Below are 57,671 nucleotides of genomic sequence, written 5' to 3' on the forward strand. Positions count from 1 at the left end.
ATGTACCCCAAGGATCTCAGCCGAAAGCCGCGACAGCACGCAAGGTGGACACAAAAAGTTACAACTCAACCGCTCTGGCGGATCAATCATTCTGCGCAAAAAAGCTTGACTGGGGCGACCCCGTTACCGAAGTCCTGACCCTAGCGCCTTGCGAGATCAGCGACGCATCCATGCCGCCATACTTTGCCCGCCGCTTGTAAAAACTGGCCGTGCTCATCCCATGGTAACGGCACAGATCCGCAACAGGCACACCGCTCTCGGCCTGGTTCAAAATACCCATGATTTGGGCTTCGCTGTACTTCGATTATTTCATCAGAATCTCCTCGTTCATTGTCGAGAAAATTCTACTTCGAAACACCTCTAAATTACGGGGGGATTACCGCTACGATGCCGATTGTTTCCGAGAAGCCCTGCAAGACAAGGGCATACGGCCATGCATCCCCAGTCGGAAGTCCCGCGCCAAAGCTGTGCGCTACGACAAACGCAGGTACAAGCGACGCAATCGTATCGAAATCATGTTCGGCGGACTGAAAGACTGGCGAAGGGTTGCAACACGATATGATCGATGCCCCAAAGTCTTCCTCTCAGCAATCGCATTCGCAGCAACCATAATCTATTGGTTATGAATCCTGACCCTAGCTCTGGCCTATCGTCGCTATCACCCCCCCAGCACCCTTTGGCATTGGGAGGATCGACCGGCCGCAGCATCTCTAAATCGTTGGCCAAACCGGAACTGGCAAATCGACCCTGCTTTTGAGCCTCACCCACTAAGGTCCCGACAAGGGCACCGGGTTTTGTCTGATCGATCCACGTGGCGACCTAGCCGAGGCATTGCACCGTGATCTGCTCGTGCCACATCTTTATTGGGATGTATCAGTTCCGACGTATCCGCTGGGATACAACTCCTTGGCCAAGGGGTTCGCCATCCACCGACCATTGGTGACATCAGGCGTCATCGAAACGCTGAAGATGCAATGGCCAGACGCCGGGGGGCTCGCATGGAGCACATCCTGCGATTTTCGATCGCAGCCCTGCTAGAGACACCCGACGCCGACCTATGAGATGTGTTGGGATTGCTGACGTGCAAGGGCTGTTCGCCGTCGATTGAAGCCAGAAACTTTCTCTTATCAAATCACCTTAAACTATCCTATTGGCGCGGAAGTTGGGCAAAAATATGATTTAAATCAGCGCGTTGCCAGTTCATGAGGTGCGTACCTCAGAAAGTTCTGGACCTGAGGTGCGTACCTCAAATATCGTGAGTGCATGTCGCGATTCGTACACGGGTCTGCGGCAGAAACATGGGAGGATTTAATGACCTATTCAAAACTGGCGGGAGCCAGCGCATTCGCGATTGCCGTTTCGGGAGCCGCTTCAGCGGTGCAGGCCGAAGATCTGACACTGTGCTGGGCGGCATGGGATCCGGCAAACGCACTTGTCGAGCTTTCGAAGGATTTTGAGGCGCAGTCCGGCCACACCATGAACTTCGAATTCGTGCCATGGCCCAATTTCGCGGACCGGATGCTGAACGAATTGAACTCTGGCGGTAAGCTCTGCGACCTTCTCATCGGCGACAGCCAGTGGATTGGCGGCGGGGCCGAAAACGGACATTACGTCAAGCTGAACGACTTCTTTGATACTGAAGGCATCTCGATGGACGATTTCGCCCCGGCGACTGTTTATGCCTACTCAACCTGGCCAAAGGGCACGCCGAATTACTATGCATTGCCGGCGATGGGCGACGCAAATGGCTGGTTTTACCGCAAGGACTGGTTCGAACGTGAAGATATCCAAGCCGCCTATATGGAAGCGACCGGTGAGGAACTTCGCGAGCCGCAGTCGCAGCGCGAGTTGCTGCAGATTGCCCAGTTTTTCCAAGGGCGCGAGATTGATGGCAAGACCGTTTATGGCGCCGCGATCTTTACCGAGCGCGGCTCTGAAGGGATCACGATGGGTGCGACCGGCGCGTTGTATACGTGGGGCTTCAAGTATGAGAACGAGCCTGGGTCATACGACATGGAAGGCGCTGTAAACTCTGCTGAAGCCGTTGAAGCCTTGGAGTTTTACAAGGAGTTCTACGAGACAGCGACACCTCCGGGCTATACCAACGCGTATATGGGTGAATCGCTGGATGCGTTCAAATCCGGTCAGGTCGCCTTGGCAATGAACTGGTTTGCCTTCTTCCCGGGCTTGTATGCCGACCCGACGACGGGTGGTGACAAGATCGACTTTTTCGTGAACCCGCCCCAGAATATTGCGGCGTCCACGTTGGGAGGGCAGGGGATCTCGGTCGTCAGCTATTCGGAAAAGCAGGACGCAGCGCTTGAGTATATCAAGTGGTTCGCTGACCCTGCTGTTCAGGCCAAATGGTGGGAGCTTGGCGGTTACTCTGCCCATAACGCCGTGTTGAACGACCCGGGCTTCGTCGAAAGCCAGCCTTTCGCCGGGGATTTTCTGGTCGCCATGGAGGGTGTTCAGGATTTCTGGCAGGAGCCAGCTTATGCGGAACTTCTTCTGGCCATGCAAAAGCGCGTTCACGATTATGTCGTGGCCGATCAAGGCACGGCACAGGAAGCCCTTGATAAACTGATCGAGGACTGGACCGAAGTCTTTGAAGACGAAGGCAAGCTGTAAGCCAATCCACCAATGGGCGTCGGGACTTCGGTCCCGGCGCATCACCCAACCGACAGGCCAGACAAATGTCCGACAAGACAGCAGATCGCGTTGCCGCCGCAACGCCAACTCATGTTGCGCGCAAAATCAGGGGTTTATCCGATCGGGCCATCGCCTGGATCTTTGTTGCTCCGACGATTTTCCTGCTGCTCGCCGTCAACATTTTTCCACTGATCTGGACCGTTCGGCTGAGTTTTACAGACTACAAGGCCAACCGGATCAACCGCGAGCCGGAATGGATCGGCCTTCGCAATTATGAGCGGATTCTGACGGATAGCGATATTTGGCTGAACATGCAGGCCACGGCGCATTTCCTGTTTTGGACGATCTTCTTTCAGGTGTTGATCGGCTTCACGCTGGCCTGGCTCATCAACAAGAAATTCAAGGGCAATGACCTGTGGACCACGATTATCGTGCTGCCGATGATGCTGTCGCCCGCCGTTGTCGGCAATTTCTGGAAGTTCCTCTATCAGCCGCAAATCGGGCTATTCAACTACATCATCGCCTTTTTCACCGGGAAGGATCCATCAAGCTTTGAGATGCTGGGGTCGGTTGACCTCGCGCCTTGGTCCATCGTCATCGTGGATACGTGGATGTGGACACCTTTCGTGATGCTGATCTGTCTGGCCGGGCTGCGCAGCATTCCCGATTACATCTATGAGGCGGCAGAGATCGACCGCGCCTCCAAATTCCGGCAGTTCTTTACGATTACGATCCCTATGGTGTTGCCCTTCTTGATGCTGGCGGTCCTGTTTCGCGGGATCGAGAACTTCAAGATGTTTGATCTTGTTGTGCAGCTTACGGGGGGTGGCCCCGGATCGACGACGGAACTGACGTCAATCAACCTCAAACGCGAAGCCTTTGAAAAATGGCGCACCGGCTACGCGTCAGCCTACGCGATCATCCTGTTTGTTACCGTCTTCGGCCTCGCCAGTATCTACGTGAAAGCCCTGAACAAGGTGAAAGAGAGATGAGCAGCTTTTCCATCACCGAGCCATCCAATCGGACCAAATGGTTCGCAGGTACGCTGGTCATCGCCTATGCGCTGATCACGATGATCCCGCTCGTCTGGATCGGTCTGACCGGTTTCAAGAGCCCGGCGGATGCGATCAGCTATCCGCCGAAATACATCATCGGCAGTGACAGTGAAGCCGGGTTTCAGCCAACGCTCGAAGGTTATGTGAACCTGTTCACAACACGCACGCGGCAGACCGAGGAATTTCTTGCCAATAACCCACCCGAGAACTGGGCCGACGAGATTGTGCGCCAGTACGACATGGTCATCGTTGGGCCTTCAAAGTTTGGGGAACGGTTCCTGAACTCAGTGATTATCGGTTTCGGTTCGACGTTTCTGTCCGTCTTTCTGGGAACGCTTGCCGCTTATGCCTTTAGCCGGTTCAAAATTCCGCTGGCCGATGATCTGCTGTTTTTCATTCTGTCGACGCGCATGATGCCACCTATCGCCGTCGCGATCCCGATCTTCCTTATGTACCGGAACCTGGGTCTATCAGACACCCATGTTGGGATGATCCTGCTTTATACGGCGGTCAATATCTCGCTGGCGGTGTGGCTTCTGAAAGGGTTCATTGACGAAATCCCGCGCGAGTATGAAGAGGCAGCACTGATTGACGGCTACACCCGCTTTCAGGCCTTTTACAAGGTTGTCCTGCCCCAGGCGGCCACCGGCATCGCATCAACCGCCATCTTTTGTCTGATCTTTGCCTGGAACGAATATGCTTTCGCCGTACTCCTGACCACGGCCAACGCCCAGACGGCGCCCCCGTTCATTCCAACAATCATCGGCATCGGCGGTCTCGACTGGCCTGCTATTGCCGCTGGTGTCACGATCTTCGTCTTGCCGGTCATGATCTTCACCATCCTTCTGCGCAAACACCTGCTGCGCGGGATCACATTCGGAGCGGTTCGCAAATGAGCAACTTTTTCAACGGCCTTCTTCGCCTGCGCCGCGGCCCATGGGAGATGCTGGCGACCATCATCATCGCGGTCGGGGTCTTTATGCTGATGCAGCCCTTTGTGATCTGGGCGTTCACCTATTCGTTCATCGTCACACTTGTCGGTACGGTGATGTTCATCATCGTCAGCCACTTCCCGGAGTAAGCATGGCCCAGATCGTCATCAAGAACCTGAAGAAGCAGTTCGGCGATTTCACCGCCGTTCGCGAAAGCAGCTTTACGATTGAAGACGGTGAATTCTTCATGCTGCTCGGTCCGTCGGGTTGTGGCAAGACAACGACTTTACGGATGATCGCGGGTTTGGAGCTTCCGACCTCGGGCGAGATCTACCTCGATGGTGAAGAGATTTCACAGCGACCACCGTCCGAACGGGACATCGCCTTCGTCTTCCAGATGTTCGCGCTTTACCCGCATATGAACGTCTACAAGAATATCAGCTACCCGCTGGTTTCTCAGGGTATGTCACGCGCTGCAGTGCGGGATAAGGTGAATGAAGTAGCGAAAATCCTTGGTATCGAAGATATCCTGAAGCGTCCCGTCGGTGGGCTGTCCGGTGGCGACCGACAGCGCGTGGCGCTTGGTCGAGCGATTGTGCGTGAACCCAAGGCATTCATGATGGATGAACCGCTGGGCGCGCTGGATGCTGAGTTCCGTGAACATATGGCCGAGGAATTGCGCGCATTGCATGATCGGATGGGTGCGACCACGGTTTACGTAACCCATGATCAGTTGGAAGCCATGCAGATGGGCGACAAGATCGTGGTGATGAACAACGCCGTGGTAGAACAGTTCGGTACGCCGCAGGAAATCTACGACAAACCGGCGACGATGTTCGTGGCGGATTTCATCGGCTCTCCGCCGATGAATTTCCTCCCCTTCCATGGCAAGGTGGGCGATGGTGCAACCAATGTCGCGATGCAAAATGCAGACTTTGCCATCCCCCAGACGCGGGAGCCGTTCGAAGGGGACCTTGCCTTTGGCGTGCGGCCTGAACACATCAAAATCTCTGACGCGGCGCCGTTCCGGGCCGAGATTTTGGCGACCGAATACCTTGGCACAACCCAGATCGTAACGCTGCAAACGGCTGCGGGCAGCGTCAAGGCTCGCATATCAGCCCAAAAACCAGCCAGGGCAGGCGACACGGTGGGGCTCGAGTTCAACCCCGCAACCGTTACCCTGTTCGACCGCCAATCTGGCCGCGCCTTGCGATCCGAACTGAATGAGGGCGTGCTCCATGGCTGAAGTTGTGCTCAAGAATGTTTCCAAATCCTTCGGTAAGACCGTTGCCGTTGATGATGTATCAATGACTATTGAGAACGGCGCATTTGTCGTTCTATTGGGGCCAACGGGTGCCGGGAAAACAACGACCTTGCGCCTGATTTCGGGGCTGGAGAAGCTGGATGCAGGCAGCGTCCATATTGGTGGCCGCAACGTCGGTTCGGAAACGCCCGCGCAGCGTGATGTGGCAATGGTGTTCCAGCAATACTCGCTTTATCCGCACTTGACTGTGCGCGACAATCTGGCGTTTCCGCTGCGCTCTCCGGTCTTGAAAACGCCCGAGGACGAGATCGCCAGACGGGTCGAACAAATCGCGGAAACTCTTCAGATCCCGCACAAGCTCAACAACAAGGCAACCGAGCTTTCGGGCGGCGAAATGCAGCGTGTTTCGATTGGTCGGGCGCTTGTAAGGGATCCTTCAATTTATCTGATGGACGAACCGCTCAGCTCGCTTGACGCCAAACTGCGGGCTGACCTTCGAGTGGAACTCAAACGCATCCATGCCGAACTCGGCTCAACCCTGCTCTATGTGACGCATGACCAGATCGAAGCGATGACCATGGCGACCCATGTTGGCGTGCTCGAAGAGGGGCGATTGGTGCAATATGGCACGCCAAAGGAAATCTATGAGGATCCGACAAGTGTTTATGTCGCCAGCCGCCTTGGTTCGCCGCGCATCAACATCCTTCCATCTTCGATCTTTCCTGGCGATCACAGGGGCCCGCAGATCGGTTTGCGGCCGGAAGCCATACGGCACGGCGACGGGGTTGAGGCGACGGTGGTGCGTTCAGAACATCTGGGCGACCAGACCCGGCTTCATCTAGAGGTCAGCGGCCATGCCATCACCACGCTGATCGACCCGTATGACGATTACGCCGCCAACTCAATCATCAATATCAGCCCGCAGAACCCGCTGTATTTCGACGCGTCGGGCGCGCGGGTCGTTTAAGGGAGGAAGACAATGGCACAATTCATAAACGCCAAGGAAAACCTGGTTGCAGAGGCCATCGACGGGCTGCTTGCCGCGTCCGGCGGCACCTTGTCCCGCCTGGACGGTTATCCGCATATCAAGGTTGTGTTCCGGTCTGATTGGGACAAATCAAAAGTTGCGTTGGTGTCCGGTGGCGGATCGGGGCATGAACCAGCCCATGCCGGGTTCGTTGGAAAAGGGATGCTGACCGCAGCTGTTTGTGGCGAAGTCTTCGCATCACCCTCTGTTGAAGCGGTGCTGGCTGGCATCCTGGCCGTGACAGGCGAGGCCGGGTGCCTTTTGATCGTAAAGAACTACACCGGCGACCGGCTTAATTTCGGCCTTGCCGCCGAACGCGCGCGCGCGCTGGGGCGCAAGGTGGAGATGGTCGTGGTTGACGACGACATCGCGTTGCCTGACCTTCCCCAGCCTCGCGGTGTGGCCGGGACCTTGTTTGTCCATAAGATCGCAGGCGCTCTGGCCGAGGACGGCGCAAGCCTCGAAGACGTGACCAAAGCCGCCAAGTCGGTGATTGGCAAAGTGGTCTCGATCGGGATGAGTCTGGATACCTGCACTATACCGGGCTCCACCAAGGAGGCCCGCATAGCGCCGGGCAAGGCTGAACTTGGCCTTGGCATCCATGGTGAACCGGGCGCCGAACAGGTCGTGTTCAGTGATGCATCCGCCGCGATGAATACCGTTGTTGAAAAGCTGAAGGACCACGCGCCGGGCACGGACAATATCGCCTTGATCAACAATCTGGGCTCGACCACACCGTTGGAGATGTCGGTCCTGACCCATGCATTGACACAATCGGGCATCGTAAAGAGTGTGATCGGGCCAGCGCCACTGATGACATCACTGAACATGCACGGCTTCTCCGTCTCGATCATGAACGCAACGAAAGCCGAACACGACGCACTCGCAGCACCGGTCGAAATGTCAGCTTGGCCGGGAATGGCCAACGTCGCCGCGCCCGTTGTCGTCGGGTTGCCAGACGGCCTGACACCTATTGAGCCGATCCCGTCAAAGAACGCCAAGGTCCGGGAGGTTATCGACAAGGTAACGGACTTGCTGATTTCGGCCGAGGCGCAGTTGAACCAGCTAGATGCCAAATCTGGTGACGGGGATACCGGCAGCACCTTGGCGACAGCGGCAAGGGCCTTGAAAGCCCGCCTCGACAAGATGCCTCTGGCCGACCTGACGCAGTTTTTCCCGGCGCTTGGTAACGAGTTGAGTCAGACAATGGGTGGGTCGTCCGGCGTGATCCTTGCAATATTCTTTAATGCGGCTGGTGACGCCTGTGCCAATGGTACATCGGTGCGAAAGGCACTCGTCGATGGTCTGAACCGCGTTAGTCAGGTTGGTGGCGCAAAGGTTGGTGACCGGACCATGATCGATGCGCTTGCCCCAGCACTGGAGGCCCTGCCGAACGGCATCCAGATGGCGGCGGCGGCGGCCCGCAAAGGTGCAGACAGTACCGCGCTGATTCATCGTGCACGGGCAGGACGGGCGGCTTATGTGCCAGAGGAAAATCTGAAAGGGCACAACGATCCGGGCGCCGAGGCCGTGGCGCTCTTGTTTGATGCCCTTGCAAAGGAAATGGTGGACTAAACTGAACAAACATCGCCCCAGCGCCATCGCGAAACCAACGGTCAATGATATTGCCCGCGTCGCCGGGGTCAGCCTCGCGACGGTCGACCGTGTGCTGAATGAACGTCCGGGCGTGCGCTCGGTCACGATCAAGAAAGTCCGCAAGGCTATCGAAGACCTGGGTTACATCCGTGATACGGCAGCGGCCAACCTGGCCCGAAGGCGGGTGTATAACTTTCTGTTTGTCCTACCAGATACGCAGAATGAATTTGTTCTGGACCTGCGCACCCAAATCCGCGAACTGACGGAAAAAATCGCCAATGACCGCACCAAGCTGACTTTGGCACTCGCCGCTGCTTTCGACCCGCAGGATTTCGTAAATGTCCTTGACGAAATCGACCCGCGTGAGACGGACGGCGTTGCGATCTTCGGCCCGGAAACACCCTCGGTCCGTGATGCCATCAACCACCTGCGCGACAAGGGTATCGCGGTCGTCACACTGGTTTCTGACTTGCCTTCTTCTAAACGCGACCACTTCGTGGGCATCGACAACGTATCCGCAGGGCGCACCGCTGCTCAGTTAATGGGGCGTTTCATTAAGAAGCCGGGGAAGATCCTTTTCATAACCGGCTCGCGCTTTGCCCGTGATCACTTGGAGCGTCGGCAGGGTTTCGATTTGGTCATGGCGGAGGAATTCGAGAACCTCGAGGTCATCGCGTCGGTCGAGGGCAAAGACGACCCGGAAATCATGTATTCATTGCTTCCGGAGTTGTTCGAGAACCATGAAGATGTCCGCGGCATCTATTCCAGCGCCGCCGGAAATGAAGGCCTGATGTGCTTTCTGAGAGAGCAGGGCGGTGCCAGCGATCTTGTCGTGATTGGTCACGAATTGACCAGTCTTAGTAGGGATGCGCTGAACGACGGTTACTTCGATGCGGTCATCAGTCAGGATGGGGGTCACCTTGTGCGTTCTTGTGCCCGACTGCTGCGTTCGACCGTCGATAATGTGCCGCATAACCCGGCACAAGAACGCATTCGTATCGACATCTATTTGAAAGAGAACATGCCGGCGTAGATGATCTACCTTAGTATCCCGGAGTGATGGCTGAAAAGAATCAGCGCTTCTTCGCTCGTTCGCAAAAAGGAGCGGCGAATGGTAAAGTGCCCATTTGCTGCCTTTGCGCTGACCGTTCTGACCGACCACCACTAGGGTACTATTCGCGTCCTTCCCTACAGCCCACCTGGCGGTTGATGGTCTGGTCGGAATTGTCTTTATCGCCGCCCTAACCATTCTGGGCTTCGCCGGCGTGGACTTCTGGTATTATTTGGTCCCTAGTCTGACAGTTCTGGCCGTCGTGGGCCAGCAAAAGCCAGAAGACAACGCTGCTGTAGCTTAATGCGCCAAATCTCATTTATAGGGCCAACATGCCACGTAAATCGACTGCCAGTACTTTGCTAGAAGACGTTCGCGCATGCACGATCTGCACCGATTTGCCTCTTGGGCCGCGCCCCATACTCCAAGTCAGTCCGACCGCCAAATTGTTGATCGTTGGCCAAGCGCCGGGACAAATAACGCACCGAAAAGGCATTCCATTTGATGATCCATCCGGGAACAGGCTTAGGGATTGGCTCGGCGTCGATCGGGATACGTTCTATGACGCTTCGAAGATGGCCATCCTTCCGATGGGGTTTTGTTTTCCGGGAACAGGAAAAGGAGGGGACCTTCCTCCGCGTGTCGAATGTGCCCCGGCGTGGCGGGACAGCATTTTGGAAACGCTACAATCCGTCGAGCTAACGTTGATTATTGGTCGTTACGCTATTGATTGGCACTTGCCCGATTACTCCGGCCACACAGTTACCAGTGCAGTTCAGAATTGGACTAAAGTCTGGCCCGAAAAACTGATCCTGCCGCATCCAAGTCCCCGAAATAACAGATGGCTGAAATCGAACCGGTGGTTTGAGGATGACGTGATTCCTGTATTGCAGAAACGCGTTAAGCAAATTCTCTGAATTCAACTGAGAACAATGGTACAGGTTTTCATATCGGTCTCTCCGGTCGTGGGGTTTATTTGGTTGCAGCCGTTACATCATTGCGTGGACCCTGCACGAGGATAAAGGCGGGCGATGTGACAGACACGTTGGATTTTGCGCTACAGGCCTTAGGCTGCGGTCAAGCGACGGTTTGCCGGAATTCATCCGTCAGTTTCGGTCCCATAGTTCGTTTCACTTGCCTTGCCCATGCCGCCACCATAGGTCACGGAACATGACCGATCTTGATATAGCCCATGCCGCCATGGAAGCAGCCCCCGATGACGATACTGCGCGGCTGCGGTTTTATGAACGGCTTGCCGATACTGAACTTTTTATGCTTCTGGGGGCCGAAGCAGCAGGTGATCAGATCATACCAGAGCTTTTTGAGATTGAAGATCAACGCTTTACCCTTGTCTTCGACCGCGAGGAACGGCTGTCGCAATTTGTAGGCCGCGTCGCCCCTTATGCGGGCCTGCCTGGTCGCGCGCTCGCCGAAATGCTGGCCGGGCAGGGCATCGGCCTTGCCCTCAACCTTGAGGTCGCACCATCATCCATGCTGATCCCTGCAGAGGCGGTGGACTGGCTGGTGGCCACCCTTGCCAACACCCCCGATGAGACCGAGGCGCGGCTGACCGAAGTGTCAGCCCCGCATGTGCCAGAGGCGGTCGTGACCGGCCTTGACCGCAAGCTTGCCATTGCCGCGGGGCTGGCGCGCTTTGCCTATCTGGCAGCTGCGACATACGAGAATGGCACACGCGGGCATGTGCTGGCGTTCATCGACGCAACCCCGGGCGCGGAAACGGCACTGGCGTCAGCCGCCAGTGAAGCGCTGACATTTTCCGGGATCGAGGCCGGGGTGATGGATGTGCTGTTTGTTCGCGCGTCCGATCCGATGGCGGCGCATCTGGCCAAGGTTGGTTTACGGTTCGACCTGCCGGAACCGATCGTGGCGCAACCGCCCGGTGCGCCGGGCATGGACCCCAAAAAACCGCCGAAACTGCGATAGGCGATGCCTGTCGCGATGCTTCAAGACAAAGTAACCGGCGCCTGCATATTTGGTCCGGTCACCCCAAACCCGGAGCATCCTCATGATTTTCAGATACACCATCCTGTACGTAGCCGATGTCGCGGCCTCGCTTGATTTTTTCGAATGCGCCTTTGGGTTGGAGCGCTTGTTTCTGCATGAAAGCGGGGACTACGGCGAACTGGCCACCGGCCAGACCAAGCTGGCCTTTTCCTCACAAGCACTGATGCAGCAGTTGGAAAAGACTCCAGCCAAGGCGGATCCGGCAGCTCCCACCTTTGAAATTGCCTTTGAAACGGCCGATGTACCCAAGGCATTGGCACGGGCGGTAAAGGCGGGTGCTAAGCTGGTTCAAGACGCAAAAGATGAACCATGGCGGCAGGTCACATCCTATGTCAGCGATCCTGACGGCTACCTGATCGAAATCTGCTCGCCGGTCCAGATCCCCAGCGCAGGCTGACGAAACTCCGCCATCAGGGCGGGGTCGCGGGCGATACGGGCAGGTGTCAGACCAAACCAGTATCGAAAGGCACGGGTCATATGCGGCTGATCGCTATAGCCGGCATCACTGGCGATACCCGCAAGCGTATCCCCATTGCGCAAGGCCAAAGCCGCGCGTCGGGCCCGACCCAACAGCTGCCAGAATACCGGCGGCGGATAATCATGCGCCCGGAACCAGCGTTGCAAGCTGCGTGGCGTGACACCTGCGGATCTGGCGACGCTGGCGACGGTCCCGCCCGGCGCGGCGAGGGCGCTGACAAGATCGCCAAAATCGCTGGTTGTCTCGGGCCACAGCTCCTCCAATCGGCCGCCGCTGGCGATGCATTCCTGCATCGTCTCAGGCCGGATCGTCGTACCCGGTCTCAGGCGATAGCCCGTGATAGATGTCCCGGCCGCCAGCAGAGTCTTGCGCGGGCGCAGGTCCCAATCGGTCAGCTGCAACGCCTGCCTGCCATTGGGGTCCGTCATGATCAACAGATCGCGGCAACCATCAGGGTAAATCGTGGCCTGTCGTGGCGCCTGCGTCCGAAAATCCCAGCGATGGCATCGATTTGTCATGGACTTAACCTATTCAGAACCATCCATCTTTGAAATGGCACACCCTATCGGATCTGAAGCACCGCCCCAAACGGAAATACTCCGTTAACAAACTAACCGTGCGTTTGTTTAACCTGACCAGTGGGGGCAAAAGGGTCCGACGTAAGTCCGACGTTTTGCCGACGCGATGCCGACCGGCGATTATGGCGGAAAACCTAGCGTTAACGGCTGATTCGCCAAAAATCGCCGGCCACCGTGCGGTACCCCCTCGCGCAACACCACCGAACGTTGCTAAGCCGTTTTGGCAACCTGATCGCGCAACAGGCGCCGCAGGATCTTTCCAGAGGCCGATTTTGGGATCTCATCAACGAAATGGATCTGGTGCACCTGTTTGTAATGCGCCAGTTGATCATCCAGATGCGCAGTGATGGCCGCAGCATCCGGGGCGTTTTCGCCTGTCACGACAAAGGCAATCGGCAACTCGCCCGCCTCCGGGTCGGGCAGGCCAATGACGGCGGCATCGGTGATGCCATCCATGGCGACCAATGTCGCCTCCAACTCTGCCGGGGCGACCTGGAAGCCCTTGAATTTGATTAGTTCTTTCAGCCGATCCACGATGAACATATAGCCATCGGCATCAATCAGGGCGATGTCGCCGGTGCGCAGCCAGCCATCATCCGTGATCGTCTCAGCCGTGGCTTTGGGGTTGTTGAGATAACCCTGCATGACTTGCGGGCCTTTGATCCACAGCTCACCTTCTTCGCCAGCCTGCAGGTCGGCGCCGGTGTCGATATCGACAATCCGGCAAGTGGTGTTCGGGACTGCCTGACCGGATGCGCCGGGCCGGTTGCCCGTGCCGGGGGTGATGTGGGAAACCGGGCTCAGCTCCGTCATGCCATAGCCTTGTAAAGACACACAATTCAGGCGTTCACCCACCACATTGGACAGTTCCGCCCCCATCGGCGCGGCCCCTGAAAACACCTGTTCGACAGAACCCAGATCATACTCATCCACCAGCGGGTGTTTGGCCAGCGCGAGCGCCACGGGCGGCACGATCCACATACGCCGCGATTTGTGATCCTGGCAGATTTGCAGAAACAGCGGCAGGTCAAACCGGGGCATGGTCACAACAGCACCGCCACCGGCCAGATGCACATTCATCAGCACGGTCATCCCGTAAATATGAAAGAACGGCAGGAAGCCCGCAGCGACCTCACCTGCCTGAAAATCGGCAGCTCGGATGATCTGATCCACGTTCACCACAAGGTTGCGATGCGACAGCATCACCCCTTTGGGCAGACCCGTTGTGCCAGAGGAATAGGGCAGCACGACAGTATGATGGTCGAGGTCAACTGTAACCTGCGCATCAATCGGATCACCGAAAAGTGTCGCAAATTCCGGCGTGCCGATGGCCACGACGGGAATGACGCCCGCGCCACCCCGCGCCGTATCCATGAAATCCGGGATGGTGATCAGAATTTCCGCTTTGGAATCATCAAGTTGGTGGCGTACTTCATTGGCGGTATAGGTCGGGTTCAGCGTCGTGATCGTCCCCCCGGCCCATGCAACGGCATGAAAGATCACGCAGTATTCCGGGATATTGGGGGCCATCAGGGCCACGGTATGCCCTTGACCCAGCCCGGCTGATGTCAGCCCGCCCGCCAGCCGTTTGACCTGATCCATGAAATCACCCGCCGTTAGGCTGCGCCCGCTGGGGCCATCGGTCAGCACAACCTCATCCGGACGGGTGTCGAGTCCTGCGAAAACACGTTCCGTAATGGATTGATCGGTGATGGCAACATCGGCGAATGGGTTATGGTATTCTGTCATGGGGTCCTCCGTCTTGCGATCATGGCACAGTGATTTGCGCCGGGCGAGTGTCTTGTCGTTTTGCGGTGCCCGTGCCTTAGTGCGGCCATGACACATGATGAGTTACTGGAATGGTCGCGACGCGCGGCAGAGTGGGCGCTGGACTATCACAACGGCCTGCGCGACAGGCCGGTGCGGGCGCAGGTCGCTTATGGGGCGACAGCGGCGCGGTTGCCTGCCATCGCACCGGACGCACCAGAGCCGGTGGAACAGATTTTCGATGATTTTCAGGCGGTTGTGCCTGATGCCATGACCCATTGGCAGCATCCCCGCTTCTTTGCCTATTTCCCTGCAAACGCATCCCCGGCCTCAATGTTGGCCGAGCAACTGGCGAATGCGATCGCCGCACAGGCGATGCTCTGGCAGACCTCGCCCGCAGCAACAGAGATCGAGCAGGTGATGATGACCTGGCTGCGTGAGGCGTTGGGTTTGGCGGATCACTTCACCGGGACAATCCATGACAGTGCAACAACCGCAACCCTGTCTGCCGTGTTGACAATGCGCGACAGGGCGATGGGCTGGCGGTCGGTTGAAGAGGGGTTATGTGGCGGGCCGCGTTTGCGCATCTACGCCTCGGCCCAGACCCATTCTTCGGTCGACAAGGCGGTGCGGCTGGCCGGAATTGGGCAGGCCAATCTGGTGAAGGTGCCGGTGCGGGATGATTTTGGGATGGATCCTGCCGCGCTTGACGCGGCAATCCGGGCGGATCTTGCAGCGGGGTACCGGCCTGCAGGCGTGGTGATTTGTTGCGGCGGCACGTCGATTGGCGCCTTTGATCCGGTTGCGGAATGTGTGGCGGTGGCGCGCGCTCATGATCTTTACACCCATGTGGATGCTGCCTGGGCCGGGTCGGCAATGATTTGTTCAGAATTTCGGGGTTTATGGGCAGGCGTTGACGCGGCCGATAGTGTTGTCTTCAACCCGCACAAATGGCTGGGTATACAGTTTGACTGTGCCGTGCAGTTCCTGGCTGATCCAGCGCCGCAGATCAGGTCGCTGGGCCTGCGGCCGGATTATCTGCAGACGCTGGGACAGGACGAGATCGTCAATTTCAACGAATGGACGGTGCCGCTGGGCCGCCGTTTCCGCGCGTTGAAGATCTGGTTCGTGCTGCGGGCCTATGGGTTGGACGGGTTGCGGACACGCATTCGCAACCACGTGACCTGGGCCGAGGAGCTAGCGGCGGTGATCGGTGGAATGGAAGGGTTCGAGATTTTTACGCCTCCGGCCTTGTCATTATTCACCTTCCGGTATCGTGACGATGTGCAGACTGAGTCATTGCTGGCCCGGATCAATGACGATGGTCGCGTGTATCTGACCCAGACCCGGCATGACGGGCAATTCGTGATCCGGGTGCAGGTGGGGCAGTTCGACTGCACGCGGGACGATGTGATGATGGTGGCGCAGGTTCTTTCAGAAATTTCGTGACGAAATTTCTGGCGAAGGCAGAATTTTGGCCAAAATTCTGTTCAGCGCACCCCGATATCAGCAAGCGCCCTCGTCAGTTCAGGCGGCAGGGCCTCTTCGGATTGGCGGCTTTGCGGAAGATCGCGCGGGGCGTCGGCGACAGGAAGATAACGCCAGCCCTGAAAGGCGCGTTTCGGGGTTGCTTCGACCCTTATGAGACCTGGTTTGCAGACGATGGCACAACGACGGATGCCGTCCGCGCCGATATATTCGTCAAGCCGCAAGACCGGCTGGCGGCAGAGGATCACACCTTTGATCACCCAGAAGATCGAGCCGCCATTGAGGATTTCATCGCCCCGTTTCGGCCACATGCGGGTGACGTGGCGCGGCAGACCGTCATCTGTTTGCGCGCGCTTGGTGGCTTGCCATGCCGAAAGACCCGCGACGTCTTCGGTGCCGACGGATAGTTTCAGCAGATGAACAGTCTTTGACATCAATCCCCCCCGGGATGGTAGTGAACAGATAAGGCGTTTGGGTTCTACTTCAATGATAAGACAAGAACTGGTTTATGTAGTGTTATGGTTGAGATCAACCACTATATGTGGTATTGAGTTTCATTAATTCCCCGTTTTCAAGTCCATCCTAACCCCGTAAGATGCAGGCCTTGCCTGCCGCCAGAGGAGAATCCCCCAATGACCGTCTTTGCCGCCCCGATTGCCGAACAGATCTGGGACATGAAGTACCGGTTCAAACAGGCCGATGGCACACCGATTGACGAGACGGTCGAGGATACGTGGCGGCGGATCGCATCGGCGCTGGCGGCGGTCGAAAAGGACCCGGCGGCGTGGGAAGGCCGGTTCTATGACGCTTTGGCGGATTTCAAATATCTGCCTGCGGGTCGGATCACCGCGGGCGCCGGCACGGCCCGGTCTGTTACACTGTTCAACTGCTTTGTGATGGGCACGATCCCCGACACGATGAGCGGTATTTTCGACGGGTTGAAAGAGGCTGCCTTGACCATGCAACAGGGTGGCGGGATCGGGTATGATTTTTCGACCATCCGGCCCAAGGGGGCTGTGGTCATGGGGGTCGCGGCCGATGCCTCTGGCCCGCTGTCGTTCATGGATGTCTGGGACGCGATGTGCCGGACGATTATGTCCGCCGGGTCGCGCCGGGGGGCGATGATGGCGACAATGCGTTGCGACCATCCGGATATCGAGGATTTCGTCACCGCCAAATCTGATCCCGCCCGGCTGCGCATGTTCAACATGTCCGTGCTGGTGACCGATCCGTTCATGGAGGCGGTGAAAGCGGATGCGTCCTGGGACCTGATGTTTGGGGATAAGGTTTATAAAACCGTGCCAGCCCGCGATCTGTGGGACGCGATCATGCGGTCGACCTATGATTACGCCGAACCGGGCGTGATCTTCATCGACCGGATCAACCAGATGAACAATCTGAACTATTGCGAGACGATTGCGGCGACCAACCCCTGTGGCGAACAACCCTTGCCGCCCTATGGCGCGTGCCTGTTGGGGTCGATCAACATGGCCCGGCTGGTGAACGACCCATTTGATGCTGCGGCTGCCCTGGATCAGGACGCTCTGGTCGCGTTGGTGGCGACTGCCGTCCGGATGATGGATAATGTGGTCGATGCCTCGCGCTTTCCGTTGGAGGCGCAGGCGCAGGAAGCACATGCCAAGCGTCGGATCGGTCTTGGGGTGACCGGGCTGGCGGATGCGTTACTGATGGTCGGGCTGCGCTATGGCTCTGAGGAGGCGGCGGCGCAGACGGATCAATGGATGCATGCGATTGCGCGAGCGGCTTATCTCGCATCAGTGGAATTGGCGAAAGAAAAAGGGGCGTTTCCGCTTTTCGATGCGGAGAGATTTCTTGCATCCGGCGCAATGGAGCACATGGATGACGATGTGCGCGACGCAATCCGTCAAAATGGCATACGAAATGCGCTTTTGACGTCAATTGCGCCAACCGGCACGATTAGCCTTTACGCGGGAAATGTATCGTCCGGAATCGAGCCGGTTTTTGCCTATGCCTATACGCGGAAGGTTCTACAGAAAGACGGATCGCGGACCGAGGAAGAGGTGGTTGATTACGCCGTGCAGCTCTGGCGCGATCTGAAAGGGGATGCGCCCTTGCCCGACTATTTCGTGAATGCACAGACGCTGGCACCGCTGGACCATGTGCGCATGCAGGCCGCGGCACAGAAATGGGTTGATTCATCAATTTCCAAGACGATCAACTGCCCCGAGGATATCAGCTTTGATGATTTCAAAGAGGTCTATATGGCCGCCTGGGATCAGGGCTGTAAGGGCTGCACAACTTACCGACCAAATGATGTGACTGGGTCAGTGTTGAGCGTTTCGGAAGAGGCGTCGCCGTCAGAGGTCCCGGATCAGGTCCGGGACGGGGATGAGGGGGCCGAGGTCGTCTACATGTCCGAGCCGCTGGACCGCCCGCAGGAATTGGAGGGGGCGACCTACAAACTGAAATGGCCTGATAGCGAGCATGCGATCTATATCACGGTCAATGATCTGGTGATTGCCGGGCATCGGCGTCCATTCGAGGTGTTCATCAACTCCAAGAACATGGAGCATTTCGCCTGGACCGTGGCGCTGACCCGCATGATCTCGGCCGTGTTCCGGCGCGGTGGGGACGTGTCTTTTGTGGTCGAGGAGTTGAAGGCCGTATTTGACCCGCGTGGTGGGGCCTGGATGCAGGGGAAATATGTGCCGTCGATTCTGGCCGCGATTGGTGGTGTGATCGAGAAACACATGATTTCGATCGGGTTTTTGGCCGGCGAAGGGATGGGTTTGAAGGCTGATCCAACAGCAGACGTCGTAGCCATCAACGGCGCACCACGCGGCAAGGCATGTTCATCCTGCGGGTCCTACGAAATGCGAATGATCGAAGGCTGCATGACCTGCGGGTCATGCGGGTATTCGAAATGCGGGTAGGGGGTGAGTTGGGGCTGTGGATGAAATGCGTCAACTGACATGGCCATTTGGGTCATGAAACGGCCTCTGTTTCAAGCTCCATTAGTCGCGGCGACTTAATTGAACAACTTTAATTCAAAGGATTAGCTTTCTCGAAGCAGATCTTCGATCTCGGAGACAAGCGTAGTCATCGTGGTCTCAAGACCTTCGCTGAGCCCATTTATCGTATCAAGCGTCGGTTGGTGCTTTTGCGTCTCTAGAAGAGAGATGTAACGCATCGAAACACCAGCCCTGTGTGCAAGTTCCTCTTGAGTAAGCCCAAGCTCGGTCCGGCGTCTGCGTACCACATCGTCAGGCACGGCGAGATCGTCATCACCTTCGTCGATCAGTTCGCGCATCTGACGCGCGCTCATCGCACGCATACCGGTCAAGGGCATCGAAAAGAGTTTTTAGCTCTTCTGCGCTGAGGGAATTGAACTGGGGGTTCAATCCTTTTCCCTCTTGGCGCACCATCTCGCTTTTTCGACCCGAAACTTGGCCCAAGCGCCCGAAAGTCAAAGACTTTTGGAGATATCTGAATACGTGCTCCGGGCAAATGGTTGCGTGAGATGCAACCGTTGAAAAATTTGCCAAATATCCACGACTTTTAGCTGTAACAGTCAAAAGCAGTCTGTCGGGGAATTAATCGCTTCACTCATCCGCATCCACGAAAAAAAACATCGATCGGTTTCTAACGCGCTTTCACCAAACAGGCTTAATTTACTGCGGCGGTGATCAGGCTTGGCACCAAAGATTGTACAACACGATTCCATTTCGTCACCGGCTGTTCGCTCACAAAAACAATGTCGTTGGGCCGCATCTCGAGCCGCGTGGCCAAGATCATATTGACCATGTTGCGGGCGTTGAGGTGGTATGCAGTAACGCCACCGGACGCACCCGTGGAACGCAGCAAATAGACTTGTCCCACATTGCCAGTCTCGGTCAGAATTCCACCTTCGGAATACAGCGCGTCAGCAAGTGTAGCTTGTATTTCAAAAGGTAGTGGAAAGCGGCGCTGAACGGCCACCTCACCAGTAATATAAATGTAGTCTCGTTTGACAGTACCCAACTCAAGACGCTCCCTGAACACGGCACGCGCCTCGCCAAGCGCAGCCCGACGCAGATCGATCTCGGATTGGAGTATTGCAATGGCATGCGCCCGCTCAGCCTGACGGAACTGAGAGATCTGTATCTGTTGCTCGAAATAAGCCTGCGCCAGATCGATATCGAAAGCGCTGTCAACGAAAAGGCTATCGCCGCCAACCAGCTGAATGCGGTTCGCCACAGCGCCGGTTGCATAAACGTCCTTCAAGGGAATCTCATAGAGCGCGCCATCTCGATAAATACGTACACTCACCGTTTCATCGTCGCGCGACGTCACGCCTCCAGCTTGCGCCAAAGCTTCGTCCAGATACAACGGCGACATGGTGACGGGCACCACGCCTGGCATTTTTACTTCACCTCCGACGGTCACTCGGCGCGAATTGAACTCGACCACCTCAAGGCTGAAAGACGGGTCAATCTGGTTGCGGATTAAGGTTTCGAACACGCGTTCGCGGGCTTGTTCAATGGTCAAGCCAGACAGGTTAATCAACCCGACATCCGGCAGGGCGATCGCACCGTTGTCCTGCACAGCGTAGGTTTGCGATGCCGCACCAGCTTGTTCCGGCGTGGTTGGTGTCGGCGCAGTACCGCCAAGGCCCGCGCGTCGCAACAAAATCACGTCACCAACCCCAATAGTGTACGGACCCGGACTGGCCGCGGGCGGTAAACGCACCGGAAGTGTAACAGGGCGGCTTTCGGCATCGAAAACGGGTTCCGGTATGCTGCCACCACCCAATGGTTGCGCCCCTTGTACACCTGCAAGCTCAAAGAACTCCCTTGGCAGGCTTTTCGGGACGTAATTGTTCTGGTTCGCCTCTTCGACCACGGTGGATGTCAGAGGAACCACAACGACGTCCAACTGCGCGCTCTGGTCATCACTCACCGTCGGCGAAACATAGATCACGCCGCATCCCGACATCACAGACAGGCACAGAATACCTAAAGCGTGTCTTGCGAACATTAAGATAGCTCCGAATAGCGACCACAGTCTCTCGGGCCCCACCCGAAATTGGCTAACCTTTGCATCATATTTGCGCTGTTGAACAGCGGTTCTGTTCCGTTTTCCGTATCATGTGGATTTATCGCCGACGTATCGTTGGTCTCAAGCACCTGCATCAGACGGGCGACTAGACCCAATTCACAGTGAAGCGCCCAATCTCTGCGGAAAAAATAAAGCAACTGGTCAACATCACGCGAGCGCAGTAAACGAGCAATATCAAATGCCGTTGGTTGGCCATGCTCTCCATAGTTGCGGCATTTGGATATTTTCGCGGGGACTACGAATGTCAGATGTTGCGACATTGAGCACACAGATGGCCGAGGCTTACAAGGCCGGCGATCTCGAACAGGCTGCCAAGCTGGCCGAAGTGATTCTTGAACAGGACACGTCGCACCATGATGCGCTGCGCTGCCTTGTACGTTTTCACAGCAACCAAAAGAACGTTGAAGAAGCGTTTGATCTATGGGCTCGATTGACCAAATTGACCCCGGACAGCCCTGAGCCCTACCTTCAACTCGCCCGCATCGAGCGCAAGAAACACAACTGGCGGTCAGCTCTGATGCACATCGACAACTTCCTGCGGCTTCAGCCCGCACATGAAGAAGCGCTGTCCATTCAGGTGCAATGCCACCTTGAACTTAGCGCCGTTGACAAAATCGGCGCGTCATTCGCAAAGCTTTGTGCCGCGCAACCACAAGGAATTGTGGCCGTTGCCCGTCAAGCGGCCAACTTGGGCCTCGTGTCCGAGATCTCCGAGAGTTTGCGCAAAATGGCGGACGCAGGAGACGAGGATGCAATTGCATTATGCGCAACTCTCAGCAGATCTGAACGGAATGCGGCAATTGGATACGAAATACAGCGGAACGCTTTTGCGGCAGCGCAGAACTACCACAATATGCGCATTCTGGATTCCGGAAGCAGCTATGCCAGCACCAGCCTCGCCCGGCTGCGAAAACCGTTTCTAGAACGTGCCCGGCAGGCCTACAAGAACGACAATGATACAAAGGCAATCGAACATGCCACCGACTGCATTAAGATTGAGCCTACTGAAACAGAACCTTACCTGATCGCAGGCCGTGCGGCGTCTCGGCTAGGGGACGAAGCCACAGCTTTTAAATATTTCCAACGCGGCATTGTGAATTGTGACTTTGATGTCTGGTTGAAAGTCAACTACGCACGCTCCGCCGAACGCCTTGGCAAAGCACGTCTTGCGTATGATGCGTTCCAGGCAGTTGCCGCGACTGAAGGGGCGAAAGCAAAAAAATACCACCCAGAGGCAGAGCGTTCTTTGGCCCGGTTACCCCAACGTCTGGTGCGGGAGGCGCAGGATGCCGCTGCGGCGGGCGACTTTGATCAGGCCATCGACATGGCGAGCAGGCTGGAAGCAGACGGCATGCTGACAAGCGACAAGATGGAAACCTTGCGACAGCGCATCGCGTCGCTTGCACAGCGCGAACTACGCAAGGCCTATGACTCCAACGACATGAGCGTTTTGCCCATGGCCAAGGCGCTTACGGTATTTGCGCCTGACAATACCTATGCATTCCGCGTATCCGGCCGCCTTTTGATGCGCGCCCGCAACTACAAGGACGCTATTGGGTTTTGGAGGGCGTTGGTCGCAAAGGACCCAAGCTCCATCGAATTTCAACTGAACGTAACACGCTGCTTCCACCGCCTGCACGACAAAGGTAACGCCGTCACCGAGGCACGCGCCTTGCTGGAATTGGATCCTGAACATGCTGAAGGTAACCAAATTCTTATGGCGCTTGAGCAAGCATGAATAGGCAAGACACATCCGCTGGGCAAACCGTGCTCTCGTTGACCAGGCTCGTTATCCGTAACCAGATCGAAGGTGGCTATGGATCGTGCCGTCACGGACACACCAGACGCAAGGAGACTGTCTAAATGTGTGGCATTGTTGGCGTGTATTCTCGGGACGGTTCCGAGCCGCATCGTAAGATGGAAGCGGCCCTTCGGCAGATGACAGATCAAATCGTGCATCGTGGCCCTGATGGATCAGGCACATGGGTTAATGGCAAGATCGGTTTCGGTCACCGACGTTTAGCCATCATTGACCTGAATGAACGCGCAGCCCAGCCGATGCACACAGCAGACGGTGCTTTGACTGTCACATTCAACGGCGAAATCTACAATTTCAAAGACCTTCGGCGAGAGTTGGAAAGTCAAGGGCACGTGTTCCGCACCGAAAGCGACACAGAGGTTCTCTTGCACGGATATCGGCAGTGGGGCATGGATTTGCCCAGCCGTCTAAGGGGCATGTTTGCCTTTGCGATCTGGGACGAAGCCAAGCAAGAGTTGTTCATGGTCCGCGACCGGTTCGGCAAAAAGCCGTTTGTCTATGCCTGGTCAGGTCAAACCTTTGTATTCGGCTCCGAGGCGAAGTCGTTGCTGGAATGGCCCGGCTTCGAGCGCCATGTCGATTTGGCTGTCATTCACGATTACCTCTCCTACGGGTACACGCTGGGCGCGCGTACAGCCTTTGCCGGCCTCAATCGCCTTCCGCCAGCGCATATGATGCTGCTCACGCCGACGCATGGACCCGAAAATCCGCCGGTGCCTCTGCGCTACTGGGAACTCGCCCAGATCGACGAAGGCAAGGCGGACATGACGAAAGAAGCGGCGGCGGGGGAGTTCCTCGAACGCTTCGACGAAGCGCTGCGTTTGCGACTTGTATCGGACGTACCGCTTGGCGCCTTCCTTTCTGGCGGAGTAGACAGTTCGGCTGTCGTAGCACGCATGTCAGGCCTCTTGAATGAACCAATCAAGACTTTCTCTGTCGGCTTCGACATCGGCGGCTTCGACGAGACAGAGTATGCCAACGAAGTCGCGACGCAGTACAAAACTGATCATCACTCGTTCAAGATGGATTACAGCTTGATCGAAACGCTGCCAAAAACGATCTGGCACTATGGCGAACCCTACTCTGACAGCTCCGCTCTCGTCAGCACGGCCCTGTCCCACAAGATCCGGGAACATGTCACCGTAGCGCTTTCGGGGGATGGTGGGGATGAAATCCTGCTCGGGTATTCCCGCTATAACCGCTTCACCAACGAAGTGACGCAGCTGCAGGCCGGATCGGCCGTAAACGACCCGCACAATCACCATGATCTGGCCTTTGGCCCGCCAACGGTGCGTGATCGATACCTCAAGTACATTGCCACCTTCCGGGATTTGCATAAGCAATGGGGCTATGGCCATGCACTGATGGATTGCTATCTGACACCGTCGGCGGACAGGCTGCCTGCGCTTCTGGAAAACGTCACTCCGGGCGTTGCGGCTGACCATGCTGCCCGCGCAGAGGTTGAAACTTATCTGCCTGATGATTTGCTTATCAAGGCAGACATAGCGACAATGACCGCCAGCCTCGAAGGGCGCAGCCCTTTCCTGGATCATGAATTGGCTGACTGGTGCGCCTCCTTGCCACAACACTTGCGCGTTTTCGAACGCAACGGCCAGCTAGAAATGAAAGCGCTGTTGAAATACGCTATGGAACCGCAGCTAAGTCACAATATCCTGTACAGGAAAAAGCAAGGGTTCTCTGTGCCGGTGAAACACTGGATTCGCAATGAAATCCGTGAATTGACCGGGGATCTTCTAACGTCGAAAGCTTTCCTAGAACGTGGCTATCTGCGGCCAGAGTTTGTATATTGGATGTTGGACCGTCATTTCTCTGAACGGGAAGATCACGGCACGCGTATCTGGTGTTTGCTTTGCTTAGAACTTTGGCATCAGACCTTCTTTGAACGTCGCGGGCCTGGTCCGATGCCTTTGTCGATCAACAGCCAAACCAAGATGGCCAGCTAGGCCCGCGAAGAATCAGGTTCAGGATGCCTTCAGCAACGAAACCACGCACACTGGAAAAGGAGCGCTCCAAATCGCAACTTTCGCGAACCGAATTGCTGATGACGCAAGGGCTAAACGCCTATCAAAACGCAGACTATCCAAAAGCGCTCAAAAAATTCGAGAAATATCTGCGCTTTGAAGCGGACGATAGCCATGTCCGCGAGGCGGCAGCCTATACAGCGAGCCGTGCAGAAAAGTGGAAGGAAGCTGCCAAGCACTGGTTGGAAGTCTCAAAGATCAACCCGCGCCGGCCTGGACCTATTCAGCAACATGTCAACGCGCTTATCCGTGCCAAGGAGTTCGAGGCCGCCGAAGCCTATTGCATGACCGACAAACTACTGCAAACGCCAGCCCAGGCGGGAATCCGTGACAGTTTACTGGTGCGAAACTATTTAGCACAGGGTCGCCTTCTACTGGCACAGTCGCTTGCGGATCAAAGCTATGCCCACGCCCCTACCCCCCGACTCAGCCTGGAGTGCGCTCGCGGGTTTTTTGAACAGAAACACTACGGCGTCGTCGAACAATGGGTGGACCGAATTCCCCCCGATAGCAAAGAAGCCGCGCATGTCCCGATGCTGCGCGCGCGCTTGTACTACGTGCAGAAAAAATGGGAAAAGGCGGAAGAGGCATTCGGTGTGCTTGCCGAAAGCAGCGATACAAAACAGGCGCAGCAGGCGCGGCTTTTTCTTGCGCGTATTGCCGCCAACAAGGGCGACACGACGCTGGCAGAGAACCGGTTCCAACGGGTCCTCGACGACACCCCTGGACATGAAGAAGCCACGACATTTTTCATACGTGCGGCCATCGTTGATCAGGATCCTGAAACGGCGCTTGAACTGCTGAAAAGCAACTGGACTACCCTGCACCCAGTACGCCGCGTTCAATTCAAGGCCCGTGCCATAGCAATGACTGATCCTGATGCGGCGCGCAGTATCTATCAGGTGGAATTGAACACCGTACGCGACAGCTTCGCCCTGAGGCTGAGTCACTGCGACTTCCTTATGGATCTTGGGCACTTTGACATCGCCGAAGCCGAAATTCAGACATGTCTGGACATCGCGCCCGACAGTATCGAGGCATTACGACTACGCCTTCGGTTCTTGCAGGCCACCAATGCCGGATTCGAAAGCCAGTTGGATCATGCCCAGCGCATGTTGGAACATGACGCGCTCAACGTGACCCTTCTCAACACAGTTGGTGGCCTTTTGGCGCGCTGTGGAAGGCGTACCGATGCGATCCGGCACTATAGAACGGCTGTTCAGAATGTGCCGCATGCCGCAGTCTTGTGGCGCAACGGTGTGTATCACACGATGATGGACAACCGCCTTGAAGAGGCCGAAACACAGGCTCGGCGTGCCGTAGCCTTTTTGGGCACCGAAAGTGCGGAAGACTTGGCCAATGCGGCATGGATCGTGCAAGCCGCCAATTTAACCGACGACGCCCTGACCTATGTGACCGAGGCCGTCGCGCTTGACCCCAACTCGTTGAAAGCACGGGAGATGGCCGTCGAGTTGCAAATGGTCTCTGGGCAATACGCGTATGCTTGGGAGAATATTCAACAGATTGATGCCATGCAGTTTCCGCGGCGCAACGCGAAGATTGCACATGCCGCAGCGCAATGTATGGCCGCGTTCCGCGCAATGGCACAGGCAAAGACCATACCTGATTCTGAAACGCGCGATGACCCAATCGAAAGCAGAACCAACATATCGCCAGCAAAAGGTTTGTTCCCGGAACAACTTTTCGATGCTATCGTGGCCATTGCTCGCCCAGATCCGTGTGACCGCCACGGGATCGTGCACCTTAGCTCTAACCTAGGTTCAGGTGGTGCGGAACGGCAGGTAGCCTATGTGGCGCAAGGCCTAGCGGAACAACCAGTCCCCGAACGTCCTGCAACTTTTGTAATCAATTCACTTGATCCCAATGGCGCCAATGATTTCTTTTTGCCCGAAGTGCAACGCAGCGGTCTAAAAATTGTCGATCTTGACGCCGAGCGTGAAGCGTCGGCCATTCGTCACGTTTTGGTCAAGCACCCGCACTTGGCCCCGGTCGTCCGTAGCCTTGCTGCGCTGCCAGCCGAACTTAGCAGAACAGCCATCCCTTTCTATGCCCACCTTGTCGAGCAACGTCCAAAGGTGGTGCATCTATGGCAAGATGCCGTGAACATTGCGGGTGGCATGGCCGCAGTGGCTGCCGGTGTCCCGCAAATCGTCCTGTGCACCCGATCAACACGACCTGTCGAAATCAGGCGTTATCGCCGCTACCTACACAGCGGCTACCAATCGCTGATGAGGTACAAAGGTGGCGTCGCCGTGGTGAACAACTCAGCCAATGGCGCGCGCGACTACGAAGACTGGCTAGGTTGGTCCAAGGACAGCATCGGCGTCTTTTACAATGGTTATGATTTTAAATCCCTGCGCGGGCGTGCCACCAAAGCTGATCGTGCACGGATTCGCGCGCAATTCCAAATTCCAGCCAATGCGTCTGTGGTCGGTGGTGTCATGCGCTTCTCCGCCGAAAAGCGTCCCGATCTTTGGGTGCAGACAATGATGCAGGCCGTTGGTCAAAACGCTGATGTGTATGGACTAATCGTCGGCGATGGTCCGATGCGCGCCGACCTGATAGCGCAGATCGAAGTAGCCGGCCTGACCGACCGGGTTCACTTCGCTGGCCGCCAGTCCCCGGTCGAGCCATGGATGCGTTCGATGGACATGCTGTTTCTGTCATCTGTGACAGAAGGTCTTCCCAATGTACTGATCGAGGCGCAAGCGCTCGGCGTACCGGTGGCAACCATGAATGTCGGGGGTGCTCCAGAAGCCATGTCGGTGGGCGTTTCAGGCATCGCGCTTGAAGAGAACACACCCGACGCATTGGCTACTCAAATCCTGACAGTTCTGACAGACCACAAGAGGATGGCACGCATGCAAAAAGCCGCTGTCAAGTTCGTTGACGAACGGTTCGATTTGTCGGCGATGATAGCGCGGCTGAAATCGTTCTACACATTCGAAGAACCGAAGTAACAGATGTTGACATTAACAGCCATAGGATCCTGCAGGATAGCGACCCCGCTGCGACTATGTCGCGAAACGCATGGTTTCGCGATCAACAACAACAGGGTCTACGGATTTTCGCACTCTGCAGGCGAAGCCACGCAGCAAATGAAATTCTTGCAAGGTGAATTGGATATTCCCGAACACATGTGGCCTCTTGTGGCCGGGCTGCGCGAAGAAAGCTACACTCTACGCACTGCCGAAAAGCACGACATCAGTGATCTATACGTAGTGGAAATCTCATCGCTGAAGGAGTTGTCGATCGGGCCTTTGAAGGTGCAGTTGAACTACTTCAAGCGGATCTTTTCTGATTTTTATCAGGATGTCGACAGGGTTCGGACACTGTTTCAGCTCGCCCAGAAAGAGACCCCGGAAGATATTGGTGCTTGGCTAGATGCCAATTGGTCTTCTACACCTGACCAGATCGAAGATAGCAAACTACTGCGGAATTTGCGCCTGAAGTTTGCCTCAGTGGATAGCATGATGGCCGACATGGAAACGCTGCGAGGTACGTTGCCAGAGGTGCTGTTTACCACCCATGTCGATGCTGTCCTACCAGACGGCTCGCCCCTGCGAACCCGTCGCACCTGTATTGAAACAGTGAAGATGGCGGCGTCACGCATTGGCGCCCATGTCTACGACCCCAGCGATCTTATGCGTGAATTTGGGCAAACCAATGCCATCGAGGACCACAGCAGCAGTCTTGCACATTTCACGGAAGGTTTCAGCCGACTGGTCTTGGATGCCTGGTATGAGGACGCGGTACAGGATTTGATCGAACGGCATCTTCTGACCAACCCGGGGGAAGCTATTCCACGCATTTTTGTGCCGCATGCCCGAGCATACCTTCGAACACGGGATCCCATCCGCGTAGCAGATGTCGCATTATTGTTGGAAGTTGCCGAAAGCTATTTCCCTGAGGACATTCATTTGCCGATGCTGAGACTGGAACTTTCAATTGCACAAGACGGCGACCTTGGACCCGCGACGTGGCAGACCTTTTTGACGGTGGTGACCAAAACCCCGTTGGCCGATTTGCCGAAACTACGCGATACGATGAGCGCTTTGACCGATGTACTGCCCGAATGGCTGGACCGGCTCAGTGATGTCCCTGACATCAGCGCAGACAATCTAACGTGGCTCGGCAGCCTTGCACGCCACATGCATTTGACAGACCAAGCAGCGGCATTGGACGCGCGACGGCACGCAATGAAATCTGTCGCCTCAGCGTAAGAGCTTTCAAAATATCACAACCAGCCGGGCGACTTTGGCCCGGTTCGAATTGCAGAAGTTTGTATCTGGCGAACGCGATAACAAGGACAACAATGTGGTTAACCCTCAGAAACTCTCCAAATTTTGTGAAGGAGGGGAAAATCGGTCCAGTCCACCAGATAGTCTGATCACTCACGCACAGTCCCGCGCCAAGAACGCTGCAACCGTGGAACAAGCACGCGATGCACTCGAAGAAATCCTGCCGCAACTGCCGGACTATGCGCGCGACGAACAACTCTACATTGCTTGTGGCATCCTGACCGAGAAGCTCCGGGAAACCGACGGTATGGTGGAGTTTTGGGCCGATATTCTGCGCCTATTCCCCCAAAACGGGACGGCCTTTCGCTTGCTGATGCGTTGGTACCGACGCACCAAACAGTTGGACGAAGGACTGCACAGGGCCCATCAGTTCGCTTTGAACCACCTGCAGGACCCGGTGCAGGCGGCGCACCTTGGCCTTGGATTTCTGGAACTGCGCGCTTGGGCCGAACTTGACGAACTGATGCAGGTCGCCCCGGTCTCAAACACTCTTCGCGGATACTACATTCAGGCGTTGATGGAACAGGGTCGTATTTCAGAGGCTTACGACATTGCCCAAGCGCTGGACGACAAGGACGCCATACCGCCCCAGTTGGCCAATCGGATCAAGCAATTACGTGCTGATGTAACGCAGATGAAGGTCCACAAAGTGGCCGACATTCTCGATGTCTTGGGCACGATGGTCCGTCTCTATGCCGACGACCCACCGAAACGCCGTATTGCACCCGGTCAAGTTGGTGTTGTGGCCTTCTATAGCGGCCAGTTAGGCATCGGCGGAGCAGAGCGTCAAAGCACGCGACTAGTGTCCACCTTGCAGTCGCACTACGACAGCCAAATCCCTTTGGGCGGGCGCTCGATCGACCAGCCGCCGCAAATGTCTGTGCGCCATGTCACCGCATCCAGCCGTTCCGACTTCTACCTACCGGTCCTGCAAGAAGCCGGGGTAGACACAACCATCCTGGCGCATATGGAAGACCCTGGCATGGAAAGCCTGGAACCAATCCCGGACATGATCCGTGACCTGTATCATCTGCTGCCCGAAGATATCCAAATCAACACCCGCAAACTGGTGCAGTTCTACAGGGAAAAGCATGTCGATGTTGCCTATCTTTGGCACGATGGCGGTGTGCTCACAGCAGGACTGGCCGCCGTCATTGCACGCGTGCCCCGGATCGTGACCTCGTTCCGCGGAATGCCGCCAAACCTGCGCCGAGAGCGGCTTCGGGGGCAAATGCCTGCCTTGTTCAGTGCGTTGGCAGATCTGCCATGGGCGACGCTCACCACCAATAGCCCGCTGACGGCAAAGGCTTACGAAAACTGGCTGAACCTGCCAGCCGGCTCTGTCCCGGCCATTCCTAACGCGGTGCGCCCGTTGACCGACGAAGGCGCATCGGAAGACATTACTATTTGGGAAAACATCGTCGCGAAAAGCCCCGATTGCACTAAAACCGTCCTCGGCGTTTTTCGCTTCGATCACAACAAGCGACCTGAATTCTGGGTTGAAACGGCAGCAGCTTATGCCAAAGTTCATCCGCAAGCGCGTTTCGTGATTACCGGCCGCGGACACGAGTTGGATGCCTGCCGGGATCTGGTGCGTACCTTGGGAGCGGAGCATCGCGTCTTTTTGCCCGGCCCCACCCAGCACGTGGGCTTTTACATGTACCGCGCAGACCTGCTCATGCATCTGGCGCGATTTGAAGGGCTGCCCAATAGCCTGCTAGAGGCCGCCTATTGCGGCTGCCCAATCCTGACCACACCGGCTGGAGGGGCTGTTGATATTGTCGAACACGGAACAACCGGCCATATTCTGCCTTCGGCTGAAACCGTTACCCAGACAGATGTTCACGCAGCCTTAACTTCGCTACTTGCCGATCCTGCACGACTGCGGCAGATGGGCAACGCTGGTCAAAAGCACGTACAACGTAGCTTTGATCTTTCTCTGGTCTTTGAAAAGACCTTCTCAATATTTGACCAATAGCGGAGATTCCCATGCGTAAGGTTCTGATCACCGGCACTGCCGGGTTCATCGGGTTCCATCTGGCACAACTTATGCTGGAGGAAGGCTTCAGTGTTGTCGGCTACGACGGGATGACCGACTACTACGACGTTCGGATCAAACAACGTCGCCACCAAATGCTTTTGCAGAACCCTCACTTCACCGCTGTCGAAGGCTTGTTGGAGGACATGGATAAGCTGCACGCCTTGATGATGCGTGAAAAACCTGACGTAATCGTTCACCTCGCGGCACAGGCTGGCGTCCGCTACAGCTTGGAAAACCCACGTGCCTATGTGAGTGCCAACATTGTGGGCACATTCAACGTGATGGAATGCGCTCGTGAACTTGAAGTCGATCATCTTTTGATGGCCTCTACCTCGTCGGTCTACGGGGCCAACGTCGATATGCCATTCATCGAACTCGAAAAGACCGAAACGCCTTTGACCCTGTATGCAGCGACCAAGAAGGCGAACGAGAATATGGGACACTGTTATTCACATCTTTGGAAAATCCCGACCACCATGTTTCGCTTCTTCACCGTCTACGGCACTTGGGGACGACCCGACCTCGCACTCTTCAAATTTGTCCGTGCCGCATTGAATAACGAGACAATCGACGTCTACAATCATGGCAAGATGGCGCGCGACTTCACATATGTGACGGATCTGGTACGCGGCATTCGCCTGCTCGTTGACACTCCGCCCGAAGAACCGGAAACCAGAGACGACATACTGCTCGGAGACAGCTTGAGCCCCGTAGCACCCTTCAGGGTTGTCAATATCGGCAATAACACCAAGGTCCCCTTGATGGACTTCATCCAAGAAATCGAGAACTGCCTCGGGATGGAGATCAAAAAGAATTTCATGGAAATGCAGAAGGGCGACGTACCTGCAACTTGGGCCAATTCCAACCTATTGCAGCGCCTGACCGGCTATGCCCCTGAAACCTCTATCGAGCAGGGAATAAAGCAGTTTGTGGATTGGTATCGCGACTACTATAACGTGTGAAATTTTTTGGATCAGAACATTGCAAACAGAAATGACTCATATCGGCCTTGTTTTCCTTTTGGCAATTGGCTGCCTCGGGGTCACAACCACGGCATGATACTATGATCGACTCTTCCGAGGCAGTGTTCACAGTCACGCCGGACACGCAGCTCAGGGTGCTGCAAGCTGTAACAGCGGCTGACAGCCCCTATGACAGGGTGATATTCGCTCCGGGCGAGCACAGCCTTGACGGGACGATTTCGGTAGAAAAGTTAGGACTGACGCTCGATATCAGTGCGGGCGCCACCCTGACACCGACGTCCGATATGGCATGGATGTTTAAGGTTAATGCGCCATCAGTCACCATTACGGGTAGCGGCGTTTTGGACGGCGGTGATATCGCAGCAGCCCAGAATTTCTATGGCTTTATAGAGGTTTTTGATACAGCCGACGGTTTCCACGTCGCCGGCAACGGCAAACCCGATCAAGATAATCAGGAAGCGGCGCTGGAATTCACCAACGCGACAGTCGCGGTCGTTGTGTCGGGCGCGGATAACGTCGTGATCGAGAACCTGTATTTGCACCACTTCCGACCGGGAACCTACGGGATCATCCTGCGCGATACCAGCACCAGCGACGGTATCAACGCCGATGGAGGCTACGGCAACATCGTCCGCAATCTCTTGGCCCACGACGCCAGCGGGGGCGCTCCTCCCGGCAATTCCCCGGTGAACGGGGCCTGGATCCGGCTTGATACCGATGAACAAGGTCCTGATGGCGTCGCACCAACGCTTACTGATGTCCAAATCCTCGACAACATCCTGCTGGGTGGCGAGGCGATGGTCGCCGAAAACGGCAACACTTATTTCTTTGTGAATGTCGACAGCAATGTAGACGCGGCTAAAAATGTCGAGATCGCTTACAATACGCTAGCCGACGCCGCCTCATATGAAGTCCAAATCAAAAACGGCTGGGACAGTCCCATCGGGATTACTGGCGCCTTGATCCACCACAACATCATGGATCACTCTGACACTGGCCTGCAGCGGATTTGGCCAATGAAGTTGCAATCGAATTTCGACAGCCCTTTCTTTGCGACCTTTGAAAATAATCTCGCCCTTCTGCAACCTGGACTTGGCCCCGAAAGGCTTCATATCGCGTTGGGTTACATGGACGACATTGGCTACAACGGCGACTTCCAGACCGATCTGTTCCGCACCGTGATACGCACCCAGGATGATGCGAGCACCCTCATCGGGACTGCAACAGACGAGTGGATCATTAGCACCGGCGCCCAAAGCGTCACCTCCGGTGGGGGCGCCGACCTGATCGAATTCACATTGGGCGATGGCATGGTCACCATCACCGATTTTGAGACGGGCGTCGACCAGATCCGTCTTTTGGGTTTTGGATTGGTGAATCTGGCCGCCCATCTGGGCGGGATCAACGGACAAGAAGGATTCATCAACTTCGGGAATGGCGATGTTCTCTTCATTGAAAACAACGGCGAAGCGCTGGACCTGAGCGAATTTACCTCAGCCGATGTTGTGGTGGCGCAGACTTTCAACACCCTGTTCAGCAACGGCGGGATGGTTCAAGGAAGCGAAGCGGCCGATCAATTCCTGGGAACCGCAGCGGATGACACCGTCTATGGCGGCAACGGTGGCGACCTTCTGTTTGGCGAAGTTGGAAACGATTGGCTCTACGGTGGCGATGGCAATGATCGCATCATGGCCGGTGATGGTATTGACCGCATGTGGGGAGGACACGGGGCCGACACTTTCGTATTCGCGTCCCAAAGCCAGCTGAATGTCATTTATGACTTTGAATTGGGGACTGATCGTATCTCTTTGGCAGACGGCCTAAGCAGCGAAGATCTTGCAATAACCCTCTATAATGGAACTGACGCCGACATTCGGACACAAAGCGGGGACAGGTTGGTCCTTCGCAATATCACGCCTGATCAACTCGATGCGGCAGACTTTGTCATAACCGCTTTGGACAACTCAGGGCCGCTTCTGGGCGGGGCAAACCACGACATCCTGTTGGGCAGCACATTTGATGACACCCTACATACCAGCGGTGGCACCGACCGGTTATATGGATATACAGGGGCGGACACTTTTGTATTCAATACCGGCAGCGGGCTGAACATCGTCTACGATTTCGAGGTCGGCATTGATCTGATCGCTTTGCCTGACCTGTCCGTCGACGCGCTGGACATCTTTATGTACAACTCCACCGATGTGGAAATGCGCGCCGACGACGGTAGTCGGCTAGTGCTACGTAATGTTGATATAAGCGAGATGCTCGATGCTGATAGTTTCCTGCTTTAGCAATTGTTTCATCCAGACAGATCGGCATGCGCATGCTGGCCGAACACGTAGAGGAGCCTGAAAACGCCTGCTCATGACTGACCGCACCGAACCACAAAGGGGGAAGCCCTCTGTATCCGTGGCTTCTCAAATCGAGCGTCTTGAGGCTCTCGTAGAGCGCGAACGCCAGACACGTTTTTCTGGTGGGGCTTTTGGCTATCTTTGGGCCTATTCAACGCCTGTGGCGTGGATCGCCTTCGTCGTTATCTTCTTTTGGATCTTGGGGCGGACCCCACCTATCGCTGTTGGCGCGGAAATCTTCGTGGCCACGGGGATTTTGCCCTATGCACTCTACCGTCAAACGATCACATCAATGATGCGCACGCTTATCGCATCGCGCTATATGGCATATTACACACCAGTCAACGGGCAAGACATCTTGCTAGCCTCGGCAGTGCTGGAACTGGTGAACATGATCCTTACCTCGCTTCTGATTTTCGGTGGGATCATTCTTTTATTTGGCACACCGCTGCCTGCAAATCTTCTTGTCGTCTATGCCGCCATGGCCATGGCATGGGCACTCGGGGTTGGTATGGGCAGCTTGTTTGCAGCCATTGGGCAGGCTTCGGACAGTTTCGCACGCGCCGTACCTCTTGTTTTGCGCCCGCTATTCTGGATTTCGGGTATCTTTTTTACCGCGACAGAACTGCCCGCACAGGCGCAGGCGTTGTTCTGGTGGAACCCTCTCTTTCACTGCATCGAAGCCCTACGCGAAGGATTTTTCATAGGCTATCAATCTCCGGTGGCCGAATTGTGGTATCCGGCGGTTATCGCGGTCAGCTGTTATCTTGCTTCTGCGGTGGTTGAGCGTCATATCCGGCACCGCCGTTTGGCTCGGCATCATCTATGATAGAGATGATCGACACAACTTGGCTGATCCGCACGCCAAAAGGCCCCAAGGCCCTTCTAAACAGGCAATCAGCGTGGTTCGACTCCCGTGAACGTGTGGGCATTCTGGCAGCAGCCGGCACTGGGAAATCCTCTTTGGCACGGCTGCTCGCCGGAATCGAGCCCCCGGACAGCGGCTCCGTTCGCAGTTCCGGTCGGGTGTCGTGGCCAATTGCTTACGCTGGCACCCTCCATCCGGAGTTGACCGGCGCACAGAACATCAAAATCATAGCCCAGCTCATTGGCGAAGATCCTGTTGAAATGTTGGCCTTTTGTGAAGAATTCACCGGGGCAAACCTGCCGATTGCAAGGAAGCTGAAGTTCTTTGCACCCGCGCAACGGCTAGCACTCTCGTTCTCTGCATCAATGGCCGTGCAGTGCGACCACTACATCGCCGATGAGGTCGTGGGATACGGTGATGGCACCACCCGTGCCAAATGCACTGCCATACTGGAAGAACGGTTGGAAAAAGCTGGGCTTATCTACATCTCGCGAAACGCCGCCCAACTCAAGAAACTGTGCACAAGGTTTCTTGTCTTGACACAAGGGCACCTGATCGAATGCCCTTCCTCTGAAATCGCTGCCGCAGTGCTTGAAAACGCGACAGGGACAGATCGCGACGACAAGCTGCTTGACCAAGAAGAAATCGGAGACGTTTATGTCTGACGAAACGCCCACAAACCCAGCCGATGTCGAAAAGGCAGAGCGCTTGCGTCAAGCGGAAATCGACAAAGCTGAACGCATCCGCAAAGCGGAAGAAGAAAAAGCCGAGCGGGTGCGTAAGGCCAAAGAAGCACGCGCTGCTGAATTAGCTGCAGAAGCAGAAGCCCAAAAAGAAGCGGCGCGTAAACTCCTACCCTCGGCCGCCGGCCTCGAAGTCGCGCGCGCCGAAATCAAAACCAGAAGCAAGCAAGCACAGCAGAGTTTCCTCAGGCAACTTTTGATCTTTGTTGCCTTGCCCACCTTGCTTGTCACGCTTTATTCAGGCTTCGTCGCCACACCACTATACGAAGCCAGATCCGTTATGGTGGCTTCGAAAGCCGGGCGCGACAATGAAGAGGGTCTCGGTGGACTATTGGGGGCTGTTGGCGGCGGACAGTCCAACCTGCATGAAGCTTTCATGGCGCATGAATATGTTCGTTCCCGTGCTATGATGGTGCAACTGGAACAGGATATGGACCTTGTCACGCGGTATTCCGGCCCGCAGATGGATGTCGTGCGGCGCCTGCGCGATGTACCCGCTTTGGGTATCAACAAATCGGACCAGTTTTCCCGCTTCGTGGATTCCTCCATCAACATCCAAACCGGTCTGATGACGCTTTATGTGCGCGCGCTTTCACCTGACGACGCGAACCAAATTTCCGAACAAATCATCACGCGCGTAGCGGAACGGGTGAACGCACTGTCATCGGAGTTGTTTGGAGAGCGGATTGCGCAAGCGGAAGGGGCCGTAGCACAAGCGCGCGAAGCGCTTGTGCAAGCTCAGGCTTATCTGACCCAATTGCAGATCGACAGCGGCGAAGCCAACCCGCAGGCGCGCATCGAAGGGATTTATCGCACCATTGGGCAGCTTGAAACGACTGCTGAAGAATTACGTGGACAGATCGATGCAGCGGAGGTTGCGGGACAATCCGACACCTACCAGACCCAAAGACTGGAAGAGCTTGAAGCGGCACAGCAAGCGCGGATCGAAGAATTGCGCCGCAAGTTGGTGCAAGATCCTGATGGCAATGGGGATCGCGCACTTAATACGCTTCTTCTGGAATTCGAATTGGCTGTCTTACAAGTGCGTATTGCCGAGGAAACTCTGACTGCCGCTTTGGTCGGCTTGGTGCAGGCACAAGAAGAAGCCGCACTTGGGCGCAGCCAGTTTCAAGTCGTCGTACCACCCAATACCGGCAACATCCCCAGTTCGCCTAATATGCTGATAAACGCCCTGATTGCGTTCTTCAGTACGCTCAGTGCACTAAGCATTTTTCGTCTGTTGCGCTCTAACCGGCTCAGCTAGTTATTCCTGTACCTCTCGTCCAGCAGCAAGGAAGTTACGAGCATGTCAGATACAGTCTCTTCGACCGCCAAACCTCTGGAAGCCTATGACCTACGTGTCGATGCGCAAATAGTCAGCCTTAGGATCGATCGATTGCATCCTGCGCTAGCAGCCGGAGACTACGCCGAGGTCGACCGCATTCTTGCCCACATCGTGGAGGCCCGACCCGATCGTTTCAAAGAACATATCGAACGTGTCGATCATGCTCTGACCAACGGCGAATATGAACGTGCAGCACATTTGTTTGACGCAATCGGTGTGGATTTTTCTGCCGATGTATCCGGGGCCACCACCGACCATGACACCGCAGCCTTGCGAATTGCGCTGCGCCTCAAGCGTCACGAGCTTGCCGCGGCAATCGCGGCGCGCCATGCGCCTGACTTCGACCAATCGTCGCTCATGGCCAATCTTGCTATGCGCGCATTTGATCGGGCTGGCCGCCCTGACGATGCGATTGCAGCGGCGCATCAACTGGTCAGACTTGCACCAGATGCACCCGATGCACTAGGCGAAGTGGCGTCATTTCTGAACGGCCAGGGCAAGATGGCGCAGACCGTCGATCTGCTGACGCCATTGGATTTATTGCAATTCGACCATTTCGACTTGCTGCTGCAAGCCGGCCGGGCTCTGGCCAAAGATGGGACACGTGCGGACGACACAATCGCTGTACTCAGCAAGGCGCACGTATTGGACCCAGCCCATCCGCAACCACGGTTGTTGTTGGCGCGAAGCTACATGGCAATGGAACAGCCGGAGGACGCACTGGCCGCGATCCGCTACGATCCGCAACAGATCAAAGACGAGCCAGAGAGTTTGCGGGCTCAAGCCGCAGAGGTGTTGCTGGCCAATGACAAGGCTGCGGATGCAGCGAAAATATTCTTCAAGTTGCTCACTGAGAGGCCTGACCATTCAGGCTGGAAGCAAACATACGTCACTGCATTGCTGCAAGCCGGACAGGCAAAAACAGCCGAGGCGGTTTACGCATCACTGCCGGTCCCGATGACGTATCCACCTCAGGGCGCTGCGCTCGCATACGCCTGTGCCGCGCTGCGAGCCGCATTACGACTACAAAAGCCCGCTTTGGCGGCCGAGCTTGCCGCACCATTTGAACCTGAATTTGCATCCGATCCGATCTTGGCCGTTCTGTCGATGCGCGCCTTTGAGCGGGACAAACAGGGGAAACGCGCCTGTGCAGCAGCCGAAGCGCTCGCCAAAATGGTCGATCTGGACAACCCGGCACCGCTGATCGAAGCTGTCGCCCTGCTCTCCAGCCATGGGCGCGGACGTCAGGCCGTCGAATTACTGGACCGTTTTCCGATGGAAAGCTGCACTGACTTCGACCTTCTCTTGCAAGCAGGTCGCGCTATGTCGCTGTCACACCAATTCGACGACCGTGCGATAGAAGTACTCTCGAAGGCACGAGACATAAATCCAGAGCACCCCCAGGCGCGGCTGTTTCTGTCCCGTGCCTTCATGCGCTTAAACCAACCGCGACGTGCACTCGAAGCGCTGAACTACGACACCACAACCATTGATGGTGCCCCTGAAAGCCTAAGGGGTCAGGCGGTAGAAACCCTGATGGCGAACAATCGTCACGGTGATGCGGTTGCATTGTTAAAGCGATTGGTCGCGGACAACCCAAACCACAGCGGATGGAAACGCGCGAGCGTAAGCGCACTACTGCTTTCGGGAGATACAGCAGGTGCGGAAGCACTCTACACGGATGACCTCAGCCGCCGTCCCATGATCGCACGTAACTACACTGATTTCGGGGAAGCGCTCGCTGATCTGGACAACCTGATTGATACGGCCCAGATCCCCGACTACCGATTTGAATGGGCCTATCAACGGCTAAAATACCTGGGCTGCGCTCCTGACGACCGGGGCGTGTGGGAGCGGCGCTGCAAATGGGTTCACTTGGCCGATCACTTGACCATCGACTGGATTGAGGGGCGCACCAACGAGGTCGAACAAATCCTCGACCGCATGCATGGCCTTGAGGACGGGACCGAAGAACTCCGCTTTTACGAGAACAAGGGCATGGGCGTATTCTTGACGGCCGCCCATATCGGGGCACTTTTCTCATCTCCGCTGGCTTTGACAAGGGCAGCCAGCAATTACCGCTGGATTGCATCGACCCCCGTCATTGCAAGCGTGCCAGGTTCAGAGTTCCTGATTTCGACCTTCTCTCAAAACCGACTGCGACTGGCCAAGCAAATCTACAAGGCCGTCCGGGCGGGAGCCGTTGTTTCATTAGCCGCAGACGGCATGCAACGCGGGCGACGGGTACAGTTCCTTGATGATGAAATCTATGTCTCGGACTTCGTGCCACGCGCGATTCACCAGCTGGGCGCCCCTTGCCTGTTTCCCAAGTTCATGTGGGAGGACGACCAGATCTCAGTATCGGTGATACGCCTGTGCAGCCCTGAACCTGGGGAACAACTGGAAGACTACATTGAACGCTGGAGCAACGATTATGCACGGGTTCTGGCAGACTGTTTTGCCACCAACCCCGACAACATGCGTTTGACCGGCGGGATCTGGGACAACGTGCGTCTCTGAGCTGGAATTGTCCCCGCGGCCCACTCAGGTGTCTGAATGGCTAAAGTCGCAGATCACTCTCTGCGGCTGAAAAAATGGCCTTCATGTCGAACAGGACACCATTTCCTTTCAGCTTCGCCCGGATGGCCTTTGGTCCCATAGATTTGAACTCCCGGTGGCCAACTGCAAGGATGACGGCGTCATATGTTCCCTCAGGAACCTCTGTCATGATGTTGAGGCCAAATTCGCTACGCACTGCATGCACGTCTGCGCGCGGATCGCAGATATCAACTGACAGGTTGTAATCTGCCAAGTGCTCCAGCATATCCACCACTTTCGTGTTGCGAATATCGGGGCAATTTTCTTTGAATGTTATCCCCAAAAGCAGAACCCTGCCGCCACTGACGGTGCTGCCCTTCTGGATCATCTTTTTGACCAGACGGGTGATCGCGTTGCGCGGCATACCCTCGTTGACCTCTCGTGCCATACGTATGATGTCGGGGACGTGGCCCACCTCCATCGCCTTGTGCACTAGGTAATAAGGGTCCACACCGATGCAGTGACCACCTACAAGACCAGGGTTCATACGGTTAAAGTTCCATTTGCTGGCAGCAGCGTCCAACACATCAGACGTGTCGATACCGATCCTCGAGAAAATCATGGAAAGCTCATTGATCAACGCGATATTCACGTCGCGCTGGATGTTTTCAATGACCTTCGAAGCTTCTGCGACCCTTATGCTTGCTGCCTTGAAAGTGCCCGCAGTGATAACCGTACCATACAGGGCGTCAATCAGATTCGCTACCTCCGGCGTAGATCCAGAGGTCACCTTGACGATTTTTTGTAAGGGTCGTTCCTTGTCGCCGGGGTTGATCCGCTCAGGGCTGTAACCGGCATAGAAATCTCGGTTAAATTTAAAGCCGGACACCCGCTCGACCACTGGAATGCAATTGTCTTCCGTCGCACCGGGGTAGACCGTGCTTTCATATATGACGATGTCGCCGGGTTCTATGACAGAACCTACAGTTTCAGAGGCCTTGATCAACGGAGTGAGGTTCGGTTGGTTATGCCGATCTATTGGTGTGGGTACGGCGATGATGTAGACGTTACAGTCTGCAATCTTGGCTGGCTCATTACTGTAAACCAACTGATCAGCGGCCCGAAGGTCCGCTCCATCGATCTCGCCGGTCGCATCGGATCCGCTCTGCAGCGCTTGTACGCGTCCGACGTTAAGGTCAAAACCAACTGTCGCCCTCGATTTGCCGAACGCTACGGCAAGAGGCAAACCGACATAGCCCAAACCGATAATGGCAACTTTCAAGTCTGAAAGGCACGGCAAAATCGCTGAGCGTTCGGAATTCAGGGTATCGGGAGAAATGTTCACGATCTTGTCCATTCAGTTGTTTCGAGACAACGCACACGGTGTGGCCCAACCGCTATATGTTTGCAGTAACGGCTGTTTCGTGTCCTCAAAGTCGATTCGTTGGTGGGTGCCCTACAATTTTACGCGGGTAATGCATACACCTTTAAATTGCAACGCTACTTCGACAAACAAACAGCTGCTGCTGTGTTAAAGATAGCGCCGCAGCGACAGCATTCGCGAAAACGTGCTCATCTCATTGGCTGATTTTTTTTACCATGGATTTCTGGATCAGCGAGCAACGGCCTCTCAGAAGATAGGAAACTTGCATATTCAGAGCACTTTCGTACCCGGCTACGATGATGTGTCGGCGTCGGTTTTTCTTGAAATCGACGCCGAAAACTTGTCGTAGTCAATCCTTCAAGTCATCAAGGTTTGCCTCCTTTTTCCGTCGCGATTTGCCCTTGAGCTTAATATGGAAGCGGTTATTCGATAGGCGGTCCAAAACCGCATCGGCGATGATTGGATCAACGATAAAGGAATACCAATCGTTGTACGGCCGTTGTCCGATGAAGATGGTAGACTTTGCACCAACTCGGTCATCCACGATCTCCAGAGGTCCGATTTCCCTTGTTGGGTCATCGGCGTTACGCCGAAGTCGTCTAGAACGAGTAGGTAGTATTTGGATAGTCTAGCCTTAAATTTCAGCAGCTCTCCGTCTGCGCGCATCAAAGCCATTTCGTACAGCAAGTCATCCAACCTGTAGTATTTCGATTTGATGGCCTGTCTTATCGCTGCCGTAGCAATGCAACAGCAAAGCCAAGTCTTGCCCGTTCCAGTTTCACCGGAAATCAAGACATTCCAGCCATGACGCACCCAGCTGCACTTAAGAAGCTCACGAATCTGAGAAGGTTCAAAGCCTCGTGTGCCGCTTAGTTTGATCTCTTCTGGGGCAGCATTTAGCTTAAGCTTGGCGTCCTTTGGTAAGCGGGCCATCATGGCATCATGGCATCATGGCATCATGGCGTTTCTCTTTTTCCTTTAGAAATAATGAGCCTAGCCTCTCCGTGAAAGGTAGGTTTTCTTGGTTCGGCTGTTTAGCCTCGAGCTCCAAGGCGTCGGCAAACCCAGACAGGCGAAGCTCACGCGCAAGCTCGATAACAGTGTGAATCTGCATCAGCTTGCCTGCTCGTCACTGTAGTAGTCCGGGCCACGAACATTACCTGACGGAGATGCTGGCTTAGCGAGTGTATCACGTGAAAAGTTAGGGAGGCCTCGTTCCAAAACGCGATAAACTGCTTCGGCACTTATCTGGCCTCGCTCCTCGGCTTGAACGATGGCGCTCTCAACCAAATCACGCCCACATTGGTGCATTTTTCGGGCAATGTTCTTCGTCATATCCCCCGTGTCTTGCCCCCGTAAAACTGTGCCAAAGTTGGATTATTTTTGGAGGCGGGATTTATGGCGCGGAAACGGTATTCGGATGAAGATATTCTTCGGCTCTTGCGTGAGATTGAGCTGAGCCTGGCGTCTGGTTCGGACGTGGCGAGGGCGTGCAGAACGGCTGGTGTCAGTGATGCGACCTCTTACACATGGCGCAAACGCTTTGGTGGCATGGGGCGATCCGAGATGGCCAATTTGAAGGCATTGCAGAAAGAGAATGACCGGCTCAAGAAGATTGTGGCGGAGCTTGAGTTGGACAAGCTGATCTTGAAAGAGAGCCTGGATTATTTAAAGCCGAAGGTCCCGCTGACCGGCAGGTGAATGCGCAGCAATCACCGAGAGGGAGACGACAGACCAGCTTCGTCAGGCCGTGGTGCATATCCGACAAAAGCTGGCAACTTCGGAACGCCGCACGTGTCGGGTTCATGGGGTTGGCGCGGAGTACGCTACAATACAAGGCAGCGCCGAAGGATGATGAGGCGTTGCGCCTCGCGATGATCCGGCTGGCTAAGCAATATGGGCGCGACGGCTACCGAAAGGTCGCCGAGTTGCTTGGCGTTGAAGGTTGGTCGGTCAATCACAAGAAGACTGAACGGCGAGACCTTGTCCGCCATTGGTCCGAGGACAATGGTCGAGCGGCGCGCAGAAGGCCTGCAACTTCCAAGGCGATACAAGAAGCGGAAGCGGCTGTCCACAAGGACAGCTCAATCATCCGGCTGCGGCCGCAACATCCCAATCACATCTGGAGCGTCGATTTTGTCCACGATAAACTGAGCAACGGGCGGCCCTACAAGATGCTCACGGTGCTGGATGAATATACGCAAGAGGCGCTGTGTGTCGCAGTCAAGCCGAAGATGAACAGTGCAGACGTGCTGGATGCGCTTTATCCACTGCTTCTGCGGCGCGGAAAACCTGAATACATCCGCTCTGACAATGGCTCAGAGTTCATCGCAACAGCACTACAAGACTGGCTGAGAAAGGTCGGGATCAAACCGATCTAGATCTATCCAGGATCATCCTGGGCGAACGGCTACAACGAGCGCTTCAACGGCACACTGCGCCGAGAAGTCCTGAACGCCGAATGGTTCCACACCACCAAACAGGCCCAGATCGTCATCAATACCTGGCTCAGACAGTACAATCGTGTTCGGCCACATCAGGCCCTAAACATGCGCCCGCCCATGCCAGAAACCCTGCACAAAAGTGGCCCATAGAAATGGGGCTGGACACGCTTCCGCAATGGGCTCGTTCCAGTCATTAGCTACGCGTGGCCTGAACGTCCACTCACGACAAACATCGACGTTCAAGCCAATACCTATTCATAAATCGAAGGTCGAGATGGAGTAATTACAAGCGTGGAAAGCCGATTCCGTCCATACAAGGTTGAACATCGCTGAACGTGTCGGAACCCAAATCTGCAATGAGACTAAAAAGAGACTTGGACTGTTCTGAGTGTGCTGGAACTTCCTCTAAGTCGTTGATTTTGTTTGGAGGCGAGTACCGGATTATCCAAAGTGAATTTCTTAACCTTGATTCTAAAAGGAAAATTGGAAACGCTATAGTCCTCCATATAGTCCATTTTACGGACCGCGATTTGTAGCGAAGTCCGCGAAGTGAAGCCGTTTCAGAGCCAAACGTCACCCAATGTTGGAGTTGGTAAAAAGGCCATTTGTCGTAGACGAAGGGAAATTACGAAGTGCATTGATTTACTGTAGCCATATATTGTAGCAATCTGGCAGCTTTTGCCCAGTCACGGCTCAACTGAATTCGATTACCTGACCCGCGTTCGAACTAGAGCAATGCCCATCGTGGCTTAGTGCTACAGACCTGCGATCAACATCTTTTACTCAGGTATTGATCACCGCCGTGTTCGCTAGTGGCGGGGGTTCGTCACCACCGACAGCGAATGACCGTCAAACTGCATGTATGATCGATGCCAACTGATGCCGAAACAAGCAAAACAACGGATGGAACGTTCTCAAATCAAACGGTCTACTAGTCTGCTACGAACGAACCCTGTACCAGCAATGTCCCGGCTCCAGATGTATCATCAATCAACAATACTCCTCCGATCTCGTCCCCGTTTGGTCCGAAAAAGCCGCCTGAAGTTGTAACTACTTCTGTACCACTCAAAGCCGCGGACACCTCTGTGCTAGAAAACTCAGCAACCCCGCCAGAGAACTGACCATCAACCAGTGCTGCGTCGTTAACGTGGACAACCGCCACATTGCTCACATCGACCGGTGCTGCAACTCCATCTCGACGTTGTCCATTAAGATCAGAGAAGGTCATGTCGATGTCGCCCTGAGCAAAGTTTACGTCGATGCTGGCGCTTCCGATCAATTCATAAAATGATGTACCATCGATTATTTGTATGGATGCTGACCCAACGCCATCATACGTGGCGGTGCCGCTATCAGGGACCTCAGAAAGATTCGTGGGCACTCCGAATATGCCAAAGAACGGGTCTGCGTTCTGAGGTTCTGCTATAAACAATGCGACGTATTCGGTGGCGCCTTGAGTTATTGATGCCACGCCGCCTTCGTCAAATGCGACACGGGTCCTATCACCGTTGATTGTACCGTCCAGGTTTCCGAGACGGATCGTGTTGCTGCCGCGATCTAGCGATCCAGATGACGAAGAAATTGATCGGGCAGTACTGTCCAAGCTATCACTGCGGATTTCACTCGAAGCGGTAGATTGAAGATCAAACACGCTGTCATAAACGATGTCAGTTCCGGGTGTAGGTGTTGGTCCGGGAGGGCACCCCGCAAGGCAAAAGAAGCCGCCGCTCAGCACTACCACGGGTCGTAAAAAGTCCATTCGTTTATCCAAATACAAAGTTGTCAGAAGTTAAATCCGTGACGAGGATATCAAACAAAACAACGGTTGTTCCTTGGTCACTAAAGATTGCGTTGCCGGACACATTCTCGAAGTTGCTCAACACATCCGCAGGCGTAGCGTACCCAAAGCCAATGAATTCGAGTACATCAATTTCCGTCTGGAAATCACGACCGGAAACGAAGGAGCCGCTCAAGTCCACATAGTCAATCTCCACTTGTCCGATGATATCAGTCCCTTCAGCAGGTCTAAATATGAACGTATCTGCGCCGCCACCGCCAGAAAGCAAGTCATCACCAAAACCTCCAACGAGAGTATCGCGACCAGAGACTGCGGTGCCAATGTCGCCGATAAGGATATCGTTGCCGTTTGCACCATAAAGGGTGTCACCGCCGATTCCTCCGACTGCAAGATCGTGACCTGTACCTGAGAAGAATACGTTTTCCCCGGAAAGGGCAACTAGTCGGTCGTCGTCGTCATCACCGAACAACTGATCTGAACCGAAGGCGTCTACTACCACGTCGTCTCCTGCGCCTCCATGAACTTCGTCATTTCCAGTTCCACTCAGAACAAAATCGTGTCCTCCCCCTCCTGCAAACTGGTCATTGCCGCTTCCTAGAGAAGCAACTATTCGTTTGTCGGATTCCTGCCCCACAATATCAAGCACTGTCGAAGCAGCCTCAAAGTTCAAATAAATTGTGTTCTCTGAGAGGCTTGTTCCATCAGTGTTCCCAATTGTAGCGGTGAATTTGTCAAGTGCATTTTGTCCAATATCCGCCAAATTTACCACAATGTCCTTGAATTGATCCAACAGAGAGAACTCGGTCTCACCGTCTGCATCAGTGGACTCAAAGCGAACCTGACCTTGATCATTTGATATGGATATCGAAGACGTAGTAGTCGATGTAACGCTGATTTCTACAGACTGTCCCTCCTCAGTTTCCGACTTCCCAAAGTCAGGGGGGGCGTTTTGCTCATTTTCGTTTCTTTGGTTCAGGAACTCGAATGCCTTGGAGGTAAGCCATGCAAGTGTCCTGGACGGAGATACAATCGACGAGACTCCACTTCCTCCTGTTAGATTATCTAGTATTTCGCGACCAATCGGGGTTTCTGATAAAATGAAGTCAGCCGCCCTAAATGGAGTTGGAGCTACCAACCGTGCGAGATCAGTAACTCTTATGATCTCGATGTCTGGAATATCGGAGGTACCAAAAAGATAGGTGAGAGTTGTTTCCGTAATCGCACTTGTTTCAACGTCGGCCTGTCCAAATCGTAGAGTGAGAGCATCAGCAAAGACGCTACCGACATCAGTAGGCACCTCGGCGCGTTCTAAACTACCGTAAACATAGATTGATGTGTCGCCCGCCGCCAAGAAAAGTGCGCCTAAGTCGAGCACCAATCCGGAAGATATCCCCTCTGCGAATTCGACTATATCATCGGTAGAGATGACGCCATCTCTCGCCGCTTCGTAAGCAATCAAGGCTGTGTCAAGAGGTCTAAGAAATTTGCCGAGCTTCGATAGACCAGTATTCATAATGCCTGGAACCGTGTCATACCTTGTCAACATCAGAGGCGGCTGAGACGGGTCGGAATCGCTTACAAGAGTGCCAAACGGGGTTACCAATTGTCCTGGAGTATACTCTGGCCATCCCAAAGCTTCCGAGACAGTAGTTAGCAGTTGAACCGCCAGTTCTCCACCAGTACCAATTAGCTCTTCGATTCCAGGAAGATCAAGTTGCACTAGCAAATCTTGATCTCGCGGAGCAGAAACAACAGCAACGTTAGCGCCTTGGGTCGTCGAGTGACCTTCGGCATCATATGCTACGATCTCAAAATAGTTTGATCCAGCTTCCGACCCACCGACGTATTCGAGGTTCGAAATATCGGAAGCCAATACACTCAAATACCCGTTTTGTATCGGCTCACCGTCAAGGTAAAATCCCGACCCATGTTCGTCTGGGATTCTATCCCAAATCTCAAAGCTCACTATATTACTTAGGTCACCCGAAACCAAATCCCTGAAATCGATAGTGGTTAGCGGTAGAATTCGAAGATCATCGATTGCTAAGTCGGGTCCGTCAATTGAAGGTGTATCGGCCTCGCCGATCCGAATAAATGTATCAAATATCTCATCGAGTTCTTGGCCATCTTTCTCGATCAACGCTCCGAAGGTTTGCACCCCTTCGCCAGGTCCATCATTAACGATCCGAATGCCGATAGTCGCAGTCTCCGCGCCATTCGCAAATATGATGGGCACGTTCTCAGGCCGACCGCCACCATTCGAAAGCACATAGTCTTCGGGATAGTTGGCGGTTTCTTGCAATGTTGAGAATAAGATGGTTTCCGCTGGCCGATCTCCCGTCCGGCGTATCGTGAAGGTAATAATATCACCCTCGTTCGGCGTTTCGTCACTTACCGTCAGATCGTAAGTTGTATTCTGAGCAGCCTCATTGATGGTCACGAATGCTGACCGGTCGAGGAAAACATCAGGAAGATCGGAGGGGTTGCGCTGCACGATAGCCCGGAAGTTCTCAGGTGAATCGTTGCCATCGCCACTCAAGACATCGATGGTCACGGAGCGAGAAGTTTGACCGGCGGTGAAGACGACCGCTACGTTCTCTGGCCGCCCACCGCCGTCCAACCGGTAGTCACCGTCATCGAAGGTCGCGGTACCGGAGAGCGTCGAAAAGTAAACCGTCTCCGCTGGTAGGTCGTTTGATCGGGTGATTGTGAAGGTGACTTCATTGCCTTCGGTAATGGATGTCGCGTTGGGCGAAATCGAATAGGTCGTGACAGGAGAGCGCACAACAATTGCGAAACCAAGAGAATTATCAGCTTCATCTGACTCAACAACGTTGTTCAACGCATCTCCGCTTACGACAACGGCGTAGGTGCCGTCTGCGAGGTCTTGCGGGATCACAAACGAAAGTGTTTCGTTGGTGTTGGTTTCCCCGGCATCCAAAATTCCGCTAGAGTTTGTGTCTAACAAGACGGCCTGGCCGTCGATACCCATGTAAACGCCAGCCGAACTGGATGGTGCATCAGCGTTCCCGGTGTTTTCAACATCAACAACTACAGTAAACGTTTCACCGGGTGCGTATGTTTGCGTGACTGTCTCACCTTGACTGATGTCTTGGGCGCCAACGTCAACATCACTGATCACAATGTTGGGCGTGCCTTGTACAACTTGGATGCCAAAGCCCTGTGTGTTGTCTGTCTCATCCGTTTCGGCAACTTGATTGAGGTAATCAACCGATATCACCAAAGGATAGAAACCATCCGGTAGATCGTCTGGAATGTCGAACGAGAGCGTTTCGTTGGCGTCCGTCCCACCGGCCGAAATCGATCCAGTCGAGTTCGTGTCCATCAAGACGGCTTGGCCGTTAATCCCCATGAAAATCGCCGCAACACTTGACCCGGCTGGTCCTGCCCCATCGTTTTCGATGTCTACAACGACAGAAAATCGGCTCCCCGGCGAGTAACTTTCGTCCACCGTCTCATTTGGGCTTATGTCTTGATTCCCGACATCGACATCACGAATGATTAGATTGGGCACAGCAACACTCCGTATACCTTTGTCAAAACCGTGGGTTGCGTGGACCACGGCTACTAGTCAACAAAATTAATCAACCGAAACCTGCGAAAAATTCGATTGGAAATCTAATTTTCAGAAACCTTAGCCGAAAAGTATCTTATTTCAAATACTGTTTCGAGCGGCCGATCAGGACTTGTTCGCTCGTTCTTGGAATTTTTATTCAAGGGTCGTGGCGAAGTAGTGTCGAACTCAAAGTTTCTACAATTCGGCGCCATCGCAAAACATGAAAGGGATGGACGGTAACCGCTCAAAACTCAGACGGCTTTTCCAACCGTTCGGTGAGCAATATTCAGTCAGTTTCGTGATTGCCAATCTGATCTCAATTGCGTTCATCGGGTTTTACCAAGAATGCCTTCTACAAGGCCGTTGTACCGCGATGGGTCGAACTCGCTGTCGGTGGTTTCGAAGACACGGGTGGTTTCAAGTCGGAGCACCTCAACGACAGCCGTACGTACCGCTTTGGGTTCAGGTCGGCTGCCCAACTGTTGGATGATTCGTTCGATGTGTTCGACGACAATGCCGAGGCGTTCGAAGTCTGTATGCGTTGGTGCCGTCACGGTCTCACCCTCAAATATGGCCGAGACGGACAGGCTGTATGCAGCAGCGATGTCCACCAACCTGTGGGCATGGACCTTAGTCTCGCCGCTCTCCCAACGCCACAGCGTGGTCTTTGGGACGCCGAGCAGTTCGGCCCCTTGATCAAGGGACAGGCCCTTCGTTGACCGGGCCTTCTGTAGGATTTTGCCAAACGACGCTGTGGATGCATTTTTCATGTCTCCTCTATTCCACGCTGCGGAACGTGAGGAAAGTTTTACGAACAAAAGAGTTCAAAAAGACTTGCGAATTGTTCCGTAAAACGGAATATGGAACAAATGATGCTTACTCAATACCTTACAGAGAATGGTCTGACCCTGAATGAGTTCGCAAAGACATGCGGAACCAGTGCTAGCACGATTCTGCGGATCAAAGATGGTGAGGTAGCTCCATCCAAGCGTGTGGCCCGTGCGTTATGGATTGCGACTAAGGGTCAAGTCACGCCCAATGACATTTACGGACTGCACTACTCAGTGACGCCCAACGACCCGACACGCGTTCACCATACCACGCAACAAGATGCGCAACAGGACATGTCAAAGGAAAGGGAGAAAATGGATGGCAAATAACCGGTGGATATTATGGGCGGCACCCATTGTGGTGGTCGGCGTATTTGGGTTTTCATGGGCCATGGAGGCTGGGATGAAGGAGCAAGTACGCCAGTGCCTCGAAAGGAATTGGCAGGCGAATGGTCAGGACCACCTTTATTTGGAAGAGGTCGTTTCCGACACTCGCGGTGGCTCGTTCGCCAATGGTCTGACACTGCACTACATTGAGTATCGCACCAGAGGCGACAACACAGTCAAAACGACCACCTGTGGCTGGGATTGGTAGGGTCACCACCGGCCTGAATCTCGCATCAAGAAAAACGGACCAATATGAACTACAAACAAGCAATCGGCGTCCTTGCATGCCTGCTCGCAACATCGGCATCCGCTGACCAATTTGATGGCCTCTATCGTCCCGCCGGTGCTGCCTATGAGAATTGGTCTTGTGAACCGCGTGACATTGGCATGGATGGTGGTGCGCTCTCTATCGGTGATGGATACCTTGACGGTGTTGAGAACAGGTGCGAGTTACGCAACCCACGTGTATCGGCATCTGGAACGGCGACCAAGTTCACCGCCGTGTGCAGCGCAGAAGGCTCTGAGTATCGTGAAGACGTGGTGATCGCCCGTACCAGCAACGGAGTATCCATCACACGCAACGACAATCGGGTCGAGTGGACCCGATGTGATCAACCCGCCGCACAGACCGTGCTAGCCCCGGCAACCGATAATTGGAATTTCGTGGATCGTACTGCATCCATCGTTTCGGGTGGCAACGCATTTTCCATGTCCTGCGACACCTACAACGCTTCATCCACATACCCCACAGCAACGATCTCAGTGCCGTGTCCGACCTGCTTTCCCGGCGAGACCAACAGCTACACGCTGAGTGTCGATGATCAATTTATCCAAACCTATGAGTTTGAGCGTATCAGCAATGCTAAGGGGTCACAGTCCGGTCTGGATTATTATCCCGCGTGGAATGAAGGATTGGTCGGTGCGCTGATGGCCGGTTCGAAACTGGATGTCCTTGAAGACGGCGCTGTGATTGCATCGTTCCCGCTATCCGGATCGAGCCGTGCAATTGCTGCCATGCGCGACGCCTGCAACTGACCTCATCCTGCAACCGGATGTTCTTTGCCACCGGTGAAAGCGTTGTCGGCTGACGATGAATTTCCCCATAACACTCAACAAAGGATCACACATGAAACTCATTGCTACCGGTGCCGTTGCTGCTGCATTGCTTGTCGCGGCCTGCACCCCAGACCAACCGGTCACTCAAGAAGCCAATGGCTTCGTCGAGATCGCGACCGCTGAACAATTTAGGAATCTGGTTGTTGGGCGAACCTATGGCTCCGCAGACGGACGCGTGATCTTCCAGGTTCGCGCTGACGGGACTAGCACCGGTACGGCGAATGGCAATCCGATATCCTCTCAGTGGAACTGGAACGACGGGAAGTTCTGTCGAACAAACTTTGTCAACGGCGTGGAGCGCGGGACCGACTGCTTACGCGCTTTCCTGCGCGGTGACGAATTGCGGGTTGAAAGCCTCACGACGGATCGTATTGTGACATACACTCGCATTGATGATGTTTGAATAACCGCTGATGGAGCATATTGGCGATGACCACCTCGAACCAACAGCAGAAGAGCGTCAAGAAATTTTCGAACGCCTGCTGCAAAGACAGGCGATACGCAAGGCTTCGCAACTGCCAAGATTGGACATAGCGGCATTGTACCAACAGAACCTGGCACAGATCAGGCGAAAGAATTACCTTGCCTTGCTCGACCCGTTTCTCGCAGCTGAATTCGCCAAGATCACAGACCCACCGGTCGGTTTCGGTGCGAGGATACTGGCGACAGTACGGGGCTACAGGGCAGCCAGACAAGCTCTGTTCGAGGCGACCGGTGTGACCGATCCGGGATCGGGGCAGCCTGACTTTGCCGTTTTGGCAGACAGGAAACTACCAAGCACGCAACCTTAGAGCAGCTAACCGTGTGCCCGACATTGCTTTGTCACCCCAGATCATCGGCGTCCAAAGTCCCAAAGCGCTTTTGCGACTACGCTTCCTCAACCTCTGGAAGGCTTTCCCACCACTGCTCCACGGCTTCATCCAGCAAAGCCCCCAAGGGGATGCGTGTCTGTTCCTTGACCTCTCTCAGGCGGTCATAGGTGGCCGTCTTCACTGCGCGGATGGTTACCTGTTTGCGATCTGACATGATGTGATCCCCCTGCCTGTATTTAGGGCTGGGGATGCAGATGAAGTGCGATTGCTATGGGCATTGGTGCAAATCGCAGCATTCAAAAGAATTGCACACACTATTCGTCACTCACGCCCCAAATACCTCGCCACCGGTGCACAGCAAATGCATCACAACCGAGGAGACTTTCATGGCACCACAATACTTCACACACTTAGCATCGTTGATGACGCGCCTGCTTCCAAGCAGCTACGTGGCTCCCAAATCCAAGAAAAATCTGTCTGATAGCAACACATTGCCTCTGATCTCACTATGTTCTTTGGGTCGAGCAAATCACGAGTATGAGGATATCCAACCATGACGAGACCAAACATACACCAAATGAGAAGCAGCATTGCTGCCATCAACATCGGGAAAGCGGGCCTTGGGGCCGATCAGAGGAACAAGAGGCGGATACTGCGCAGCACCGCAGAGATCACTGGTGATTTGACCCTGATGTCGGTGCTGCGTGATCAGGGCAAGCTTGAGGCCCAGTACAAAGCCACTTGTGAACATGCATCGCCGAGTCGCACACGCCGGGCCAATGCCAGCACAAGGCCGGGCGGTCGCAAAGACTACAGGTCACCAGAAGGCTTCAACGAATGCGGGCTTGAGGTTGGACGGTCGTATGCCAGTCGTGCTGGTGCCCGTATGGAGGCGAAAAAAGCTGGCTTTCCAGACGTGATGCGTCACCCGACCACGATCAACCTATGCATAGTACCGGTGACAGGGTGTATGAAGCTTGCAGCCGATCTCCTGCGCCAGAAGCTACGATGCAAGCTGGTTGGGTTCTCATTCGGCGTCCAGATCGAAGGCATGTTTTCGTATGTGATGAAGACTTCATCATATCTGCAAACGATGTTCCCAATGGAAGAATGGCCTGATGGGTTTGATCCTATGAAACGTCCAGACGAACTCTTCGCATTGTTTCACATCCACTGTGACATCTCTGATCCGTTCCTGACCAAAAGGCAGGTGCGTGAGATCGTTGCTGATGCTTTTCCAGGTTCACACCGTGTCTGCGTCAGAAAGGTCCAGCCTGATGAAGAAACAGAGGATGGCCAGAAAACCCGTGGTGGTCAGGGATACCTGGAATATGCCGCTATGGACAAAGTTGAGATCAAGTTCGACAAACCCAAGCAGCGTGAATTAGCCACCGTAGCCCATGCCCGTTTGTCAAAAACTTGGACAAAGCGGAACAAGTCATTCTCCATGGGTAAGCCTCTCTCGGTCACCGGTGTGACGATTGATCAGGACCGGGTCGATGAGCTTCTGCTGATTGAACGTCTGGAATGGATCAAGAAGAACAAGGATGGTGAAGCCTATGCCGAGTGGTTTCTGCACATGTGGAGATCAGGGATGATCAAGGTCATCCAGAAGCCCAGAAAATGGGTCAGACTTGGTCTTACTACAGGTGATCGCTTCCTTCATGCTCTGGCTCTAGTAAAGAACTGGTGCACCGAAGACAGTCCTGAAGCCCCTTGTTTCTTTGACTATGCGGATGCCCTGCTCGAATAGTTGACAACTCTCACACCACTCGCTCGGCTTGATCGCATAGAATAGCGTCATCGCCTAAAAAATCCGAATGGGCGCGAGATTTAGCAGTTCCAAAGGGACAGTTTTGGACCTTCATATGCTTATTCAACACCATCAGAGCGGCGGTGAACGGCGAGTTACGAGGTATGCGTATGATGGTGGCAACGGCCTGTAGAACTATTTGGACAAATGCCAGGTGGCTGATTCAAAAAAACCGTCACTCATTTATGCAGGGGGCGGAGTTCGATGATTAGTCACTACCATTCGAAGAACATCCGCCCCAACCTATGTATCCGCCGCTCAGAAGGACCCGCCTAATCCTCTAGTGCATCGCTACGGCTGTATCTGGAGCGAGAGCCTCTATAGCTGCTTTTCCTTGCGGCGTATCTGGGAGTGCTGTGGAGATCAAAAGCGTCATGGCCACGTTGAACACCCATTCACGTTTCTGCATGTTTTTGTGCAATAGCACGTCATCTACCATTTCAGCAAAATGACCCTTTTGGGAAAATTCACTTACCAAGCTACTCATGTATAGCTTTGCGGCATCGTCAACGGTTTCGATGCCTAGTGCATGGTAAAGCAGGAGCAGCATCATGTTGAGTGATCGTTTGTGGCTTGTCCCAACTTCATGGGTTGTCAGTGCTCCGTAATGGAGTTGGGATAGAATGTGCTGAACCTCATCTATCCTCATTTCGATTGATAGCGTCTTATTCGGTTTTAGCCTTCCGACCTTTGGAACAAAGCTGGCTTTTATTCTAGGTAGCCCTGCCGATGATCTGATTTCGTTGATGGAATAGCGCTCAATTGGTTCCCAATCCAGATCAGAAACGACTGGGCCTAACACGTTCAAAGTATTCAACATTTGAAATTTGGTCTTGATCCCTACTGCGTGAACCAAGAACAAGAAGCCTCTGGCATCCCATGATTGTGGGCGACATTTATCCCAGTTGGTGTATAGGTTAAGGAGTGCGGACAATTCCTTCCCTGAAAGATTGAGTGTGATAGTGTTAGACATGTTGTGAGACCCCTTTCTTAATGCATGGCTGCGTTATTGTGGATTGTGTTGTCAAAACGGCTATCGATAACATCGTACGATGGACCATTGACCACAGCTTGTGCCGCAACAAAGCTGATGAGTTGATCCGACGGAAAGATGTCAGGGCGGCCATTGTAGTGATTGAACACATCTTCGATTGTGTTGATCCCTGCTGCATTCAAGAGAACTTTCAAAGAACAGTTGGCCATGCCGCCCGCAATCTGTGCGTTTTGCAGTTCTTGTGCCGCCCCTTCGCAATCGGGATGATCTTTGAGGCGATCTTCTGCCCAATCAATCGTGGCAGCTTTGTCTTTCAGCATCATGGCTAGAGTTTCGATCACACCGTAAAAGTGTGCAGATTTAAGTTCGATATTCATAACTTTAGCTCCATTTCTCTTTGGGTTCGGCTGCGTATTTGGTTGTTATGCAGCCCGTTTTATGTATCAAAAGTTGGTATAGCAACAATGTGGGGAATTTGCAATAAAAATGCATCAAAAGTTGTTAAGTATACACAATACACTTCCAAAGCACAGTTTTTCTGACTATAAATCAACTGATGATTCCATACGGAGGGTGCAAGATGTCAACTATTTCGCCATCAGAACTCAGATCGTCCATTGTTGAGCAGCTTGTCGCCTTGAATGATGCAGAAATCCTGTCTTACGAAGACATCACTGACTTTGACTCACGCAAACACCGCCGGACGCTAATACAAGCGGTGTCTCAGGCAGAACGGCTATGCGGATGTCTGTTCGAGGCCGTGCGGGGTGAAGGCATAATGCGGATGGAGCAATCATACTTGCCGGAAATGTGGCCTATCGGCGTCAAGGATATTGCCCAGTATTACTTCAATCAGGAAACGCGGCTTCGCAACATTAAGAAAGACAAACTGAACGATGTTGATCGATTAGCTTTGACCGAACGATTGACTATTCTTGATCGGATTGCCGAAGATGCTTCTGTCGCAGATCAACTAAGGTCTGAGATGGAAACCCGAAATGAAGTCCTGAAACCACTAACGGGTCAACAGCTTCACGACTGGCGTGTCGCGGCTGCGCTGACCCAAGTGGCCGCAGCTACGAAGATGGGTATATCACGCGCATCGTTTGTGAAGTGGGAAGCCAATGGTGATGCGTATGTACCGAAGTGGGTTGGTCTTTGTATCGCTGCTGTTGATGCTGGCCTTGCGCCTTATGATGGTGGATGAGTGCACTATCTGAAGGTGATCATGGGAACGGCTCGTGTGCATCCTGCACATCACAACGGACCAATGCAATGGCGCAGATGTCCCAGCCGAGGCCCCTTTGGCCAATGATGCCTATTTGATCGAAGAGATGTATTCATTGGACAGGTCTCCTCAACTTACACCGACAAATGTCCGTACAACTATAGTGTAGCGGTCACCACACATCTTCGCTGCGACGTGTCCGTAGAGGTTGACCTAGACGTACGTACACCTATATAAACGGACATCACTTATACGTACATTGGGAGCTAATTTGACAACGATACTTTACGCACGTGTCTCTACGCGGGACCAGACATTGGAGCATCAAGTCACACAGGCCGAGGCAGCAGGCTTCAAGATCGATGAAGTAGTGGCCGACCATGGAGTGTCTGGTGTGAGACATCAGCTTCAGGATCGCACAGAAGGACGCAGGCTGTATGACAAGCTGAGGTCTGGTGACACTTTGGTACTTCGATGGTTGGATCGACTGGGGCGCAACTACGAGGATGTGACCGACGCTGTTCGGCATTTCATAAGGCAAGGCGTCATTATCCGAACGGTCATCAATGATATGACATTCGATGGTTCAACCACTGACCCTGTGCGGCAGGCCGTACGAGACGCAATGATCGCATTTCTCGCTGCCACCGCACAGGCACAGGCCGAAGCGGCTAAAGCTGCGCAGCAGGCTGGTATCGAGCTTGCAAAGGAAAAGGGTGATCGGTTCCGTGGACGCAAACCTTCATATGATCGCGCTACGTTCGAGTTGGCTCTGAGTCTGTTGGGTCTTGGCAACGGTCCCAGTGCTGTATCAAAGCAAACGGGCCTATCGCGTCAGACGCTGATCCGCATTCGAGATGAACCAGAGGTTGCTGCAGCAGCAATGGAGAGGTGGGGGATGTGAAGAGCCGTGAATTGTAAAAGCGTCATATAGAGACGAACAGATTGAGGGGACCCCTCGTGCGTCGGGTCAGATCGCTCCGTATTCAAGCTTTGGGTTGTAGTTTTTACGACGCATCGGCAAAGTCAGATCATACTGGTTGCTGCGGCCCACAGTCGCCGTAGCATCTACTAACCACCTCAAATTATCAGGCTGGTTTTCTATACGGGACCACGGCACCACAGACATCGAAACCTGGGGAGCCAACAAGTTATCAATGACGCGATCTGGCATATCTGGATACCGAGACACGTAATCCGATTTCTGCGACAAACTCATCCATGATCCTGCGTAATCAGGG

50 protein-coding genes and 3 pseudogenes (1 of these 53 running past the window's edge) are annotated in these 57,671 nt (G+C 54.6%); 37 read left to right on the forward strand and 16 right to left on the reverse strand.

Going from position 1 to position 57,671, the window contains the following annotated elements:
• Positions 1–200 (forward strand): hypothetical protein (locus tag ACFWW2_RS23400; protein ID WP_393932627.1); only part of this gene is annotated, 200 nt, incomplete at its 5' end.
• Here the strand turns inward: ACFWW2_RS23400 and ACFWW2_RS23405 are convergent.
• Positions 149–280: pseudogene (locus ACFWW2_RS23405) on the reverse strand (transposase); the annotation flags it as partial. The gene ACFWW2_RS23400 and the pseudogene ACFWW2_RS23405 sit on opposite strands and share 52 nt — an antisense overlap.
• Before the next feature lie 85 nt (positions 281–365).
• Between ACFWW2_RS23405 and ACFWW2_RS23410 the strand changes: the two are divergent.
• The 12 genes and pseudogenes from ACFWW2_RS23410 to ACFWW2_RS23465 form a co-directional block, all read left to right on the forward strand.
• A pseudogene (locus tag ACFWW2_RS23410) lies at positions 366–626 on the forward strand (transposase); the annotation flags it as partial.
• A 685-nt stretch (positions 627–1,311) separates the two neighbouring features.
• A complete protein-coding gene (locus tag ACFWW2_RS23415; protein ID WP_393932453.1) occupies positions 1,312–2,631 on the forward strand; it encodes an ABC transporter substrate-binding protein in 1,320 nt (439 codons plus the stop codon).
• Between the two features lie 65 nt (positions 2,632–2,696).
• A complete protein-coding gene (locus ACFWW2_RS23420; protein ID WP_393932455.1) occupies positions 2,697–3,644 on the forward strand; it encodes a carbohydrate ABC transporter permease in 948 nt (315 codons plus the stop codon).
• Positions 3,641–4,603, forward strand: a complete 963-nt coding sequence (locus tag ACFWW2_RS23425; RefSeq protein ID WP_393932457.1) for a carbohydrate ABC transporter permease — start codon at positions 3,641–3,643, stop codon at positions 4,601–4,603. Before ACFWW2_RS23420 ends, ACFWW2_RS23425 begins: the two co-directional genes overlap by 4 nt.
• On the forward strand, positions 4,600–4,788 hold the full coding sequence (locus tag ACFWW2_RS23430) for a hypothetical protein (protein ID WP_393932459.1): 189 nt from the start codon (positions 4,600–4,602) through the stop codon (positions 4,786–4,788). The genes ACFWW2_RS23425 and ACFWW2_RS23430 overlap by 4 nt, the downstream gene beginning before the upstream one ends.
• 2 nt (positions 4,789–4,790) lie before the next feature.
• Entirely contained in the window at positions 4,791–5,885 is a 1,095-nt protein-coding gene (locus tag ACFWW2_RS23435; protein WP_393932461.1) for an ABC transporter ATP-binding protein, read from the forward strand.
• Positions 5,878–6,870, forward strand: a complete 993-nt coding sequence (locus ACFWW2_RS23440) for an ABC transporter ATP-binding protein (RefSeq protein ID WP_393932463.1) — start codon at positions 5,878–5,880, stop codon at positions 6,868–6,870. Before ACFWW2_RS23435 ends, ACFWW2_RS23440 begins: the two co-directional genes overlap by 8 nt.
• A gap of 12 nt (positions 6,871–6,882) precedes the next feature.
• Positions 6,883–8,505: a dihydroxyacetone kinase subunit DhaK gene (locus tag ACFWW2_RS23445; protein ID WP_393932465.1), complete on the forward strand. Its 1,623-nt coding sequence runs from the start codon at positions 6,883–6,885 to the stop codon at positions 8,503–8,505.
• The gene (locus tag ACFWW2_RS23450; protein WP_393932621.1) at positions 8,477–9,559 is read left to right on the forward strand and encodes a LacI family DNA-binding transcriptional regulator; all 1,083 of its coding nucleotides are present in this window, start codon (positions 8,477–8,479) and stop codon (positions 9,557–9,559) included. The genes ACFWW2_RS23445 and ACFWW2_RS23450 overlap by 29 nt, the downstream gene beginning before the upstream one ends.
• A gap of 350 nt (positions 9,560–9,909) precedes the next feature.
• Complete coding sequence (locus tag ACFWW2_RS23455; protein WP_393932467.1) at positions 9,910–10,494, forward strand: uracil-DNA glycosylase family protein; 585 nt, start codon at positions 9,910–9,912, stop codon at positions 10,492–10,494.
• Between the two features lie 253 nt (positions 10,495–10,747).
• Entirely contained in the window at positions 10,748–11,521 is a 774-nt protein-coding gene (locus ACFWW2_RS23460; RefSeq protein ID WP_393932469.1) for an SseB family protein, read from the forward strand.
• An 82-nt stretch (positions 11,522–11,603) separates the two neighbouring features.
• The gene (locus tag ACFWW2_RS23465; RefSeq protein WP_393932471.1) at positions 11,604–11,999 is read left to right on the forward strand and encodes a VOC family protein; all 396 of its coding nucleotides are present in this window, start codon (positions 11,604–11,606) and stop codon (positions 11,997–11,999) included.
• Here ACFWW2_RS23465 and ACFWW2_RS23470 read toward each other — a convergent pair.
• Together ACFWW2_RS23470 and ACFWW2_RS23475 are read right to left on the reverse strand one after the other, a co-directional pair.
• Complete coding sequence (locus tag ACFWW2_RS23470) at positions 11,951–12,598, reverse strand: helix-turn-helix domain-containing protein (protein WP_393932473.1); 648 nt, start codon at positions 12,596–12,598, stop codon at positions 11,951–11,953. The two genes, ACFWW2_RS23465 and ACFWW2_RS23470, sit on opposite strands and share 49 nt — an antisense overlap.
• A gap of 270 nt (positions 12,599–12,868) precedes the next feature.
• Positions 12,869–14,407 (reverse strand): AMP-binding protein, encoded by a 1,539-nt coding sequence (locus tag ACFWW2_RS23475; protein ID WP_393932475.1) that lies wholly within the window; start codon positions 14,405–14,407, stop codon positions 12,869–12,871.
• An 87-nt stretch (positions 14,408–14,494) separates the two neighbouring features.
• On the opposite strand from ACFWW2_RS23475, the gene ACFWW2_RS23480 reads away from it, so the two are divergent.
• Complete coding sequence (locus ACFWW2_RS23480) at positions 14,495–15,874, forward strand: pyridoxal phosphate-dependent decarboxylase family protein (protein WP_393932477.1); 1,380 nt, start codon at positions 14,495–14,497, stop codon at positions 15,872–15,874.
• 41 nt (positions 15,875–15,915) lie between these two features.
• Here ACFWW2_RS23480 and ACFWW2_RS23485 read toward each other — a convergent pair whose 3' ends face one another.
• Entirely contained in the window at positions 15,916–16,347 is a 432-nt protein-coding gene (locus ACFWW2_RS23485; RefSeq protein ID WP_393932479.1) for a DUF1489 family protein, read from the reverse strand.
• 198 nt (positions 16,348–16,545) lie between these two features.
• On the opposite strand from ACFWW2_RS23485, the gene ACFWW2_RS23490 reads away from it, so the two are divergent.
• Positions 16,546–18,828, forward strand: coding sequence for an adenosylcobalamin-dependent ribonucleoside-diphosphate reductase (locus ACFWW2_RS23490; RefSeq protein ID WP_393932481.1), 2,283 nt, complete (start codon positions 16,546–16,548; stop codon positions 18,826–18,828).
• 122 nt (positions 18,829–18,950) lie between these two features.
• On the opposite strand, the gene ACFWW2_RS23495 is transcribed toward ACFWW2_RS23490, so the two are convergent.
• On the reverse strand, positions 18,951–19,220 hold the full coding sequence (locus ACFWW2_RS23495; RefSeq protein ID WP_393932484.1) for a helix-turn-helix domain-containing protein: 270 nt from the start codon (positions 19,218–19,220) through the stop codon (positions 18,951–18,953).
• A gap of 341 nt (positions 19,221–19,561) precedes the next feature.
• On the reverse strand, positions 19,562–20,911 hold the full coding sequence (locus tag ACFWW2_RS23500; RefSeq protein ID WP_393932486.1) for an SLBB domain-containing protein: 1,350 nt from the start codon (positions 20,909–20,911) through the stop codon (positions 19,562–19,564).
• 352 nt (positions 20,912–21,263) lie between these two features.
• On the opposite strand from ACFWW2_RS23500, the gene ACFWW2_RS23505 reads away from it, so the two are divergent.
• The 11 genes from ACFWW2_RS23505 to ACFWW2_RS23555 all read left to right on the forward strand — a co-directional run bounded on the left by ACFWW2_RS23505 (position 21,264) and on the right by ACFWW2_RS23555 (position 40,029).
• Entirely contained in the window at positions 21,264–22,730 is a 1,467-nt protein-coding gene (locus ACFWW2_RS23505) for a tetratricopeptide repeat protein (protein WP_393932488.1), read from the forward strand.
• A gap of 125 nt (positions 22,731–22,855) precedes the next feature.
• Positions 22,856–24,775 (forward strand): asparagine synthase (glutamine-hydrolyzing), encoded by a 1,920-nt coding sequence (asnB, locus tag ACFWW2_RS23510; RefSeq protein ID WP_393932490.1) that lies wholly within the window; start codon positions 22,856–22,858, stop codon positions 24,773–24,775.
• 23 nt (positions 24,776–24,798) lie between these two features.
• Complete coding sequence (locus tag ACFWW2_RS23515) at positions 24,799–27,834, forward strand: glycosyltransferase (protein ID WP_393932492.1); 3,036 nt, start codon at positions 24,799–24,801, stop codon at positions 27,832–27,834.
• A gap of 3 nt (positions 27,835–27,837) precedes the next feature.
• On the forward strand, positions 27,838–29,097 hold the full coding sequence (locus ACFWW2_RS23520) for a hypothetical protein (RefSeq protein ID WP_393932494.1): 1,260 nt from the start codon (positions 27,838–27,840) through the stop codon (positions 29,095–29,097).
• Between the two features lie 205 nt (positions 29,098–29,302).
• The gene (locus ACFWW2_RS23525) at positions 29,303–31,153 is read left to right on the forward strand and encodes a glycosyltransferase (RefSeq protein WP_393932496.1); all 1,851 of its coding nucleotides are present in this window, start codon (positions 29,303–29,305) and stop codon (positions 31,151–31,153) included.
• 11 nt (positions 31,154–31,164) lie between these two features.
• Positions 31,165–32,178 (forward strand): GDP-mannose 4,6-dehydratase, encoded by a 1,014-nt coding sequence (locus tag ACFWW2_RS23530; protein WP_393932498.1) that lies wholly within the window; start codon positions 31,165–31,167, stop codon positions 32,176–32,178.
• Positions 32,179–32,279: 101 nt separating this feature from the next.
• Positions 32,280–34,493, forward strand: coding sequence for a calcium-binding protein (locus ACFWW2_RS23535; RefSeq protein WP_393932500.1), 2,214 nt, complete (start codon positions 32,280–32,282; stop codon positions 34,491–34,493).
• A 73-nt stretch (positions 34,494–34,566) separates the two neighbouring features.
• On the forward strand, positions 34,567–35,382 hold the full coding sequence (locus ACFWW2_RS23540; protein ID WP_393932502.1) for an ABC transporter permease: 816 nt from the start codon (positions 34,567–34,569) through the stop codon (positions 35,380–35,382).
• On the forward strand, positions 35,379–36,086 hold the full coding sequence (locus ACFWW2_RS23545) for a hypothetical protein (protein WP_393932504.1): 708 nt from the start codon (positions 35,379–35,381) through the stop codon (positions 36,084–36,086). The genes ACFWW2_RS23540 and ACFWW2_RS23545 overlap by 4 nt, the downstream gene beginning before the upstream one ends.
• Positions 36,079–37,428, forward strand: a complete 1,350-nt coding sequence (locus ACFWW2_RS23550; RefSeq protein ID WP_393932506.1) for a hypothetical protein — start codon at positions 36,079–36,081, stop codon at positions 37,426–37,428. The genes ACFWW2_RS23545 and ACFWW2_RS23550 overlap by 8 nt, the downstream gene beginning before the upstream one ends.
• Positions 37,429–37,470: 42 nt before the next feature.
• Positions 37,471–40,029, forward strand: coding sequence for a tetratricopeptide repeat protein (locus tag ACFWW2_RS23555; protein ID WP_393932508.1), 2,559 nt, complete (start codon positions 37,471–37,473; stop codon positions 40,027–40,029).
• 40 nt (positions 40,030–40,069) lie between these two features.
• Here ACFWW2_RS23555 and ACFWW2_RS23560 read toward each other — a convergent pair whose 3' ends face one another.
• The 3 genes and pseudogenes from ACFWW2_RS23560 to ACFWW2_RS23570 form a co-directional block, all read right to left on the reverse strand.
• Positions 40,070–41,404 (reverse strand): nucleotide sugar dehydrogenase, encoded by a 1,335-nt coding sequence (locus ACFWW2_RS23560; RefSeq protein ID WP_393932510.1) that lies wholly within the window; start codon positions 41,402–41,404, stop codon positions 40,070–40,072.
• Positions 41,405–41,780: 376 nt separating this feature from the next.
• Positions 41,781–42,367: pseudogene (locus ACFWW2_RS23565) on the reverse strand (ATP-binding protein).
• Between the two features lie 4 nt (positions 42,368–42,371).
• Positions 42,372–42,545: a hypothetical protein gene (locus ACFWW2_RS23570; RefSeq protein WP_393932512.1), complete on the reverse strand. Its 174-nt coding sequence runs from the start codon at positions 42,543–42,545 to the stop codon at positions 42,372–42,374.
• Between the two features lie 284 nt (positions 42,546–42,829).
• On the opposite strand from ACFWW2_RS23570, the gene ACFWW2_RS23575 reads away from it, so the two are divergent.
• From ACFWW2_RS23575 to ACFWW2_RS23585, 3 genes are all read left to right on the forward strand, one after another.
• A complete protein-coding gene (locus ACFWW2_RS23575) occupies positions 42,830–43,132 on the forward strand; it encodes a transposase (RefSeq protein WP_393932514.1) in 303 nt (100 codons plus the stop codon).
• Positions 43,133–43,242: 110 nt separating this feature from the next.
• Positions 43,243–43,812, forward strand: coding sequence for a DDE-type integrase/transposase/recombinase (locus ACFWW2_RS23580; protein WP_393932516.1), 570 nt, complete (start codon positions 43,243–43,245; stop codon positions 43,810–43,812).
• On the forward strand, positions 43,813–44,025 hold the full coding sequence (locus ACFWW2_RS23585) for an integrase core domain-containing protein (RefSeq protein WP_393932623.1): 213 nt from the start codon (positions 43,813–43,815) through the stop codon (positions 44,023–44,025).
• 781 nt (positions 44,026–44,806) lie between these two features.
• Here ACFWW2_RS23585 and ACFWW2_RS23590 read toward each other — a convergent pair.
• From ACFWW2_RS23590 to ACFWW2_RS23600, 3 genes are all read right to left on the reverse strand, one after another.
• Entirely contained in the window at positions 44,807–45,634 is an 828-nt protein-coding gene (locus ACFWW2_RS23590) for a transferrin-binding protein-like solute binding protein (RefSeq protein WP_393932518.1), read from the reverse strand.
• A gap of 4 nt (positions 45,635–45,638) precedes the next feature.
• A complete protein-coding gene (locus ACFWW2_RS23595; protein WP_393932520.1) occupies positions 45,639–49,208 on the reverse strand; it encodes a CARDB domain-containing protein in 3,570 nt (1,189 codons plus the stop codon).
• Positions 49,209–49,576: 368 nt separating this feature from the next.
• Positions 49,577–50,020 (reverse strand): helix-turn-helix domain-containing protein, encoded by a 444-nt coding sequence (locus ACFWW2_RS23600; protein WP_393932522.1) that lies wholly within the window; start codon positions 50,018–50,020, stop codon positions 49,577–49,579.
• 102 nt (positions 50,021–50,122) lie between these two features.
• Here ACFWW2_RS23600 and ACFWW2_RS23605 point away from each other — a divergent pair, with 102 nt between their 5' ends.
• From ACFWW2_RS23605 to ACFWW2_RS23625, 5 genes are all read left to right on the forward strand, one after another.
• The gene (locus tag ACFWW2_RS23605; protein WP_393932524.1) at positions 50,123–50,410 is read left to right on the forward strand and encodes a helix-turn-helix domain-containing protein; all 288 of its coding nucleotides are present in this window, start codon (positions 50,123–50,125) and stop codon (positions 50,408–50,410) included.
• Positions 50,400–50,675: a hypothetical protein gene (locus tag ACFWW2_RS23610; RefSeq protein WP_393932526.1), complete on the forward strand. Its 276-nt coding sequence runs from the start codon at positions 50,400–50,402 to the stop codon at positions 50,673–50,675. Before ACFWW2_RS23605 ends, ACFWW2_RS23610 begins: the two co-directional genes overlap by 11 nt.
• 44 nt (positions 50,676–50,719) lie before the next feature.
• Positions 50,720–51,502 carry a hypothetical protein gene (locus ACFWW2_RS23615; RefSeq protein WP_393932528.1) on the forward strand — a complete coding sequence of 261 codons (783 nt, stop codon included), beginning with the start codon at positions 50,720–50,722 and terminating at the stop codon, positions 51,500–51,502.
• A 91-nt stretch (positions 51,503–51,593) separates the two neighbouring features.
• Positions 51,594–51,986, forward strand: a complete 393-nt coding sequence (locus ACFWW2_RS23620; RefSeq protein WP_393932530.1) for a hypothetical protein — start codon at positions 51,594–51,596, stop codon at positions 51,984–51,986.
• A 10-nt stretch (positions 51,987–51,996) separates the two neighbouring features.
• A complete protein-coding gene (locus tag ACFWW2_RS23625; RefSeq protein WP_393932532.1) occupies positions 51,997–52,374 on the forward strand; it encodes a hypothetical protein in 378 nt (125 codons plus the stop codon).
• 76 nt (positions 52,375–52,450) lie between these two features.
• Here ACFWW2_RS23625 and ACFWW2_RS23630 read toward each other — a convergent pair whose 3' ends face one another.
• Positions 52,451–52,609, reverse strand: coding sequence for a ribbon-helix-helix domain-containing protein (locus ACFWW2_RS23630; protein ID WP_393932534.1), 159 nt, complete (start codon positions 52,607–52,609; stop codon positions 52,451–52,453).
• 339 nt (positions 52,610–52,948) lie between these two features.
• On the opposite strand from ACFWW2_RS23630, the gene ACFWW2_RS23635 reads away from it, so the two are divergent.
• The gene (locus ACFWW2_RS23635) at positions 52,949–54,148 is read left to right on the forward strand and encodes a hypothetical protein (protein WP_393932536.1); all 1,200 of its coding nucleotides are present in this window, start codon (positions 52,949–52,951) and stop codon (positions 54,146–54,148) included.
• A gap of 340 nt (positions 54,149–54,488) precedes the next feature.
• Here ACFWW2_RS23635 and ACFWW2_RS23640 read toward each other — a convergent pair whose 3' ends face one another.
• Together ACFWW2_RS23640 and ACFWW2_RS23645 are read right to left on the reverse strand one after the other, a co-directional pair.
• Positions 54,489–55,181: a hypothetical protein gene (locus ACFWW2_RS23640; RefSeq protein WP_393932538.1), complete on the reverse strand. Its 693-nt coding sequence runs from the start codon at positions 55,179–55,181 to the stop codon at positions 54,489–54,491.
• A gap of 17 nt (positions 55,182–55,198) precedes the next feature.
• Positions 55,199–55,579, reverse strand: coding sequence for a hypothetical protein (locus tag ACFWW2_RS23645; protein ID WP_393932540.1), 381 nt, complete (start codon positions 55,577–55,579; stop codon positions 55,199–55,201).
• A gap of 203 nt (positions 55,580–55,782) precedes the next feature.
• On the opposite strand from ACFWW2_RS23645, the gene ACFWW2_RS23650 reads away from it, so the two are divergent.
• Positions 55,783–56,409, forward strand: a complete 627-nt coding sequence (locus tag ACFWW2_RS23650) for a hypothetical protein (protein ID WP_393932542.1) — start codon at positions 55,783–55,785, stop codon at positions 56,407–56,409.
• Between the two features lie 292 nt (positions 56,410–56,701).
• Positions 56,702–57,334, forward strand: a complete 633-nt coding sequence (locus ACFWW2_RS23655) for a recombinase family protein (protein ID WP_393932544.1) — start codon at positions 56,702–56,704, stop codon at positions 57,332–57,334.
• 66 nt (positions 57,335–57,400) lie between these two features.
• Here the strand turns inward: ACFWW2_RS23655 and ACFWW2_RS23660 are convergent, their stop codons facing one another.
• Positions 57,401–57,671: the end of a TIR domain-containing protein gene (locus tag ACFWW2_RS23660; RefSeq protein ID WP_393932546.1), read on the reverse strand. 365 nt of this gene lie beyond the right edge of the window; 271 of the gene's 636 nt are visible here — the last part of the coding sequence; its start codon lies beyond the right edge, outside the window; its stop codon occupies positions 57,401–57,403.

It is taken from the genome of Yoonia sp. R2-816 (genome assembly GCF_046762905.1).
Classification (GTDB): domain Bacteria; phylum Pseudomonadota; class Alphaproteobacteria; order Rhodobacterales; family Rhodobacteraceae; genus Yoonia.

Excerpts from the sequence above, each read along its gene's own strand:
- ACFWW2_RS23415 (WP_393932453.1), top strand. The coding sequence starts at position 1,312 with ATGACCTATTCAAAACTGGCGGGAGCCAGCGCATTCGCGATTGCCGTT.
- ACFWW2_RS23420 (WP_393932455.1), top strand. The coding sequence starts at position 2,697 with ATGTCCGACAAGACAGCAGATCGCGTTGCCGCCGCAACGCCAACTCAT.
- ACFWW2_RS23425 (WP_393932457.1), top strand. The coding sequence starts at position 3,641 with ATGAGCAGCTTTTCCATCACCGAGCCATCCAATCGGACCAAATGGTTC.
- ACFWW2_RS23430 (WP_393932459.1), top strand. The coding sequence starts at position 4,600 with ATGAGCAACTTTTTCAACGGCCTTCTTCGCCTGCGCCGCGGCCCATGG.
- ACFWW2_RS23435 (WP_393932461.1), top strand. The coding sequence starts at position 4,791 with ATGGCCCAGATCGTCATCAAGAACCTGAAGAAGCAGTTCGGCGATTTC.
- ACFWW2_RS23440 (WP_393932463.1), top strand. The coding sequence starts at position 5,878 with ATGGCTGAAGTTGTGCTCAAGAATGTTTCCAAATCCTTCGGTAAGACC.
- ACFWW2_RS23445 (WP_393932465.1), top strand. The coding sequence starts at position 6,883 with ATGGCACAATTCATAAACGCCAAGGAAAACCTGGTTGCAGAGGCCATC.
- ACFWW2_RS23450 (WP_393932621.1), top strand. The coding sequence starts at position 8,477 with ATGCCCTTGCAAAGGAAATGGTGGACTAAACTGAACAAACATCGCCCC.
- ACFWW2_RS23455 (WP_393932467.1), top strand. The coding sequence starts at position 9,910 with ATGCCACGTAAATCGACTGCCAGTACTTTGCTAGAAGACGTTCGCGCA.
- ACFWW2_RS23460 (WP_393932469.1), top strand. The coding sequence starts at position 10,748 with ATGACCGATCTTGATATAGCCCATGCCGCCATGGAAGCAGCCCCCGAT.
- ACFWW2_RS23465 (WP_393932471.1), top strand. The coding sequence starts at position 11,604 with ATGATTTTCAGATACACCATCCTGTACGTAGCCGATGTCGCGGCCTCG.
- ACFWW2_RS23470 (WP_393932473.1), bottom strand. The coding sequence starts at position 12,598 with ATGACAAATCGATGCCATCGCTGGGATTTTCGGACGCAGGCGCCACGA.
- ACFWW2_RS23475 (WP_393932475.1), bottom strand. The coding sequence starts at position 14,407 with ATGACAGAATACCATAACCCATTCGCCGATGTTGCCATCACCGATCAA.
- ACFWW2_RS23480 (WP_393932477.1), top strand. The coding sequence starts at position 14,495 with ATGACACATGATGAGTTACTGGAATGGTCGCGACGCGCGGCAGAGTGG.
- ACFWW2_RS23485 (WP_393932479.1), bottom strand. The coding sequence starts at position 16,347 with ATGTCAAAGACTGTTCATCTGCTGAAACTATCCGTCGGCACCGAAGAC.
- ACFWW2_RS23490 (WP_393932481.1), top strand. The coding sequence starts at position 16,546 with ATGACCGTCTTTGCCGCCCCGATTGCCGAACAGATCTGGGACATGAAG.
- ACFWW2_RS23495 (WP_393932484.1), bottom strand. The coding sequence starts at position 19,220 with ATGAGCGCGCGTCAGATGCGCGAACTGATCGACGAAGGTGATGACGAT.
- ACFWW2_RS23500 (WP_393932486.1), bottom strand. The coding sequence starts at position 20,911 with ATGTTCGCAAGACACGCTTTAGGTATTCTGTGCCTGTCTGTGATGTCG.
- ACFWW2_RS23505 (WP_393932488.1), top strand. The coding sequence starts at position 21,264 with ATGGCCGAGGCTTACAAGGCCGGCGATCTCGAACAGGCTGCCAAGCTG.
- asnB (WP_393932490.1), top strand. The coding sequence starts at position 22,856 with ATGTGTGGCATTGTTGGCGTGTATTCTCGGGACGGTTCCGAGCCGCAT.
- ACFWW2_RS23515 (WP_393932492.1), top strand. The coding sequence starts at position 24,799 with ATGCCTTCAGCAACGAAACCACGCACACTGGAAAAGGAGCGCTCCAAA.
- ACFWW2_RS23520 (WP_393932494.1), top strand. The coding sequence starts at position 27,838 with ATGTTGACATTAACAGCCATAGGATCCTGCAGGATAGCGACCCCGCTG.
- ACFWW2_RS23530 (WP_393932498.1), top strand. The coding sequence starts at position 31,165 with ATGCGTAAGGTTCTGATCACCGGCACTGCCGGGTTCATCGGGTTCCAT.
- ACFWW2_RS23535 (WP_393932500.1), top strand. The coding sequence starts at position 32,280 with ATGATCGACTCTTCCGAGGCAGTGTTCACAGTCACGCCGGACACGCAG.
- ACFWW2_RS23540 (WP_393932502.1), top strand. The coding sequence starts at position 34,567 with ATGACTGACCGCACCGAACCACAAAGGGGGAAGCCCTCTGTATCCGTG.
- ACFWW2_RS23545 (WP_393932504.1), top strand. The coding sequence starts at position 35,379 with ATGATAGAGATGATCGACACAACTTGGCTGATCCGCACGCCAAAAGGC.
- ACFWW2_RS23550 (WP_393932506.1), top strand. The coding sequence starts at position 36,079 with ATGTCTGACGAAACGCCCACAAACCCAGCCGATGTCGAAAAGGCAGAG.
- ACFWW2_RS23555 (WP_393932508.1), top strand. The coding sequence starts at position 37,471 with ATGTCAGATACAGTCTCTTCGACCGCCAAACCTCTGGAAGCCTATGAC.
- ACFWW2_RS23560 (WP_393932510.1), bottom strand. The coding sequence starts at position 41,404 with ATGGACAAGATCGTGAACATTTCTCCCGATACCCTGAATTCCGAACGC.
- ACFWW2_RS23570 (WP_393932512.1), bottom strand. The coding sequence starts at position 42,545 with ATGCAGATTCACACTGTTATCGAGCTTGCGCGTGAGCTTCGCCTGTCT.
- ACFWW2_RS23575 (WP_393932514.1), top strand. The coding sequence starts at position 42,830 with ATGGCGCGGAAACGGTATTCGGATGAAGATATTCTTCGGCTCTTGCGT.
- ACFWW2_RS23590 (WP_393932518.1), bottom strand. The coding sequence starts at position 45,634 with ATGGACTTTTTACGACCCGTGGTAGTGCTGAGCGGCGGCTTCTTTTGC.
- ACFWW2_RS23600 (WP_393932522.1), bottom strand. The coding sequence starts at position 50,020 with ATGAAAAATGCATCCACAGCGTCGTTTGGCAAAATCCTACAGAAGGCC.
- ACFWW2_RS23605 (WP_393932524.1), top strand. The coding sequence starts at position 50,123 with ATGCTTACTCAATACCTTACAGAGAATGGTCTGACCCTGAATGAGTTC.
- ACFWW2_RS23610 (WP_393932526.1), top strand. The coding sequence starts at position 50,400 with ATGGCAAATAACCGGTGGATATTATGGGCGGCACCCATTGTGGTGGTC.
- ACFWW2_RS23615 (WP_393932528.1), top strand. The coding sequence starts at position 50,720 with ATGAACTACAAACAAGCAATCGGCGTCCTTGCATGCCTGCTCGCAACA.
- ACFWW2_RS23620 (WP_393932530.1), top strand. The coding sequence starts at position 51,594 with ATGAAACTCATTGCTACCGGTGCCGTTGCTGCTGCATTGCTTGTCGCG.
- ACFWW2_RS23625 (WP_393932532.1), top strand. The coding sequence starts at position 51,997 with ATGGAGCATATTGGCGATGACCACCTCGAACCAACAGCAGAAGAGCGT.
- ACFWW2_RS23630 (WP_393932534.1), bottom strand. The coding sequence starts at position 52,609 with ATGTCAGATCGCAAACAGGTAACCATCCGCGCAGTGAAGACGGCCACC.
- ACFWW2_RS23635 (WP_393932536.1), top strand. The coding sequence starts at position 52,949 with ATGACGAGACCAAACATACACCAAATGAGAAGCAGCATTGCTGCCATC.
- ACFWW2_RS23640 (WP_393932538.1), bottom strand. The coding sequence starts at position 55,181 with ATGTCTAACACTATCACACTCAATCTTTCAGGGAAGGAATTGTCCGCA.
- ACFWW2_RS23645 (WP_393932540.1), bottom strand. The coding sequence starts at position 55,579 with ATGAATATCGAACTTAAATCTGCACACTTTTACGGTGTGATCGAAACT.
- ACFWW2_RS23650 (WP_393932542.1), top strand. The coding sequence starts at position 55,783 with ATGTCAACTATTTCGCCATCAGAACTCAGATCGTCCATTGTTGAGCAG.